This is a genomic window from Methylobacterium sp. D54C (genome assembly GCF_053345595.1).
The window spans coordinates 166880-222710 of the sequence record NZ_JBKFAK010000004.1; the positions used below are offsets into that span (position 1 = coordinate 166880).

The following is a 55831-nucleotide window of genomic DNA, read 5'->3' on the forward strand; positions in this document are numbered from 1 at the left end:
CTGTCGCGCCTGGGACCGATGCTCAGACCGGCTTCGGCCGCTCGCGCAAGATCCGGTTCACCGCCCGGTCGAGGGCGGACAGGAAGGCCGACCGGTCGGCGCGCGAGAACGGTTTCGGCCCGCCCGTGATCGTCCCGGCCTCGCGCAACGATTGCATCAAGTCGCGCGTCGCGAGGGCGAGACCGATCCCGGCCTCGCTGAACGGCTTCCCAGTGAACGCCAGGACCGTGGCGCCGGCCTTCACGCAGCGCGCGGCCAGCGGAACGTCGGCGGTGAGGACGATGCTCCCGGGTCCGGCCCGCGCGGCGATCCAGTCGTCGGCGGCGTCGAGTTCCGGGCCGACGACCACGCGCTCGATCCAGGGCTCGCGCGGCAGGTTCAGCACGCTGTTGGCGACGACGTGGACGGTCAGGCCGTAGCGCTCGGCGACCCGGTAGGTCTCGTCCTTGACCGGGCAGGCATCGGCGTCGAGGTAGATCGGCGGGCGCGCCGGCGCGTCGCTCATGGCCGGGGCACCAGCTTCGAGGTGAAACCCGCCAGGATCAGGAGCACGCCCAGGGCGAACTGGCCGTGCTCGATATCGCCGCCCACCGACCGAACGACGGCGCGGCCGAAGACCGCGAGCCCGATCAGCGGCAGCCCGAAGCGCAGCGCCATCTTCACGGCGATCAGGGTGTTCGCCCGCGCGGTGCTCGCCCCGGCCATCAGCGGGCGACCGCGGCGCGGCGCGGCGCCAGATCCGCCACGGGCGCGGTCTCGGCGGGTCCGCGCTCGAGCGTCGCCACCGACAGCGGCGCGCCGCGGCCGCGGAGCGCGTGGGCGCCGAGGGACCGTGCCCGGACGCCGGCCGGAAGGCGCGGGAGGCGGTTGAGCAGATCCTGCGAGATCAGGATGCCGACGCCCAGCGGGCGGCACAGGGCCTCGATCCGCGACGTCACGTTCACGGCGTCGCCGAAATACGCGATCTTGTGGCGGTCGACCCCGACTTCGGCCGTGACCACCGAGCCGCCGTGCAGCGCCGCCCGGAGCCGCGGGACCGTCCCGAACCGGGCGGTCCAGGCCGCGGCGTCGGCCTCGATCCGGTCGAGCACCTCGAACACGCAGGTGACGCAGCGCGCGTCCTTCAGGCCGCGGGCCATCGGCCACGTCACCATGGCGAGATCGCCGATATAGTCGTCCACCGAGCCGCCGTTGCGCCGCACCGGCTCGGCGAGCGTGGCGAACACGGCGCTGAGATATTCCTGGGCGCGCAGGTCGCCGTGGGTCTCCGCGAAGGCCGTGGAGCCGACCACGTCGAGGAACAGGAAGACCCGCTCCTCCGCCACCGGCTTGTGGTAGCGGCCGATCATGAAGTTCACGAACACCTCGCCGCCGATCAGGTCGCGCATCCGTATGACGAAGACCAGCAGGCCCGACACGGCGAGGGCGTAGGCGAGCACCCGCGCGGTCATGCGGGTCGCGGTCGTGAGGTCGTCCGGTGTCAGGGCGAACGCCCAGACGAGCAGGCCGCCCAGGGCGTTGCCCGCCATGATCATCAGGACATAGGCGAGTTCCGCGGCCAGCACGTAGAGCCAGGCCGGCAGCCGCCGGATCTTCGCCTGCAGGCCGGCCAGGATCAGCCCGCGGTCGAAGGCCAGCACCGTGGCGCCCATGCAGAGGCCGTAGGTGAACCCGGCGAGCGGCGAGGCGCCGGCCGCGAAGATGATGTTGTAGAGCAACCCCGCGCCGGCCGCCGCCAGCAGGATCAGACCCCAGAATATCCGGTGGGCCGGCAGCATCGAGGCATCTCCAGCATGGCCAGCCGACGGACCGTGCGCGGGTCCGGGCGTCGCGTGGCCCTGCGCGGCGGCACTGCGCGGGGCGGCGCAGACTCGGCGAGCCCGCGCCGCCGGACTTCGGGCATGGGCCTAAAGTTTAGCGCCGCGGGAGGCCGCATGCCATTGCTCAACGCCCCAAGATGGCGCGAGTAAGGCGTGCCGGGTTGTTGCGCGGCCGAGCCGTGATACGCCGGCGGCCCGGGACTCGACCGGACCGCCGCCAGCAACCCCCTGTGACAGCGAAGAGGGAGCGCTGCCATGTACGCCAGGAGCTTCGGCGCGACGCGCGTCTCTGTGCCGGTTATCGGCCAGGGCACGTGGCACATCGACAGTTCGGACCGGACGGACGCGGTCCGGGCGCTGCGGGCCGGGATCGACGCCGGCATGACCCATATCGACACCGCGGAGATGTACGGGGACGCCGAGGCGATCGTCGCCGCCGCCGTCGCGGATTGCCGCGAGGAGGTGTTCCTCGTCTCCAAGGTGGTGCCGGGCAACGCGACGCGCCGGGGCGTCGCGCGGGCCTGTGAGGCGTCGCTCCAGCGTCTGCGGACGGACCGGCTGGACTGCTACCTGCTGCACTGGCCGGGCCAGCACCCGCTCGAGGAGACGATCGCGGGCTTCGAGGATCTGCGCCGGGCCGGCAAGATCCTGTCCTGGGGCGTCAGCAACTTCGACGTCGAGGATCTCGATCGCGTCCGGGCCATCGCGGGGCCGGACCGGATCGCCTGCAATCAGGTCCTCTACCACCTGAACGAGCGGGCCATCGAGCACGCCGTGCTGCCCTGGTGCGAGAAGCACGGCGTCGCCATGGTGGGCTACTCGCCCTTCGGCAGCGGCGACTTCCCCGATCCGGCCAGCGCGGGCGGCCGCGTCCTGGCGGGCATCGCGCAGAACCACGGCACGACGCCCTACGCGGTGGCCCTCGCCTACCTGACCCGGCTGCCGGGCACGTTCACGATCCCCAAGACCGGTCGCCCGGACCGGGCCGTCGAGAATGCCGGCGCGGCGGACCTGCACCTGGGCGCGGCCGAGATCGCCCTGATCGACGCGCATTTCCCGCGCGGACCGCGGCCCCGGATGCTGCCGATGCTGTGAGCGGCGGGGCCGCTCAGGCCCGCAGCGCCAGGGCCACGGGATCCGCCGGCGCGGCGGCGCGGACACGGTTGCGCCCGGCCTTCTTGGCCGCGTAGAGGGCCGCGTCGGCCGCCGTGAACAGCCCTTCGGGCGGATCGCCGCCGGCCGGGTCGGCACAGGCGACGCCGATGCTCACCGTCGCGATGCCCCCGACCTCCGGGGCGTGGGGGATGCGGAGGTTCACCACGGCCCGGCGGACGCGCTCCGCCGCGACGCTGGCGGCCGTCGCGTCGACGCCCGGCAACAGGGCGACGAACTCCTCGCCGCCGATCCGGAAGCTCAGCCCGGCGGTATCGAGGGTGCGTTGCAGGCACTCCGCCACCGCCTTCAGCGCCTCGTCGCCGCGCTGGTGACCGAAGCGGTCGTTGAACTGCTTGAAGTGGTCGGCATCGACGATCAACAGCGCCAGGGGCGTCCGCAGCTGTGCGGCCCGCTTCCACTCCACGGCGAAGTGCTCGTCGTAGCTGCGCCGGTTCGGCAGGCCCGTCAGGCCGTCGGTCCGCGCGAGCACGGCGAGCGCGGCGTTGGCCTCGCGGCTGGAGGCCTCCGCGGCCACGTGGCGCCCGACCTCCCGGTGCAGCAGGATCGTCAGGCCGAAGGCGAGGAGGCAGAGGCACAGGATCAGGACGGCGACGATCGCCGCCTTGTAGATCCAGACGCTGCGGATGCTGTCGACGTCCGTCGCCACGGTCACGATCAGCGGCAGGTCGTCGAGGTCGGCGAAGCTGTAGACCCGCTCGACGCCGTCGAGGAACGAGCGTCCCTGGAACTCGCCGCGCGGCTTGGCCCGGTACATCTTGTAGCCGGGGCTCGCGCTGATGTTCTGGCCGAGCGCCTCCGGCCGTGCCGGCGCCCGGATCAGCAGCGTCCCATCCCGGTGGAAGACGTTCAGAGCGATGCCGTCGTCGAAATGCAGGCGCTCGAACAGCGCCTGAAAATGCGCGAGCCTGATCGATCCCGACACGATCCCGGCGAATGAGCCGTCGGGCGTCCGGATCCGCCGGGTCATGCGGATGATGGGCTCACCGGTCATGAGAGATACGGTCGGCCCGGACAGGATCAGGCCGCCTTCGGGATTCGACCGATGGAACTCGAATTCCGGCAGCGTGCGCATGTTGGGCCGGGTCTGCACGCCGGGATCGCTCGTCAGCCGGACGTCGCCGGCCGCGTCCGTGACGGCAATCGGACCGAGGCCGGAGCCCGCCACAGCCGTGTCGAACAGCGCCAGGCGCCGAATATCCGGGTCCAGGGCCGCGATGTCGGCGCGGCTCGCGAGCCGTGCGGAGTTCCGCAGCGAGAGGTCGTAGACCCGCAGGCTGTGGCCGACGCCCTCCTCGATCACCGCCAGGAGATTCCCGGCGTTGCGGCGGGCGTTGTGCCAAGCGACGTCCCGCAGATCCAGGCAGAGATAGACGCCGAGCAGCGCGAGGCAGAGCAGCAGGCATGTGCCGGCCGCCGCGATCAGGCGCGAGGCGCAATCGTCCAGGTGAGCTCTGATCGCTGTAGCGGTCGCGCGCAGGAGCATGGGCTCGATCGGGCTGCCACGAACCGCGCCATTGCGGTTGACGGGCTTACTGTTCACCCGATCTTACGTCCACGAAGATTGAAAAAGCGGTTATTGGCGGCACTAAGAAGCGCTGAATCACCGCTAATACAAATACAGGCCGCCGCGGCTGTCAGTCCCGCCTCGACGCGGTCGCCTTGGGCCGGAGCCCGGGCGTAGTCGCGCGGATGCGCGACGGCGCACGCCGCGGGCCGCCTCTCGCCCGCGACGCGCGCGCCGTCGCCTGGTCCCGACGAACGCGGAGACCGCGGAGTGTCAGTCACCGATGCCGAACAGCTTCTCGATGAAGTTGCGGTCGTCCTTCGGGGCGCGCCGCGACGGCGCGGCCTGGCGCGGCGCCGGGGCCTCCGGCTCGCCGAGGATCTGGCCCAGGAGCCCGCCCGGGCCCGCCGGGGCGGCACTCGCCACCGAGGCGGTCGTTTCCGGCTGGCGGCGCCAGCGGTTGAGGCCCGGGAGCGGGACCGGCGTCTGCCCCTTCAGGGCCTGGGTCATATAGGTCTTCCAGATCTCCGCCGGCAGGTTGCCGCCGGTGACCTTCTTGGTGAGCTCGCCGTCGTCGTTGCCGAGCCAGACGCCGGTCACGAGGCTGCCCGAGAAGCCCATGAACCACGCGTCGCGGTAATCCTGGGTGGTGCCGCTCTTGCCCGCGAGGTCCCAGCCGGGGATGTCGGCCTTCTTGCCGGTGCCGCTGACGAAGGTCTCGTGCATCATGGCGTTCATCATGCCGTCGGCGTTGGCGTCGATGACCCGGCCCAGACCGTTGTCGGAGCGCTTGTAGAGGACCTTCCCGTCCTGGCTCTTCACGGCGGTGACCACGTAGGGGATCACGCCGATGCCGCCGTTGGCGAAGGCCCCGTAGGCGCCGACCATCTCCAGGAGCGTGACCTCGGACGTGCCGAGGGCGATAGAGCCGTTGGCCTGGAGCGGCGAGGTGATGCCGAGCCGCTGGGCGGTCTGGACCACGGTCTTCGGCCCGACCTCCTGGCCGAGGCGCACCGCGACGGTGTTGAGCGACTGGGCGAGCGCTGTCCGCAGGGTGACGGGACCCTCGTAGCGGTGGGAGTAGTTCTCCGGCGCCCAGTTGCCGATCCGGATCGGCGCGTCCTCCCGGACCGTGTCGGGCGTGGCGCCGTGCTCCACGGCCGCGAGGTAAACGAAGGGCTTGAACGAGGAGCCGGGCTGACGCTTGGCGGTCGTGGCCCGGTTGAACTGGCTCTGCGCGTAGTCGCGGCCGCCGATCAGGGCGCGGATGGCGCCGTCCGGCCGCATCGAGACCAGCGCCCCCTGGCTGACGTTGTAGCGCGTGCCCTTGGCGTTGAGCTCGTCGGTGAGCGCCTTCTCGGCGGCCGCCTGGAGGCTCGGATCGACCGTGGTCTGGACTGTGATGTCGGTGTCGAACTTGCCGACGTAATCGTCGAGCACGTCCATCACGAGGTCGGCGACGTAGTTGGCCGACCCGCCGCCGCGGGCGTTGGCGGGCCTCGCCGGCTGGGCGAGTGCCACCTTGACGTCCTGCCCCGACGCGAAGCCCAGCTCCTGCATGGCGGCGAGCACCTGCGCGGCGCGGGCCTGGGCGGCCGGGAGGTTGCGGTTCGGGGCAAGGCGCGAGGGCGCCTGCACGAGGCCGCCGAGCATCGCGGCCTGCGCGAGGCTCACCTCCTTGGCGGGCTTGCCGAAATAGCGCTGCGCCGCCGCCTCGACACCGTAGGCGCCGGCGCCGAAATAGACGCGGTTCAGGTAGAGTTCGAGGATCTCGTCCTTCGTGTACTTGTGCTCGAGCCAGAGCGCGAGGATCGCCTCCTGGATCTTGCGCGAGGCCGAGCGCTCCGGGGTCAGGAACAGGTTCTTGGCGAGCTGCTGGGTGAGGGTCGAGCCGCCCTGCGCCACACCGCGCCGGGTCAGGTTCTGGCCGATGGCCCGCATGATGCCGACCGGGTCGACGCCGAAATGCTGGTAGAAGCGCCGATCCTCGATCGCCACGAAGGCGCGCGGCAGGTAGGGCGGCAGCTCCTTGATCGACACGACGCGGCCGCCGGTCTCGCCGCGGTTGGCGAGCAGGGAGCCGTCGCTCGCCAGGATCGCGATGTTGGGCGGACGCTTCGGCACCGCGAGCTGGTCGATCGGCGGCAGCTGCGAGGCGTGGTAAGCGATGAGCCCCGCGAGCCCGATCACCCCCCAGAGGCCGAGGACGACGCAGCCGTAGACGATGCGGCCGAGCCAGGAACGCCGGCGTCGGCCGCGACCCGAGGCCTTCGCCCGCCCCGTTGTCCGCGCCGGCGCCTTGTTCGGCTGCCGCGCTCCGCCGCCCGATCGCTTCGCCACGCCGTCTCCTGCCCCGGGGCGGTCCTCACGGGTCAGGCGCAGGTCGAGTTCGCCGCGATCCCGCGCGCGCCCTTCGGGCACGTCGAAGTTCGGCTCAATCCTGCCCCGACCCTTGGCCATGCATCCCGTTCTCGAATGTTCCGCCGCGATGCGCGACCGTCAGGCACGCCGCAGGACGGTTTCCGCACGCCAAATGCGGCGGTTTCGCGCCCCGTCCGGCAACGACACCGGGGCCGGCACCGCCGGCGATCCTTGTCGAAACCGTTTGTGACCGCTTCGCGGTACGGTGCGGAAAAAGGCTGGCCAATCCGTTAAGGACCGCGCCGGACGGTCGGGATCGAGCCCGGCCACCGCGTGCCGGGAGGACGCCGCCCTAGCGCGCGGCGCCCTGAAGCTCGCCGGTGCTCGCCAGGATCGTCTCCTGCAGCGCGGTCGCCGCCGCGTGGTGGCGACCCGGGCCGAGCACGACGAACTCGACCGCGCCGAGCGGCGGCAGGCCGGCCGCCTCGGAGATCGCGGCGAGGCCCGGCGGCAGGATCTTGGCCGAGTGCGGCGCGATGCCCAGGCCCGCCTCGACGGCGGCCCGCAGCCCCATCAGGCTTCCGCTGGTGCAGGCCACCCGCCAGGACCGGCCCACCGCCTCGAGGGCGTCGAGCGCCAAGGTGCGGGTCATCAACGGTGGCGGGTAGAGCACAAGGGGCAAGGGCTTGGCTCGATCCGGCACGAGGCCGGGCCGGCCCGTCCAGATCAGATCCTCCGCCCAGGCCAAGGTCCCGCGCGGGTCGCCGCGCCGCCGCTTGCAGAAGATCACGTCGAGCTCGCCCGCATCGTAGCCCTGGTAGAGGGCGCGGCTCAGCCCGACCGTGATCTGCAGATCGACCGCGTCGTGCCGATCGGCGAAGCGGGCCAGGACCTGTGCCAGGGTCGACAGGGTGTAGTCCTCGGAGACGCCGAGCCGGATACGGCCGCGCAGGCCTTCCGGCGAGAAGAAGGCGCGCAGCCGATCCTGCGCGTCCACCACGTCGCGGGCGAAGCCGATCATGGCCTGACCGTCCGGCGTGGGCGCGACCCGGTGGGTGTCCCGCGTCAGGAGCGCGCGACCGAGCGCCTGCTCGAGCCGGGCGATGTGCCCGCTCACCGTGGATTGCCGCAGACCGAGAGCCTGCGCCGCGGCGGTGAAGCTGCGGCTCTCGATGACGGCCAGGAACGAGCGCAGGAGCTCGATGTTCGGGTTGCCTATCATGAGTCACGATAACCGATATCGGTAACCTGCGGGCGCCGCGCAGCGTTAGGGTTCGGGACAACCCCGTCCCAGAGCCGCGCCGCGAAGCCTTGCCCGATGACCGCACCCGTTATCGTGACCACGCTGTTCGTCGGCGGCCTCATGGCGATCCCGACGCTCGGGAAATGGGCGACGCAGGTCACAGAGGTGCTCGCCTCCCTGCTGGCGATCGCCACCGTGCTGGTCGCGATCCTGTATCTCTGCGATCGCTGGCCCGACTACTTCGCCAATCCGCGGATGCCGGTCGGCCTGACGGCGACGCCCTTCGCCGACTGAGACGATGACCCGTCCCGCGCGAGCTCGGAGACCGGGGACCGGTCCCTTCGCCGGCGCCGCCCTGGCATTCGTCGCCGGCTTCGTCGACGCGGCGGCCTTCATCGCCCTGACCGGACTCTTCACCGCTCACGTCACCGGCAACTTCGTCCTGATCGGCGCCGAGTTAGTGGCGAGCTCCAGCGGCGTGGTTGCCAAGCTCCTGGCGCTGCCCGTCTTCGTCGGAGCGGTGGCGGGAGCTCGAATCCTGGCCCTGGCGCTGGAGCGGCGGGCTTTCGACCCCCTGCCCTGCCTCCTCGCCGTCGAGGTGACCCTGCTCGCGGGATTCGGGTTGTGTGGCACCGTCTGGTCGCCCCTCGGCGGAGCGGACAGTGCCGCTTCCATCGCCGTCGGCATGCTCGCGGTCGCGGCCATGGGGTTACAGAACGCCATCGGCCGCCTGTCTCTCGGCCATCTCGCCCCCACGACGGTCATGACGGTGAGCGTCAGCCAGGCCGTCATCGACGCGACCGACCTCGTCCTGGGACGCGGCCCACAGCGCGATCAGACCCGGGAGAGGTTCCTGCGCGTGCTCCTGGCGATCGCGGCCTTCGCCGCGGGCGCGCTGTTCGGCGCCTTCGGGATCGCCCATCTCGCCTTCGGCAGCATCGTCCTGCCGCTCGGCGTTCTGACGGCCCTGATCGTCCTGGCCGCGGCGCCAGGAGACGCCGGCGCCGGGCCGTGAGGAGCCGCGCCGCGCGGCGCTCGGGCGGCGCTCGGGCGGCGACCGCCATCACCGCTCGGCCGGCGGTTCGGGCGATGGCTTACCCAGCACCCGTCGCGCCTCGGCGAGCAGCACGGGATGGCGGGCCGCCTGCGGACCGGAATCCGGCGTCTCGCGGCCGAGCCGGGCGATGCGCGCCCCGAACAGGCGCCGGCGCAGACCGAACCGGCGGACGCTCATCAGCAGCGCCTGAAGCACGAGGCGGACGGCCTCGGTCCGCTCGCGCTCCTCCACGATCGCCGCCGCGAGAGCGGCCTCGCGCCGGAGCGCGGCCTCGAGCTCCTCCCGGACGGCGGCGCGGGCCGCCTCGTCCTTGCGCGCCGCGTCGAGCTGGATCCGGCATTCTTGGAGCGCGCTGAGCAGCAGAAGCTCCTGCGCGGACGCATCCCTCATCAAGGCCTCCCGGGGCGCCGTCTCCCGTCCGACGACGGGGCGTTCCGCCCGATCACCGTCGCGCCGGCCGCGGACCGGCCCGCGCGCATCCTGGTGCGACGCCATAGCGAGCGCGGCCGCTGGCCGGAAGCCGCCGACCGGATTATTCGGCACCCGCACCGCAAACCACGGGGGAATCGGGGACGTGCAGATTCGGATCGCTCTGGCCTTCGGGGCCATCACGCTGGGAGGCGGCGCGCTGGCACCCGCCCCGGCCCAGGCCTACCAGCTCGACACGGTGAACCTGGTCGGCTGCGCGCAGGAGGGCGGCGTCTGCCGGATGCCCTATCCCACCAACGTCTATTACGGCGTGCCCGGCCGGACGAACGGCCGGCCGTTCCCGCAGGGCGGCGTCGTGCCCTGCAACACCCAGACCTTCGGCGATCCGGCGCCGGGCCAGGCGAAGAGCTGCTGGTACGCCCCGCGGATCAACGCGGGCGGCGGTGGGGGCTACGGCGGCGGAGGCTACGGCGGTGGCGGCGGGGGTGCCTACGGCGGCGGGGGCGGCTACCGAAATGACGGCTACGACGACCGGCGCGACGCCTACCGCGACCGCCGCGACTACGACCGCCCGCCGCCGCGCCGCTCCTACGACGACGATTACGGGCCGGGGCCACGCCGCTACCGGGGTGATCCCGACGAGTACTGATCTCGGTCGAGCAGGGCAGGCACGGGAACGTATTTGCCCTGTTAACCGCGATCCGGCATCGTCCGGCTCCGCGGAGCCACGAGACGGGACGGAGGAGCTGATGACGGAGAATCGCCGCGGCACCTTCCGGAAGAACGCCTTCACGTTCGGCGCCGTGCTGCTCGACGGCGGCGAGGTGAGCTGCCTGGTCTGGGACGCCACCGACGTCGGCGCGCAGATCGAGGTCGAGGACGATCAGGCCGTGCCGGACCGCTTCGCGCTTCGTGTCAGCACGGGCACCGAACCGCGCCCGGCCACCGTGGCGTGGCGGCGCAGCCGGCGGATCGGTATCGCCTTCGACGGCTGAGGTCCCTCAGGTCGCCTGCAGGGCCGGGCTCGGCTTAGGCCCGGACCCGGCCAGCCGGAACAGGCGCGGCCGGACGAACAGCAGGTCGAGCGCCGTCCCGCGGACCAGCCGCTCCAGCACCAGCGGCAGGATCACCGCCGTCGCCATGACGGTCAGGCTCGCGAGGCCGATATCGGTGATCGCGCCGGTGCGCACGAGGATCTCCCGCGTCGCCGCCATCGGCAGCGAGAAGGCCAGGTAGATCACGATCGAGCGCTGGCCGCAGGTCCGGACCGCCTCGGCGGCCGGACCGCCGGCGCGGCCGATGAGAGCCGCCGCCACCACGATCGCGAGGGCTCCGGCCCCGCCGAGGGCGAGGCTCACCAGCGGCAGGCTGGCGAGGGTCGGATGATCCGGCAGGCCCGACGGGGTCAGCGCGAGCCAGCCTTCCAGGACCGCCCAGGCCGCCAAACCGCAGAGTGCGAGTGGGACGCGGCGGCGCGCCGCGTCGGCGAGCGCGAAGATCCGCCCGGCGAAGAGGTAGCCCGCGACGAAGTAGACGTAGCGGGCGCAGAACTCCTCGATCAGGGTCGACTCGCTGCGGATGTCGGCGATCTGCAGCAGGGCGGCGCCGGCGAGGAGCACGCCGCCGGGCACGCGGCGCAGGGCCTTGGTGACCACCGAGAACACCGCGAGCAGGTAAATGAACCAGAGGCTGGAATAGGGCTCGATCAGCGCGTGGGCGAGATGCGCCGCGAAGGCCGCGGGGCCGGCATCGCCGACGATCTTGCCGTACTTGGCGACCGACTGGATCACCAGCCAGAGCAGGTAGAAATAGGCGAAGTGGACCACCCGGCGGTCGGAGAACAGGCGCCAGTCGCGGTCGATCACCCGTCCCACGAACAGGCCGGAGAGCAGGAAGAAGTCCGGGATCCGGAACGGCTTCGCGAAGGCGACGACCGGGTGGAGGAAGCCCTCGCCGCCCATGGCCTCGCCGGTGCCGATGACCGAATGCATCATGACGACCAGGAGGATGCAGATCCCCTTGGCGATATCGACCCAGGCGAGCCGATCCCCCGTATCACCCACCCCGGCCATCGTCCCAACCCTCGCGATCGGGGCGATCCTGGACCGGTTCGGGTTGACGGCAAGGAACGGGGCGGCGGCCACCTGCGGATGTGACGAACGCCCGGTAAACGCCGGCCGGGCAGGTGTCAGATCTTGCGGCGCGCCGACTTCCGCTCGCGGGTCATGCGCGTGGCGGCGTGGAAATCGTCGGGCTTGCCGCGGACCCAGACGAGGAAGCGCGCGATCTCCGGATCGGCGCGCAAGGCCTCGACGTCGGCGAGGCGCTTGGCGATCTCCGCCTCGCTGTAGCGGGCGTGGATCGCCGAGTGGCAGATCTGGTGCAGCCGGACCGTGCCGCGATGGGTCCCGCCCTTCAGCTTCGGCGTGAGGTGATGGAGGCTGGAGCGGGCGTGGCGCGGGATCGGGCGCTCGCAGAGGGGGCAGACCGGGTCCGGCGGGCCCGGGACGCCCGGCGCGTCCGGATCCTCGGCGCTCCAGCGCTGCGAGCGCCGTCCGACCACGCGAGCCTCCCTCTCCTACCCCTGCTGATCCACCGGTTGCGGGCAGGCCGGACCGACGCTCTGTCCGAACAGCGCCTCGGCCTCGCGATCCCGGCTCCCCAGGATGGAGACGTGGTCCCCGGGGATCACGTCGATCCGCGCCCGCTGGCCGGCCGCCTCGGCGAGGTTCCGCGCCAGCTTGGCCGGCACCACCGTGTCGTCGCGGCCCTGCACGATCAGCACGGGCGCCGACCCGTCGCGGATGCGCAGATCCGAGCGGTACGTGTCGCGCAGGAGCCAGATCGGGGCTAGCGGGACATGCAGCCGCACGGTGTGGGTCATCGAGTCGAACGGCGCCTCCAGGTACAGGCCGATCGTCGGCACCCGTTCGGCGACGGCCACGGCCACGGCGGCCCCGAGGGAGTGTCCGTGGAGGAGGATCGGCGCGTCGGGCGCCCGCGCCCGCGCGGCCTCGACGGCCGCCAGCCCGTCGCGGATCAGCCCGTCCTCGCTGGGGCTGCCGGTGGAGCCGGGATAGCCGCGATAGGCCACAGTGAGCACGCCCCAGCCGCGCGCCCGCCAGGGCTCCGCGGCGAAGCGGGCCGCGTGCGGCTCGGGGCGGGACCCGTTGCCGTGGAAGCTCACGACGACGCCGCAGCCCGGCCGCGGAGGCCGCCACAGGCCGTGCAGGGTCTCGCCGTCGGGGGTCGCGACCGTGATCGTCGCGAGGCCCGGCGGGATCGTCCACGGGTTCTGCGGCCCGAAGGCGCCCGGATAGAGGAACCGGCGCTGCCCGAGCGCGAGCGCGGCGCAGGCCAGCCCGCAGAGGAGGAGCGCGGCGAGCAGGAGGCCGGCGATGAGGCGCATTGCGGTGCGATTGAGTACCGGAGGACGCGTGCGTTCGGACGAACGGTTTCGGGGATGTGTTTTCTAGGGCGGCCGGTCAGCATTGACAAAGCGGCCCGCGGGCCCGAGTCTGGAACCGTTCCGAGGGGGGCCCTGAAGAGGGCTGAGATTGGGCACGCTGCCCTGACCCTTGAACCTGATCCGGCTCATACCGGCGGAGGGACGGGAACCTGCGGTCGCATCTCGCGCGACCTCATCTCATCTCGGCCATCGCGTGGACCGGACCGCTCCAGCACGAGGAGAGGCCCACGATGAACGCACCCGTTCTCCCGAAGGACGTGAAAGGCAGCCCCGAGACCGTGACCACGGGTCCGGTCACTGGATCGCGCAAGGCGTACGCGAACCCGGCCGGGCGGCCGGACATCCGCGTTCCCTATCGCGAGATCGTCCTCTCCGATCCGAAGGAGGAGCCGGTGCGGGTCTACGACCCGTCGGGCCCCTACACCGAGACCGATGCCCGCATCGACCTCAACGCCGGCCTTCCCGGCGTGCGCGAGCCCTGGGTCGCGGCCCGCGGTTACGCGGCCGTCGCGCCGCGCGCGGTGAAGCCCGAGGATAACGGATTCGCGGGCGATAAGCTCGTGGCCCCCTGCCCCGCCGAGCGGACCATCCGCAAGGCGGCCCCGGGCCAGATGGTGACCCAGTACGAGTTCGCCCGCGCGGGGATCATCACCGAGGAGATGATCTACGTCGCCCATCGCGAGAACGTCTGCCGCGAGGCCATGCTCGCGGGCGCCGAGGCCGCGCTCGCGGACGGCCAGAGCTTCGGGGCCTCGGTCCCGCCCTTCATCACCCCGGAATTCGTGCGCGATGAGATCGCCCGCGGCCGGGCGATCATCCCGGCCAACATCAACCACACCGAGCTGGAGCCGATGGCGATCGGCCGGAACTTCCTGGTCAAGATCAACGCCAACATCGGCAACTCCGCCGTGACCTCCTCGGCCGCCGACGAGGTCGAGAAGCTCGTCTGGTCGATCCGCTGGGGCGCCGACACGGTCATGGACCTGTCCACCGGCCGCAACATCCACAACATCCGCTCGTGGATCATCCGCAACAGCCCGGTCCCGATCGGCACAGTGCCGATCTACCAGGCGCTGGAGAAGGTCGGCGGCGACCCGCTCAAGCTCGACTGGGAGGTCTTCAAGGACACGCTGATCGAGCAGGCCGAGCAGGGCATCGACTACTTCACGATCCATGCCGGCGTGCGGCTCGCCCACGTGCCGCTGACCGCCCGGCGCGTCACCGGCATCGTCTCCCGCGGAGGCTCGATCATGGCGCGCTGGTGCCTGGCCGGGCACCGGGAATCGTTCCTCTACGAGCGGTTCGACGAGATCTGCGACATCATGCGGGCCTACGACGTCTCGTTCTCCCTGGGCGACGGCCTGCGCCCGGGCTCAATCGCCGACGCCAACGACGCCGCGCAGTTCGGCGAGCTGGAGACGCTCGGCGAGCTGACCAAGGTCGCCTGGGACAAGGGCTGCCAGGTGATGATCGAAGGCCCCGGCCACGTGCCGATGCACAAGATCAAGGTCAACATGGAGAAGCAGCTGAAGGAGTGCGGCGAGGCGCCGTTCTACACCCTCGGCCCGCTGACCACCGACATCGCCCCGGGCTACGATCACATCACCTCGGGCATCGGCGCCGCCATGATCGGCTGGTTCGGCACCGCGATGCTCTGCTACGTCACCCCGAAGGAGCATCTCGGCCTGCCGGACCGAGACGACGTGAAGACCGGCGTCATCACCTACAAGATCGCCGCCCACGCCGCCGACCTCGCCAAGGGGCATCCCGCCGCGCAGCTCCGGGACGACGCGCTCAGCCGCGCCCGGTTCGACTTCCGCTGGGAGGATCAGTTCAACCTGGGCCTCGATCCGGATACCGCCCGGCGCTTCCACGACGAGACCCTGCCGAAGGACGCCCACAAGGTCGCGCATTTCTGCTCGATGTGCGGGCCGAAATTCTGCTCGATGAAGATCACGCAGGACCTGCGCGCCGAGGTGCTGGCGATGGAGGAGGCCGGCGAAGTCGTGGGCGCGGCGCCCGCGATGTCGAAGGCCGAGGCCGAGGCCGGCATGCGGGCGAAGTCGCAGGAGTTCCTGGCCGAGGGCGGCAAGCTCTACGTCGACGCCGCCGAGTGAGATGGCGGCGCGCCCGGTCCGCTCAGGATTCGGGCGCGCCGCAGCCCCGCCCCGGCGTTCCGCCGTGCGGGTCCTCGATATCGAGAATGTCGCCCGGGCGGGCGCCGTAGGCATCGTGCAGCGCCGCGAGCATCAGATCCGCGGCGATGCCCGTGTCGGGCGGCGATCCCAGCTCCACCAGGCGCGAGAAGTTCTCCGCCGGGTCCGCCTGGACGTATCCGAGCGCCGCCAGCGCCTGCCGTGCCGTCGCATCCAGCCGCAGGCGCCTTCGGCCGGATGGCCCGTAGGCGCCCGACGCGGCCTCGCAGAACATCCGCGTATCCCGATCCTGAAAGATGCACTGGACGTAGCGCTGCGCCTGTCCGTGCGGCGCGACGACGATGAAGCGGTCGCGCGAGACGTCGACCGGCCCGCGCCTGTGGATGGCGTCGAGACGCTCCACGACGGCGCAGCGGTGCTCGCGGATGAACGGCGCGCGCGTCCCCGGATCGCCAGCGGCGGCCGGCGCGGCGAGCGCCGGACTCGTCGCCAAGACGAGCATCGCCGAGATCCTGTACATTGCGTACTCCACGCTGCGCGGGGCGGGCCGCGGCCCGGTCGCGGGAAGACGAACCGGCTGGGCACCGAGTCGACCCAGGAGAAAATTCAGCACGGATTTGTGTCGCCCCGGTAACGCGATGTTCATCGCATCTCCGATCCCGCCGCATCATCCGGTGGACCGGCGGTCGCCATTAAGGAACGATTAGGCAGGACCGCGCCTCAATCCTTCGATCACAGGATCGCAGGAGACCGGCGATGGAGATCCGAACGCTGACATCCACGACGCCGGGGCCGCAGGGCCTCGACGCGCTCGGAGCGACGGCCGCCGCCGCCGTGACCCAGCAGGCGCCCGAGCCCGAGACCTCCGCCAAGCCGCTCGAGCCCGCGGTGAAGCTCGACATCGGCACGAACGGCGGCAAGGCGCGCTACATCCAGGATCCGGACACCAGCTCGATCGTGTTCCAGGTGGTCGATCCGTCGTCCGGCAACGTGATCGACCAGCTCCCGAGCGAGACCGCCCTGCGCAATCGCGCCTACGATTCCGCCCGCAGCACGCAGGGTTCGCAGAGCGGCAGCCTCTCCCGCGTCGCCTGAGCGGAGTCGCTCAGGCGCGCAGCCGGCGGACCGAGTCATCGACCGGCGGCGCGGTCAGGCCGAACTGCGCCAGCGACAGGATCTCCACCGGCGCGTCCCGCCGCGCGACGAGCACGCTGTTCTCGGCGACCGTCGTCCAAGTGCCGTGGTCCCGGTCGAGCGGCTCCGAGGCGACGACCACGCCGCCCTCCGAAGCGCGGTAGTAGAGCGAGTTCGCCTTGTCGTTCGCGGCGTAGCGGAACGCGTAGAGATCGCGCCCGTCGGCCAGCGCCGCGGTGAACCGGAACGGATGCGGCCCGGCGAGATCCGTGAGGCGCGCGAGCGCGCGCGCCGTCGCCTCGACAGGATCGCGGCGCGGCCCCGGTCCCATCAGGCCGCAGCCCAGCAGCCCGAGGAAGATCGCCTCGGAATCGGTGGTCCCCGCGCGCGACGGGTACAGCTCGTCCGGGATCAGCGCCTCGACCGGGCGCCGCAGGCGGCTCCAGTCGCCGATATAGCCGTTGTGCATGAACAGCCACGGACCGCAGGCGAAGGGATGGCAGTTCGGCCGGGTGATCGGCGTGCCGGTCGCGGCGCGCACGTGCGCGAAGAACAGGTGCGAGTGCAGGTGCCGGCACAGGTAGCGCAGGTTGTCGTCCGACCAGGCGGGCTGGACCTCGCGGTACCGGCCGGGCTCCGGGTGATCGCCGTACCAGCCGAGCCCGAACCCGTCGCCGTTGGTCGCCGCGGTCGATTCGAGCGCCGCGATGCTCTGCGAGACGAGGCTGTGGGACGGCTCGGTGACGTAGTGCTCCAGCGGGATGGTGCGTCCCGCATAGGCGATCCAGCGGCACATCGACGGGCTTCTCCGGGTGTCTGTCGACCGGCTGATCCGGGACGATCGTGGACAAAGCGCGGCACCTTGAGCGCGCGGTCGATCACGATCCGTCGCGAAAGGCGTGCCGCGGCCCGTCTCAGACGCCGTGCGTCTGGAGCCAGCTCTCCATGAGGGCCACCTGCCAGAGCTTCGAGTTGCCCTTGGGCGTCAGCGTGCCGTCGGGATCGGCGAGCAGATGATCGACGTAGGCGCGGTTGAAGATGCCACGCGCGCGCGCCTCGGGCCGGTCCAGCACGTCGCGGACGTAGTCGAGGAACGGGCCGCGGATGTGCTTCAGCGCCGGAACGGGGAAATACCCCTTCTCGCGGTCGATCACCTCGGCCGGGACGATCGTCCGCGCGGCCTCCTTGAGGATGTACTTGCCGCCGTCCCGGACCTTGAGCTCCGCCGGGATGCGGGCCGCCAGCTCGACGAGGTCGTGGTCGAGGAACGGCACCCGCGCCTCGAGGCCGCAGGCCATCGTCATGTTGTCGACCCGCTTGACCGGATCGTCGACCATCATGACCTCCTGGTCGAGTTGCAGAGTCTTGTCGATGGCGCTGTCGCTCCGCGAGTTCGCGAAGAAGGTCGCGATGTAGTCGGTGCTGTGATCGCCGCCGACCATGTCGGGCGTCAGGGCCTCCCGCATCTCGGCATGGTCGCGGTCGAAATACGCTTTCGCGTAGTCGGCGACCGGGTCCGTCGAGCCCATCAGCTTCGGATACCAGTGATAGCCGCCGAACACTTCGTCGGCGCCTTGCCCGCTCTGGATCACCGTCACGTGCCTGGCGACCTCCTGCGAGAGCAGGAGGAAGGCCACCGCGTCGTGGCTCATCTGCGGCTCCGACATCGCCGCGATGGCCGCGGGCAGCGCCTCCAGCGTCCGGGTGCCGTCGACCGCGAGCTTCGTGTGGTCGGTGGCGAAGGTCTCGGCGATGATGTCCGAGTACTTGAACTCGTCGCCTTCGACGCCGTTGACCGCGTCGAAGCCCACCGAGAAGGTCTTGAGGCCGCGCTGGCCACCGCGCGCCAGCAGGGCCACCAGCAGCGAGCTGTCCAGGCCGCCCGAGAGGAGAACCCCCGTCGGGACGTCGGCGACCTGCCGGCGCTCGACCGCGGTGCCGAGGGCGTCGAGGACGGCCTCGCGCCAGTCCGCCTCGGTCCGGCCACGGTCGGCCGCGCGGGGGCCGATCGCCAGGGTCCAGTAGGTCGACGCGTGCCGCGTCCCGTCCCGCTCGATCATCAGGATCGTCGCCGGTGGCAGCTTGCGCACGCCCTTGAGGATGGTGAGCGGGGCCGGGACGCCCGCGTGCCAGCTCATGTAGTGGTGGAGCGCGACCGGATCGACCGCGGTATCGACGTCTCCGGCGGCGAGCAGGGCCGGGAGCGACGAGGCGAAGCGGAAGCGGCCCTTCGTCTCGCTGTAATAGAGCGGCTTCACGCCGAGCCGGTCGCGCGCCAGCACGACTCGCCCGGAATCCCGCTCCAGGATCGCGAAGGCGAACATGCCGGCGAAGCGCTCGACGCAGGCAGGTCCCCAGGCGTGGAAGGCCTTGAGCACCACTTCGGTGTCGCTCGTCGAGAAGAACGCGTAGCCCTTCGCCTCGAGTTCGGCGCGCAGCGCGCGGAAATTGTAGATGCAGCCGTTGAACACGATCGCGAGCCCGAGGGCGGGATCGATCATGGGCTGCTGCCCGGCCTCGGACAGGTCGATGATCTTGAGCCTGCGATGGCCGAAAACGACCCGGCCGGAACCGAAGAGCCCCGCTGCGTCGGGCCCGCGCGGCCGCAGAGATCCCATCATCGCGTCGACGGCGGCGGGGTCCGCCGGCCGGTCGAAGCAGATCTCGCCGCAGATTCCGCACATGGTGTCAGCAGGGTCTCGGTCCGGCGCCACGCGCGCTCCTTCGAGCGAAACGGCTCGCGCGCCGCGGCGTTCCGCCGACCCGGCCGGGACGCCGCGCCGGGCTCACGCGGGGTCGCCCGGGGATCACGACCGGGAGATGCCGGACCCGTTTGACGCCGTCGCCGTGGAACTGCTAGATCATGGCCGTACATGAGCGCACGGCGCCGTTCGGAGTTCGCGCTCCGCGACAGACCGTATCCGTGCCGACCATGTCGGCGGGCGTAGTTCAGTGGTAGAACGTCAGCTTCCCAAGCTGAATGTCGTCGGTTCGATCCCGATCGCCCGCTCCAGCTAACCTTCCGGGCACTTCGCGCGCATTACCGCCCTGAACGGCCGCCGTGTTCCGCGCCGTGACCCGGACCTCTCGAAAACCGACCGCGCTCGCTCGATCGACCCTGCACGAACGCTGAACTCGCACCGCCTCGTGGGGGCCGATCACTGGGCAGGCGATCCGCGACGTGACCGCAGCGGCTCCATCCCGACTTGTCTCATCGCGGCTTCGGCCTTGTCGGACTGTAGGAACCCGATCAGCCGTTCCGCCAGATCCGGGGTCTTGGCCGCCGCCACCGTGGCTGCGCTGAACGTCTGGACGAGTTGGACCGCGTCGGGAAGAACACCGACCGGCTCGATGCCAGGAATGTTGACGAGTTCGCTGATGGGCCCCAACGCGAGATCGGCCTCGCCGGCCGCTAGCGCGGCGGCCGAGTCGGTTCCTCGTGGGTAGACCTTCAAGCGAACGTTGTCGGCGACGCCGAGCGCGGGAAGGATCTCCCTCTGGATGAAGAGGCCACTGGTGCTGCCCGGCATCACGACGAGGCGGGCATCCAGCAAGGTCCGGGTGAGAGCCGCGACTGAATTGACATCGAACTTCGGCGCGCCCGTCTGAACGGCAGCCGCGAGGGGCGCGGTCGCAAGCTCGGCAATCGAGCCCTCGGCGATCAGCCTCGCGTCGACGAGTTCATGCAGCCCTTCGTTGGACAGGATGACCACGTCGACCTCGGCACCGTGGTCAAGCTGGTAGCGGATCGTCTTCGGGCCACGTCCTTGCGACGCGCCCGACCGGGTCTCGATCTTGATGCCTGTTTCCTGCTCGAAGCTCGGGATCGCCATGCGATAGGCGAGCTCGAAGCCTCCGGAGATCAGAACGGTGACCGTCGGTCCGCTATCACGTGTCGATGTCATGGCCCGGGCGTCGTGAAGCACGAGGCGGTACGACCGCCATCTGCATCCTCCGTAGCGGTCAACGGATCTGCTCGCCACCCCGACCAGGACCGATGCGCAGCCGCTGCGGGGCCGATCTCGATGACGGGGACAGGTGGTCTGCGCGGCCCGGTTCGGCTCGCGAGTCGCGCGGCGCTCCGGTGGAACGGCGACCCGGACCGACGTTCGCGATGCCACAACCTCCGAAGGTCGAGGGGACCGATCACGAGACCGCTCACCGCCGCGCTTCCCGTCCAGACGCGTCACGCGCCTGTGGCGTCCGAGAAGGCGCGCGGATCGACGCCTGGAGGCCTGGGCCCCACCGGCGGCGCCCGCGGCCCATCCGAGAGAACGTCTTGACATAAAACCAATTGGTTTTTCATAATACCGTATGGTTTACTTATCCGACGCGACGCTGGACGCCCTGTTCCACGCCCTCGCCGATCCGACGCGTCGGGCGATCGTGCGGATGCTGGCCGACAAACCGCTCAAGCTCGCCGAGCTCGCGCCGGCCTTTCCGATGTCGAGCGTCGCCGTCTCGAAGCATGTGAAGACCCTGGAGGCCGCCGGGCTCGTGACGCGGCAGGTGCGCGGGCGCTCGCATCTCTGCCGCCTCGAGCCGATGGCCCTGATGGAGGCTCACCGGTGGCTCCAGGCCTACGAAGTCTTCTGGACCGCGCGTCTCGATGCCCTGGAGGACCTGCTCGTGGAGATGAAGCGGGAGGCGGGACCGCCCTGAGCCCGCATCCCGCCCGCCGACGACTCGAAGATTTGGGGAGGACCATCATGGCTCAGGACATCGCCGTCCCTCGTCCCTCCGCGCGCGCCGGACAGGCGCCCCGCGCGATCGCGCCGGGGCGCGTCCCGGAGGAGCGGACCCGCATCCGGCGGGTGATCCTGGCCTCGTCGCTCGGTGCGGTGTTCGAGGCCTACGATCTCGTCCTGTTCGGGCCGATGGCCGCCATCATCGCCCGGCAGTTCTTCTCGGGCCTCGACGAGGCCTACGCCTATATCTTCACCCTGCTCTCCGCGGCCGTGACCTTCCTCGCCCGGCCCTTCGGCGGTTTGATCTTCGGCCCCTTGGGGGACCGCGTCGGCCGAAAATACGCCTTCCTCCTGACCATCGTGATCATGGGCGGCGCGACGGTGGCCATCGGGCTGCTGCCGACCTACGCGGCCATCGGCGTCGCCTCGCCGGCGCTGCTCGTGAGCCTGCGCATCGTGCAGGGCCTCGCCTTCGGGGGCGAGTTCGGCGGTGCCGTGACCTACATCGCCGAGCACGCCTCCGCGGACCGGCGCGGCTTGGCGACGAGCGCGGTGGGCATCACCATGGCCTGCGGCCTCGTTCTGGCGATCCTCGTCGTGATCGCCTGCGAGTCCGTGCTGGGCAAGGCCGCCTTCGAGGCTTGGGGCTGGCGGATCCCCTTCCTGCTCTCGGCCGTGCTGATGCTGGTCTCGGTCTACATGCGGCTGAAGCTGCAGGAATCCCCGGTCTTCCTGCGGATGCGCCGGGGCGGGGGCGGCTCGCGCCGGCCGGTCCGCGAGGCCCTCGGGCGATGGGCGAACCTGCGGATCCTGCTCCTCGTCCTGTTCGGTCTCGTCGCCGGGCAATCGGTGGCCAGCGCGACGGGGTCCTACCCGATCTACCTGCTGATGCTGAACCTGAAGATCGATCCGTTCCTGCTGCACTACACGATCCTCGGCTCCAGCCTCGCCCTCGTCGCCTGCATGGTCGCGGCGGGCTGGCTCTCGGACCGGATCGGCCGCAAGCCGGTCATGCTCGCGGGCTTCCTCGGTGTGGCGCTGCTGGCATGGCCGGTCTACGCCGGCGTGACGCGCTTCGCCCATCCCGACCTCGCGGCGGCCGTCGCGGCCAAGCCCGTCGTGGTCGCTGCCGATCCGGCCGGGTGCAGCCGCCAGTTCGACCCGTTCGGCATCGCCCGGTTCGAGAGCCCCTGCGACCTCGCCCGGCGGGCGGTGGCCAAGCTCGGCATCCCCTATGCGACGCGCGATCTGCCGGTCGGCGGCCCGGTGCGGATCGAGATCGGCGAGGCGAGTCTCGCCTCCTTCGACGGGACCGGGCTCGACAAGGCGACGCTCGCGGCACGGACAGCCGAGTTCGGCAAGGCCCTGTCGAGCGCCGTCGCGGCCGCGGGCTACCCGGCCAGGGCCGATCCGGCCAAGACGAATCTGCCGGCGCTGATCGCCCTCCTCAGCCTCCTCAACGTGTTCGTGGCCCTGGCCTCGGCCCCGCTCGCCGCCTGGATGATCGAGCTGTTTCCGACGCGCATCCGAACCACGGCGCTGTCCGTGCCCTACGCCGTCGGCGGCTGGTTCGGCGGATTCTTGCCGGCCATCGCCTTCTCGGCCTTCACGGCGACAGGGAACATCTATGCCGGCCTCTGGTACGCGCTGACCGTCCTCGCCGTCGCCTTCCTCGTCGCGGCGCTGTGCCTGCCCGAGACGCGGGGCCGTGCCCTCGACGCCATCGCCTGACGGATCGCCCACGCCATGTCCGACACCGCGCCCGACAAAGCGCCCGACAAAGCGCCCGACGCCGCGTCCGGCCCCCCGCGGATCGCCATCGCCCTGGTCCGGCAGCTCGATGCCGCCGCGGCCCTGGTGTTCGAGGCCTGCACCGACCCGCGCCGCCTCGCCCGCTGGCTCACGCCGGGGGCCGGCGAGGTCCGCGACGCGAGCTGCGACCTGCGGGTCGGCGGCCGCTTCAGCCTCGAAGGCTGCAATCCGGACGGGCGCGCCTACGCGGTGTCCGGCGAGTACCTGGAGATCGTGCCGCCGCGGCGCCTCGCGATGACGTGGCACTACGCCGGCGACGGACCGCTCGCCGGTCCGCCCTCGCGCGTCGAGATCGACCTGCGCCCCCTCGGGGTCGACGTGACCGAGCTGACGCTCACTCATACGCAGCTCGACCGCCAGGAGACCGCCGACCGGTACAGGGCGGCCTGGGCGATCTGCCTGGAACGCCTACGCTGGAGCACCACTGCAAAACCAGACGAGGCCGTGTTCGCGCCGCCTCTGGGCGCGATCAGCAACCTCTACGGTCCCCGTCACCGGGTTTTCCAAGAGGAGTTCGAGACGGGCGACCTCGCGAACCGGCTGCGCAGCCTGTCGGTCACGAGCGAACTCACGGCGACCCAGCAGGCCTTCATCGCTCGGCAGGACCTGGTCTTCATCACGTCCGTCGACCATCGGGGATTTCCGACCTGCTCGTACAAGGGCGGTGCGCGGGCCTTCGTGCGCGTGACGGGCCCGCGCGTCATCGAGCTGCCGAGCTACGACGGCAACGGCATGTACCTCACGGCCGGGAATCTCGCGGCCAACCCGAAGCTCGGCCTGCTGTTCATCGACTTCGAGACGCCGCACCGCCTGCGCCTCCACGGCACGGCGCGGATCGCCCGCGACGCGAGGGACCTGGAACGTCATCCTGGCGCCGAGCTGGTGCTCAAGATCGATATCGCCGAGGTGTTCGTGAACTGCCCGCGCTACATCCACCGGTACCGTCGGGAGGCTACGTCAGGCTTCGTGCCGGGGCGGGCACGAGCGGGCGAGGTCCCGGCCTGGAAGAGGATCGATCTGTTCGCGGATGTCCTGCCCGACCGCGATCGGCGAGCGATCGACACGCGCGACACCGGGACTATGACCGTGGCCGATTACCGCCTGCTGTTGGAGCGTGGGGAAACCTGACCCTGCACGGCCGCGGCCCGCTGTCAGGCTGGAACTTCTCGACCGTCTGCGACGGGTCGCCAGTCCATCCTCTCGATCGGTTCCCTCCGGAGCCGGCTCGTCAGCCCTGGCCCATCGATGACCCCATCGACCCGCAGGATGCGCGATCTGCTGGATCGGCCTCCGATAAGGCGTGAAGCGCCTACGGTCTTCCCAGGTCCCCGGTTCGCGGCCTCGTCACTGGCGGCGCTCCGAGAGAGCCACCGCCCGTCACGCCACGACCCTGGTCTCAACTGCACGGCAGCGGCGACGGGCGAAAGATCCGAACCTCACCACGCCTGCTCGAGGACGAAGCGTCCGTGATCCTGCTCGCCCCGGGATGGCATCTGATCGTGCCGACGATCATCGATGCTGACGATCACGGTCCCCCGGCCATCTTTGCCAATCCAGAGCTTCCCCGAGGGGCCTCGGAAGCCCGCATAACCGTTCGCACAAGACACGGTCCCTGCGCTCTCCGTACACAGCTGGGCTACGGCGGCCGGTCCCGCCGCGAACAGCGCGGGGGCGAAGGCGACGGCGGACCCCGCAGAGAGCAACACGGAGGCGAGGCCAATGGCGGATGTGACGCGCATAGCCGCAGATTATGCAGCCTGTGGTTGAGTCTCAAGACAACTACGCAACCTGACCCCGGAGCTTCCCAGGACATCGAACGGCTTGGTAAATATCGGTCGGCTGTCGAGTCGATCGAGGGACCGGCACCCGGCGGCCGCGATCGCTGTACCACGCCGGATTTCCCGAGACAGTGTGGTTCAGCTTGCGAGCCGCGACACGGCTCGGTGCGGCCTGGACGTCGGCCCGATCGAGCCGGGCAGATGGCGACCGCGGCCATCCCCGAGATTACGGAAGATCGGGGCGCCTGCGGAATGAAGTCGTCCGCTCCGATGCCCCTGCAGCTCGCAAACGGAACGGCAGAGATTCACCCGTCGGAGACGCTCGTGCGGGCGGTCTGCGGCGGCCGATGCTGGCGGAAGCCGTGATCGGCTCGGAAGGCCGGCTGCCGGAAGAGAGGACGGACGCCTCGCGACCCAACCCGGCCATTCCGGCCTGTTCAGCGGCATCCCCGAACCGGACATTCGGATGCAAGCAGCCGTGTCACCATCTCATATGCCCAGTCCGGTGCACGACGAGAAATGCGGACCTGAGCGCGGTGGAGACGGATCGTCGCCGGGCACACTTGACCGGGCAAACAATTCGTCGCGAACGTCAAATGTTACAAACTGCAACTGATCGTTGAATGTGTACTTGTCATAGTATATCACCGCAAATGATCAGACTTTTATCACTATGCGCTAGAATTGGCGATGGCATCGATCAAGACATAACGCTGTCGATGAACCACCCGGAGAAAGACGGCATCGTCCTTTAAGGCTCGCGCCAGCACGATCGCGCCCTGTATCCCGGAAACCGCCTCCTCAGCGAGTTGCGAGGCTTGCGGTTCGTGAACGCCGCCGGCTCTCAGGCACCGGGCCAGAGCCGATATCCAGCGCGCGAAGTAGCTCCTTATCCGCTTCGCGAAAACGGCTCCGGAGGCATTCAGGCCAATGCAGCCGACGAGACAGACTCTCCTGCCGGATCGGAAGTATTCCGTCACATCCTCGATCATGGACGTGACGGCCGCTGTCGGATCGCGCGCATGCTCCAGCGTCGAGAAGATGACCTTCTCGAACCAAGCGTCTATGTCGGCGAGAACCGCCTCCATCATCTCTTCCTTCCCGCCGGGAAAGAAGTTGTAGAGGCTGCCCTTGCCGAGGCCGGTCGCCTTCGACAGCACCGACAGGCTCGCGCCCTCGAACCCGTGCTCGCGGAACGCTTCCGCGAGTGCCGGCACGGCACCGGCCCGTTCGGTGAGGACGCGCTTCGTGCTCAAAGGCCCAGGTCACTCAGCGAGGGGTGATCGTCGGGTCTGCGCCCGAGCGGCCAACGGAACTTCCGTTCCGCCTCGGTGATCGGCATCTCGTTGATGCTGGCATGACGGTGCGCCATCAATCCGTCTTCGGCGAACTCCCAGTTCTCATTGCCGTAGGCGCGGAACCAGTGCCCGCCGTCGTCGCGATACTCGTAGGCATAGCGCACCGCGATACGGTTGCCGGTGAAGGCCCACAACTGCTTGATCAGTCTGTATTCGTGCTCCTTGTTCCACTTCCGAGTGAGGAAAGCTTGCGCCTCCTCGCGGTTGGTCGCGAACTCGACGCGGTTCCGCCAGCGCGTGTCGGGCGTATAGGCCTGCGCGACCTTGGCAGCGTCGCGCGTGTTCCAGCCATCCTCGGCGAGACGCACCTTCTGGATCGCGGATTCCTCGGTGAACGGGGGAAGCGGGGGTCGGGACATCGGGATCACCTCTCAGAGCCATGTTGTACCGTTCGGTACAACATGGGCGCCGATAGATCAAGCGCCCTGAAAGCCCTCCGGCTCTCGGTCGGGAAATCTGCAAGCGGCGAAGGGCATCTTTTCCGGAGTGCCGTTCCCGAAGCGGACCCGCGGAAACCCACCCGACCCCGTCGTTCTCCTGCGGCTGCGCGGCTCGCGTCAGCGGAGGGATGTCCCGCCGCGCCCCTGGCAAGGATGAGCACCCTCAGGGCACCGGGATGCCGCGCCGGACGGGACTGGCCTCCGGCTGGCCGGCCGCCGCGGAACCGAAGACCCGCGCGATCAGGACGTAGAAGAGCGGCGTGACGAAGACGGCGAGCACCGTCGCGGTGACCATGCCGCCGAGAACGCCCGTGCCGATGGCCCGCTGGCTGTTCATGCTGGCCCCCGTCGCGACGGCGAGCGGCACGACGCCGAGGATGAAGGCGAACGAGGTCATGACGATGGGCCGGAAGCGCAGCTCGCATGCCTCCAGCGCCGCCTCCCGGACGGGCACGCCCCTGGCCACGAAGTCCTTGGCCACCTCGATGATCAGGATGGCGTTCTTCGCGGTCAGGCCGATCACCGTGATCAGGCCGACCTTAAAGTAGACGTCGTTCGGCATGTCCCGCATCAGCATCGCGAAGACCGCGCCGACCACGCCGGTCGGCACCACGAGCAGCACGGCGAGCGGGATCGACCAGCTCTCGTAGAGCGCGGCCAGGCAGAGGAAGACGCAGAACAGCGCCAGCGCCAGCAGATAGACTGCCTGGGAGCCCGACAGCTTCTCCTGCAGCGATTGCCCGGTCCAGGCGAAGTCGAAGCCCGGCGGCAACTGCCCCACCAGCCGCTCCATCTCGGCCATGGCGTCGCCGCTGGCGTAGCCGGGGGCGGCGCTGCCGGAGATCTTGATGCTCGGGTAGCCGTTGAAGCCCACGACCTGCGACGGGCCCATCGTCCATTGCACCCGGGCGAAGGACTGGAACGGCACCATCTGCCCCTTGGCGTTGCGGACGTTGAGGTCGAGCAGATCCTCCGCCTTCATGCGCCGGGCCGCCTCGGCCTGGACGATCACCCGCTGCATCCGCGCCTGGTTCGGGAAGTCGTTGACGTAGGCCGAGCCGAGGCTCGTAGAGAGGGCGTCGTTGATGTCGGCGAAGGTGACACCCAGCGCGCTGGCCTTCTGCCGGTCGAGGACGAGCTCGATCTGCGGCGCGGTCGGCAGGCCCTCGACGTAGACGCCCTGCAGGATCGGGCTCTGGGACGCCGCCTTGATGAGCTGGTCGCGCGCGGCCGCCAGCGCCGCGTGGCCCTGCTGCGCCTTGTCCTGGAGGCGGAAGGCGAAGCCGCTCGAATTGCCGAGCGAGTCGATGGCCGGCGGCGAGAGCGACATGGCGATGGCGTCGGGCAGGCCGCCGAGGGCGGCGTTGGCGCGGGCCGTGATGGCGTCGGCACTGTCCTGCGGCCCGCGCTCGCCCCAGGGCTTCAGCCCGACGAAGTTGATGGCCGCGTTCTGCCCCTGGCCCGAGAAGCCGAACCCGAGGAGCAGCGTCTGGCTGTCGATGCCGGGCTCCTTGGCGAAGTGCTCCTCGATGCGCTTGGCCACGTCGAGCGTGCGGCCGGTGGCAGATTCCGGCGGGGTCTGCGCGTCGACGATGACGTAGCCCTGGTCCTCGATGGGCAGGAAGCTCGACGGCATGCGCCAGTAGCCCCAGCCGAGCGCGGCCACGAGGAGGCCGTACACCAGGAGCGCCCGAACGGGCCGGCGCAGCAGGCCCGCCACGCCGGACCGGTAGGACCCCGTGCCGGCGTGGAAGCGGCGGTTGAACCAGCCGAAGAAGCCGACCTTTGCATGATGGTGGCCCTTCTCGACCGGCTTCAGCAGCGTGGCGCAGAGCGCGGGCGTCAGCGAGAGGGCCAGGAAGGCCGAGAAGGCGATCGAGGTCGCCATGCTGACGGCGAACTGCCGGTAGATCACCCCGACCGAGCCGGGGAAGAAGGCGAGCGGCACGAACACCGCGACCAGCACCGAGGTGATGCCGACGATGGCGCCGGTGATCTGGCCCATCGCCTTGGCGGTGGCCTCCCTCGGCGGGAGCCCCTCCTCGCCCATGATGCGCTCGACGTTCTCGACCACCACGATGGCGTCGTCGACCAGGATGCCGATGGCCAGCACCATGCCGAACATGGTCAGCACGTTGATCGAGAAGCCGGCGAGCAGCAGCGCGCCGCAGGTGCCGAGCAGCGCCACCGGCACCACGATGGTCGGGATGAGGGTGTAGCGGACGTTCTGCAGGAACAGGAACATCACCGCGAAGACGAGGGCCATCGCCTCGGCGAGCGTCATCAGCACCTTCCGGATCGACACCTCGACGAAGGGCGTGGTGTCGTAGGGCACCGTCACCCGGATGTTGGCGGGCAGCGTGCGCTGGAGCTGGGCGAGCTTCGCCTTGACGCCGCCGGCGGCCGCGAGCGCGTTCGCGCCCGGGGCGAGCTGGATGCCGATGCCGGCGGCCGGGCGCCCGTCGAGGCGGGTCTGCATCGTGTAGGACTGGCCGCCGAGCTCGACCTCGGCCACGTCGCGCAGGCGCACGAGCGACCCGTCGGGGTTGGCGCGCAGCACGATCTCCGCGAACTCGGCGGGCGTGGTCAGCTGCCCTTTCACAAGCACGTTCGCGGCGATGCGCTGGCCCTCGGCCGCGGGCTGCGCGCCGACGGTCCCTGAAGCGACCTGCGCGTTCTGCGCACCCACCGCGGCCGTGACGTCGCCCGGCGTCATCCCGAACCCGACGAGCTTGACCGGGTCGATCCAGATGCGCAGCGCCTTCTCGGACGAGAACAGGGTGGCCCGGCCGACGCCCGGCACCCGTCGCAACTCGCCGAGGAGGCGGCGGGCGGCGATGTCGCCGAGGTCGGTCTCGCTCAAGGAGCCGTCCTTCGAGGAGACGGTGACGAACTGCAGGAAGCTGGTGCTGGCCTCCTCGACGATGACGCCCTGCTGCGTGACCGCCCGGGGCAGGCGCGCCTCGATGCGCTTGATCCGGTTCTGCACCGCCACCGTCGCCTTCGACGGGTCCGAGCCCGGCGCGAAGGACGCCATGATCTGCGCCATGCCGGACGTGTCGCTGGTGCTCTCGAAGTACATCAGCCCGGGGATGCCGTTCAGCTCCTCCTCGATGATGCGCGTGACCCCGTCGTAGAGCCGCTCGGGCGGAGAACCGGGATAGGTCGCGCTCACCTGGATCGTGACGGGCGCCACGTCCGGGTATTGCGAGACCGGCAGGAACGCGAGGGAGATCGCCCCCACCAGCACGATGAAGATGGAGATCGCCCAGGCGAAGATCGGGCGCGCGATGAAGAAGCGGGTCATGGTGCGGTCCCGGCGCGGTCAGGGCTTCGCGGAGGCGGAGGACGTCCGGGGGCCCTGCCAGGGCGCCGGGTTCACCGCCATGCCGGGCTGTATCCGCTGGAAACCCTCGACCACGACGGTCTCGCCGGCCTTGAGCCCGTCCTCGACGATCCAGCCCGCATCCGTGAGCGCCCCCGCCCGCACGGGGCGCAGCGCGACAATCCTGTCCTCCCCGACCACGAAGACCTGCGCGACGCCGGCGCTCGACCGCTGGATGGCCTGGGCCGGGACGACGACCGCGCCCGGCACCGTCCCCTGCGCGAGGCGGATACGGACATAGGTGCCCGGCAGCAGGACGACCTTCGGGTTCGGGAACGTGGCCCTGAGCGACACCTGCCCGGTGCCGGGGTCGACGCTCACATCCGTGAACAGCAGACGCCCGGCATCGGCGTGGAGCGCGCCGTCGGGCGAGACGAGGCGGACCGCCGTCTCCTCCTTGCCCGTGGCCCACTCCGCCAGCCGGCCCGGATCGGCCGCGGGGGCGTTGAAATCGGCGAAGATCGGATCGACCTGCTGGATCAGCGCGAGCTTGGTCGCCTCGCCCTGGCCCACGAGGGCGCCCTCCGTGACGAGGGCCCGGCCGATGCGGCCGGCGATGGGCGCCCGCACGGTCGCGTAGTCGAGGTCGATCCGGGCGCGGGCGAGCTGCGCCTTCGCGCTCGCGACGTCGGCCTCGGCTTGGCGCAGGGCGGCGATCGTGAGGTCGTGCTGGGCGGTGCTGGCTGCCTGACGCTCCAGAAGGGTCTCGGTGCGCTCGGATTGCTTCAGCGCCTGCACCCGCGTGGCCTCGGCCCGGTCGAGGGCCGCGGACTTGGCATCGACCTCGGCCCGGTAGACGGCGGGGTCGATGCGGAAGAGGACATCGCCCTTCCGGACGAGGCTGCCTTCCTCGAAAGCGCGCTCCTGGATGATGCCGGCGACCTGGGCCCTGACCTCGGCGACCCGCGTGGAGGTGAGGCGACCCGGCAGGTCGAGGGTGCGGGGCACCGTCCCGGGCTCGGCCCGAGCGGTCGAGACGTCGGGCGGCGAACCCGCCGATCCGGGACCGCCCGGTGCCTGACCGTCCGCCCCGGGCTTGCAGCCCTGCAGGGCGAGCGCCGCGACGAGGCCGAGGGCGGCGAGGGTCGGCGACCGCCGAGCCGGTGCGTGTGAAGGCATGGAGATCCGTCCTGGAATCGTAACCGTCAGGCCGCCTTGCGCACGAGGCGCGCGTAGGCGCCTCCGCAGGCGAGCAGGGCTTCGTGCGTGCCGCATTCGACCACGCGCCCCCGATCGAGCACGACGATCTGGTCGGCCCGGCGGACGGTCGAGAGGCGGTGGGCGACGGTGATGGTCGTGCGGGGCTTGCCCGGACGGGCAAGGGCCTCGACCATCGCCCGCTCCGTCGCCGTGTCGAGGGCGCTCGTCGCCTCGTCGAGCAGCAGCACGCGCGGGTCGCGCAGGATGGTCCGGGCCAGCGAGAGGCGCTGCCGCTCGCCGCCCGAGAAGCGGTGCCCGCGCTCACCCACCAGCGTGTCGTACCCGTCCGGCAGGGCGGCGACCATGTCGTGCAACTGGGCCGTCCGGGCCGCAGCGACCATCTCCGCGACCGTCGCATCCGGACGGGCGAAGAGCAGGTTCTCGGCCACGCTGGCATGGAGGAGGAACGGGTCCTGCGTCACGACCCCGAGCACCTCCGAGAGGGAGGCGAGACTCAGGTCGCGCACGTCGACGCCGTCGTAGAGCACGGCGCCGCCATCGACGTCGTAGAGCCGGGCCAGGAGATGGCCGAGGGTGGACTTGCCCGAGCCGGTCGCGCCGACGATGGCGGTGTGCGACCCGGCGGGGATATCGAGCGTGACGCCGGCGATCGTGGCGGGGCCGGCTCGGTCGTAGGAGAACGTCACGCCGTCGAGGCGCACGTGGCCGGCGACCTCGGCGGGGTCGAGGGTGACGGGGTCGGGCCGCTCGGTGATGCCGACCGGCTTGTCGAGGTACTCGAAGATGCGCGCGAACAGGGCCCGCGTCTTCCGGGCCTCGACGCCCGTGCGCAGGACCTCTTCCAGCGGGAACAGCATCTGCTCCTGCAGCGCGATCATCGCGACGAGGGTGCCGATGGTCATGGTCGTCCCGGCGCCCGCCATCCAGCCGCCGAGGAACAGGGTCAGAGCCGGCAGGGCTTGCAGCACGAGGTCGATGACCGACCACTGCCACTGGCCGGCCGTGTGGGACCGGACCTCCAGGTTCGCCACCGCGCGCGAGGCCCGCGCGAAGCGCTCCGCGAGATGCGGGACGCGGCCCATCGTGCGGGCGAGGACGATGCCGGAGACCGAGAGGGACTCCTGCACCGCGGACGTCATCTCGGCGATGCGTTCCTGCTGCGCGTAGGTTGTCTCCTCGCGCAGCCGGCCGACGCGGACACTGATCCAGGTCGCCGGCGGGAGGACCAGGAACGAGAACAGGGCGAGCCGCCATTCCAGCAGCAGCATGGCCGCGGCGGTCATCACCACCGCGCTGGCGTTGCGCGTGGCCTCACCCGCCGTGTGGGTGACCAGCGCCTGGAGGGCGCCGATGTCGCTCGCGATGCGGGACTGGATGTCGCCGGAGCGGGTCGCCGTGAAGAACCCGAGCGGAAGCGACTGCAGGTGCGCGTACACGCGGACCCGGAGGTCGTGCATGAGGGCCTGCCCGACCTTCGCGGTGACGAGGGCCTGCAGCACGCCGATGCCCGCCCCGAGCGCGGCGAGGCCGACCATGCCGGCGGCGAGCCGGCCGAGCAGTCCGAGGTCGGCGCGCGGCAGCGCGACGTCGACGATCTCGCGAAGCAGGAACGGGGCGGCGAGCCCCGCGGCGGAAGCGAGCGCGATCAGCCCGATGACGAGCGCGATCCGGCTCGCGTAGGGGCGGAACAGGGTGAGGATCCGGGCGACGGAGACGTGCCGCGCGGCCAGGTCGCCGTATTCCGCGGCATCGCCCGGCCCGTCCGCGCCGCGGGCGGGGGCGAACCCATCCATCGAGGTCGATCCCATGGCTCAGTCCCGGTCGCCGCCCGGGTGCGCGGACGGTTCAGCCAATGTCATCGCGACGAGGCGGTCGCGGAGCGCGTCGAGGGCGGGGACCGGGTCGCTCGGCTTCTCGCGCACGAGGTAGGCGAGCCACGCGCCGTCGGCGGCGAGCCGGACGAACTCGAGGTCGGCACTCCCGTCGGTGTCGCGGTGGCGGTGCAGGCGCTCCGCGAACCAGGCCGACACCATGCGGCGCAGGGGCGGCTCGGCGAGGATCGAGATGTGGAGAGCGGCCCACTGGCTGCCCTCGGTCATCATCGGGTCGTGCAGCGTGATGTCGACGTAGGCGCGGGTGTACCGGCCGTACGGCCGGGGATCCTTCGCCATCGCCGCGTCGATCTCCGCGTCGAGCTGCGCGATCAGGTCGGCGACGACGCCCTCGACCAGGGCCTGCTTGCTCGGGAAGTGGTGGAACAGGGCCCCTTTGGTCACCCCGGCGGCGTGGCAGACCGCCTGCACGGTGACGGCGGACAGGCCCTGTTCCAGGGCGAGCTTGGCTGCGCAATCGAGCAGCGCGCGCCGGACGAGCTCGGGCCGCTTCTTGCGATGATAGGCGGTCGCCATGGCCCCTTCCCAGGAGTGACGGGAATCGTCCCCGCCCCGAAGATACCTACCGTGCGGTATCTTTCAAGTGCCGCGATCGGATGACGTGTTCGAGACGCCGGAAAGCCGGTGCGCAGCTCCCCGCCGGCCACATCCGACCGGAGGGCGTCCGCCTGTTCCGGCCGGGCACGAGAGCAGGCCGGCGCAGATCCGAGCCGGCAACCACGGCGAAGGCGACCCGGGTCGGACGGCCGGACAAGGCCGAACGCACCGGACCGTCGTCCCGTGCAGCGACTACGGCGCGCGGAAGCTCGCCCGCGCGACCAGTCCCGATCCGCCTGCGCGGGAACCGAGCGTGACCGCCCCGCCGATCCGGTCCGCGAGGGCTCGGACGATCGCGAGCCCGAGGCCGCTGCCGTCAGGACCGTCTCGCGTCGCGACACGGTAGAATCGCTCGAAGACCTTCTCGCGCACCTCCGGCGGTATGCCCGGGCCCTCGTCCTCGACGTCCACGCAGGCGCCGATCTCCGTGCGCCGGACACGGACGACGGTGGCGCCTCCGGGACGGTTGTAGCGGATCGCGTTGTCCACGAGATTGGTGAGGATCTCGCCGACGATGAACGGATCGCCCACGACCGGTACCGCGCCGTCGGGGCGATCGAGCACGATCTCGCCCCCGCGCGCGAGGGCGTGGGGCACCTGCTCCGTGACCACGCGGGCCGCGATGTCGTTCAGGTCGGCGATCGCCGCGGCGGCGTCCGTGGCGGCCGCGCCCGCATCGGCGCGGGCGAGCGCGATCAGTTGCGCGAGGAGGCGTTCCAGGCGCCGCGCGGCTCCGTCGATATCGTCGATCGCCGCGGCGTGGGCCGGTTCCCCGGGCGTGATCCTGCGGAGCAGTTCCACGTGCATCCTGAGCACGGCGAGCGGCGTCCGCAGCTGGTGCGAGGCATCCGACGTGAAGGTGCGCTCCCCCGCGATCGCCTGCTCCAGGCGCTCGAGCAGCGTGTTGAGGGCGAGCACCGGGGCCAGCGCCTCGCGGGGCACCCCGGCCACGTCGAGCGGCTGCAGGTTGATCGCCCCCGGGACCGCCCGCCGGTCGATCGCGTCGCTCAGCCGGGTCAGCGGCCTCAGGCTGCTGTCGATGCTGTACCACGACAGGGCCCCGATCAGACCCATCAGCCCCAGCTCGGCCAGCGCGAGCCCGGCGAGCAGGCGTCGCTCCAGGCCCTGGCGGGCCTCGCGCGTCTCGGCGACCTGGACGAGGACCGGGTCCGGCTTCCCGTAGACCCGCCGGGCCTGGGCGGCGATCCGCACGGCCGCCCCGCGGACGATGCCGTCGCGATGGGTCGTCACCCCGAGCGGGAGCGTGTCGACGTCCAGGCCCGGGAGGTCGCGATAGCCGGTCACCAGCGCCCCGCCGTAAGTGACGCTGTAGTAGATCCGGTCCTGCGCCTGGCTCTCCAGCATCCCGAGGGCGACGCGGGGCAGGTCGACCGACACCTCGCCGTCCTCCACGGTCAGCCGCTCGGCGATCGCCAGGACGGACCCGTCGAGCAGGCGGTCGTGCGTCGTCTCCACGACGTTCCGGATCACGAGCGCGCCGGCGAAGCCGAGCAGCAGCGCGAGCGCCAGGGCCGGGAGCAGCATGCGGACGAGCAGGCGCCGCCGGATCGAGGGCGCGCGCGGCGGGGTCACACCGGCATCAGCAGGTAGCCGAGGCCGCGGATCGTGCGGATCTCGGGCCCGTCCGGCTGCAACTTCTTCCGCAGGCGGGCGACGTAGAGTTCGAGGGCGTTCGGGGCGACCGCCTCGTCGAAGCCGAAGATCTCGGCGCTGAGCCGTTCCTTCGGGACGGGTTTCCCGGCGCGCGTCATCAGGATGGTCAGGACGGCGAGTTCCCGGCGGCGCAGCGCGACGGGCGCCCCGCCGAGGGTCACGGTGCCCGCGGCCCGGTCGAGCTCCAGCGCGCCGCAGCGCAGGACCGGGTTCGGCACGGCCTGCCCGCGGCGGACGAGCGCCCGCACCCGCGCCTCGAACTCGGCGAGGTCGAACGGCTTGAGCAGGTAATCGTCCGCCCCGAGATCGAGCCCGCGGACGCGGTCGCTGATGGCGTCGCGCGCGGTCAGGATCATGACCGGAACGGCCGAGCCGGCCGCCCGGACGGCCTTGAGGACCTCGAAGCCCGGCAGGCCCGGCAGGCCGAGGTCCAGGACGATGAGGCTGTAGGGTTCGCTCAGCGCGAGCTGCACCGCGTCCGCTCCGTCCGCCTCGTGGTCGACGGCGTATCCGCCGTGCCGGAGGGCGGCGACGAGGCCGCGCGCCAGGGCGGCATCGTCCTCGACGACCAGAACGCGCATGCTCCTCCCGTCATCGATCGTGTTGGCCGAAGCGGTCCTCCGAGTCTAGCATTCCCGCCCGGTCTCTGCACGGCGAAGCTGCGGGGACTCCCGCGGCTCTCGAAGGGCAGACCCTGGTGCGCGCTCCCGCTGTCGTCGGCCTCGTCCTGCTGCTGATGGCCGGTCCGGGCCCGGCCTCGGCACAGGTCGAACCGTCTCCGGCGGCCGAGGGGACCGGGTCCGCCGCGGCCCGCGGCGAGACCGTCGTGGTCGTGCGGGCGACGACCGACGAGGCCGAGGTCGCCGACCTCCTCGCGGGCTTCCGCGAGGCCCATCCCGGCGTGGCGGTCTCCTACACCAAGATGAACTCCGCGACCCTGTCCGACGGCTTCGTGGAGGAGGCCGCGGCCGGCGCGGTCGAGGCGGACATCGTGTGGAGTTCCGCCATGGATCGCCAGATCAAGCTGGTGAACGACGGATACGCCGCCCATTACGCGTCCCCCGAGGCGGCCTCCCTGCCGGCCTGGGCGGTGTGGCGCAACGAGGCGTTCGGCGTCACGGCCGAGCCGATCGCCATCGCCTACAACAGGTCGGTCCTCCCGCCGGAGCAGGTTCCCCAAACCCGCGCCGACCTGATCCGAGCCCTGACGGACCACCCCGAGACGTGGCAGGGGAAGGTCGCCGCCTACGATCCGGAGCGGAGCGGCGTCGGCTCGCTGATCCTCGCGCAGGACGCGGACGTGACGCCCCGGACATGGGACCTCGTCTCCGCCCTCGGGCAGGCCGGCGTGAAGCTCTACACCCGGACGGAGACCATGCTCGACCGCATCGCCGCGGGCGAGGCCGTCCTCGCCTACGGCGTGTTCGGCGCCTACGCCCTCGAGCGGGCCCGGCACGATCCGGCAATCGGCCTCGTGCTGCCCACGGACTACACGCTCCTCGTCTCGCGGATCGCCTTCATCGCGAAGGACGCGCCGCATCCCGCCGCAGCCCGCATGTTCCTCGACTACATGCTCTCCCGCGAGGGGCAGGCGCGGCTCGCCGCCCGGTCGCTCACGCCGGCCCGGACGGATGCCCGCCGGGCCGACGACCCTGTCGCGTCCGCCCCGGCCCTGCGGCCGGTCCCGGTCGGGCCGGAGCTGCTGGCCAATCTCGACCAAATCCGGCACGCCCGCATGCTGCGGCGCTGGCGGCGCGCCGTGGAAGGCCGCTGAGACCGGGTCCCGCGACAGCTTCGTGACAGGTTGACCGGCGTATAGCGGCGTCAAGCGCTGCGAAGTCGGCGCGAATACATGGGAGGATTGGTTTGCGGCTGCAGCCCGATCGCGAGGAGCGATCGTCAGCCGTTCAGAACCGACGCTTCCCTCGTGCGGTTGCGACCGCTCCGGCGCCTGAGGGAGACAGCAATGATACAGGCCCATCCGTCGAGTTCCAAAGTCGCCACGGTCCTGCGCGTGACCAGCGGCAACTTCCTGGAAATGTTCGACTTCTTCCTGTTCGGCTTCTACGCCACCTACATCTCCAAGACCTTCTTCCCGGTCGGCAACGAGTTCGCCTCGCTGATGCTGACCTTCGTGACGTTCGGCGCCGGCTTCCTGATGCGGCCCCTCGGCGCCATCTTCCTCGGCGCCTACGTGGACAGTATCGGCCGCCGGAAGGGGCTGATCGTCACGCTCGGCATCATGGCGGCCGGCACGATCCTGATCGCCTTCGTCCCCGGCTACGGCACGATCGGCCTGTTCGCGCCCTTCCTGGTCCTCGTCGGGCGCCTGCTGCAGGGCTTCTCGGCCGGCGTCGAGCTCGGCGGCGTCTCCGTCTACCTTTCGGAGATGGCCACCCCCGGCAACAAGGGCTTCTACGTGTCCTGGCAGTCCGGCAGCCAGCAGGTCGCGGTCATGTTCGCCGCCGTGATCGGCTACATCCTCAACCACGCCCTCTCGCTCGCCGACATGAACGACTGGGGCTGGCGGATCCCGTTCTTCATCGGCTGCGCGATCGTGCCGTTCCTGTTCTATATCCGGCGGTCGCTGGAGGAGACGGAGGAGTTCCTGAAGCGCAAGCACCGCCCCTCCATGAAGGAGGTGTTCGGCTCGCTCGCCAGCAACTGGCAGATCGTGCTGCTCGGCATGCTGCTCGTCGGCATGACCACGATCTCGTTCTACACGATCACCGTCTACACCCCGACCTTCGGCAAGGCCGTGCTCAAGCTGTCCGACACCGACAGCCTTCTCGTGACCTTCTGCACCGCCCTGTCGAACCTGTTCTGGCTGCCGGTCATGGGAGCCCTGTCCGACCGGATCGGGCGCAAGCCGCTCCTGCTGGTGTTCTCGGCGCTGACCCTGCTCACCGCCTACCCGGTGCTGGGCTGGCTCGTGGCCAACCCGAGCTTCGGGAACATGCTGATCGCCCTCCTGTGGCTGTCCTTCCTGTACGGCAGCTACAACGGCGCGATGGTGGTCGCGCTGACCGAGGTGATCCCGGCGAGCGTGCGCACGGCCGGCTTCTCCCTCGCCTACTCGCTGGCGACGGCGCTCCTCGGCGGCTTCACGCCCCTCGTCTCCACGTGGCTCATCGAGGCCACGGGCAACCGCGCGGCCCCCGGGCTGTGGATGGCCTTCGGCGGGGCGTGCGGCCTCGTCGCCACGCTCCTGATCTACCGCCGCGCGACCCAGCCGGTCGCTCTGGGAGCCCCCGCGTGACCGGCTCGCCGGGAGCACCCCGCCTCGGAGGCTCCGCGCGCGTCGCGTCGTAGGGGTCACGACAGAGGGGCGGCCGGGACCGGATCGCCGGCCGCCGCCCGCCCCTCCCCTGACTGACCGCCGCGCCGACCGCCCGACACGGGTCCCGTCGCGCGACCTCAGAGATCCAACGTCTTGCGGGCGAAGCTCTCGATGTAGTCGACGAGCCTGTCCGACGCGGCGCCGGCAGCCTCGACGTCGCGACGCGCGACCGCCTCGCAGACGTCCGCGTGGAGGTTGGCGGTCAGCGGCAGATCGGCCGCCTGCTTGTAGTGCTGGTACCAGAACCGCCGCGACAGGCCCGCCATGCTCTCCAGCGAGCGCACGGCGAACTCGTTGCGCGAGGACGTCGCGATCAGCTCGTTGAACTGCCGGTCGAGGCGCATGAACGCCAGATCGTCCGACGCCGCGGCCGCGTCGCGCATGTCCTGCGCGAGCCCGGCGAAGACCTCGCGCTCCTCCAGGGTGGATCGCTCCGCGGCGAGGCGGGCGATCAGGCGCTCCAGGACGCGCCGCGTCTCCAGGAGCCGCAGCTGCGAGCGCACGTTGATGTCCGACACCAGGATACCGCGCCGCGGCATGACCACGACGAGCCCGTCGCGCGCGAGGCGCTGAAGGGCTTCCCGGATCGGGGTCCGCCCGATCCCGAGCCGTTGGACTAGGTTCTGCTCGCCGAGCACGAGGCCGGGCGGGAGCACCAGGGTCGTGATCATCTCTTCCAGCTGCTGGTAGGCCCGGTCGGTCAGCGTCAGGTCGGGCAGATCGTCGTTGCCGCCCGCGGCATGGGGTGCCTCCTGGGCGGCCTCCGGGGACACCTCCTGGGACGCCCCTTTCACGGCCTTTCGCGCCCGCTTGCGGCCCGGCTCGGCGGCGCGGACGGACGTCGTCTTCCCGGTCACGAAGTTCATGGACGACACCCCCGCCACGGCCGGGCCCGCACACCACGCCGCCATCAGCGTGCATGGGGCGGGCCCACGCACCGCGCAAGGGCATACGTCTGATATATCTTGCGCATCTTAGTAATATCCTGCATGACGACTCGCCGCATATAACTGCGAGGGAGGTTGAGCCATGGCAGGGCCTGTAGCGATTTCCGCCGGCGACGTGCTGCCGGACCGGGTGACCGCGGACGCCACCGCCCGCGCCGCGGTCGGGTCGGGCGCGCTGATCGCGGCGCGCCTCGAGCGGCTGCCGATGACCGCCTTCCAGCGCAACATCTTCCTCATCATCGCCACGGCGTGGTTCTTCGATTCGATCGATCTCGGCTCGCTCACCTTCCTCCTCGGATCGATCAAGACCGAGTTTGGCCTGACGACCGCCCAGGCGGGACTGCTCTCGAGCATGAGCTTCATCGGCATGTTCGCGGGCGCGGCCCTGTCGGGCATGCTCGCCGACCGGTTCGGGCGGAAGGTGGTCTTCCAGATCAGCATGGTGTTCTGGGGGCTCGGCAGCCTCTGGTGCGCCTACGCCCCGGACGCGACGATGCTGGGCTATGCCCGCCTGCTGCTCGGCTTCGGCATGGGCATGGAGTTCCCGGTGGCGCTCGCCATCGTCTCGGAGTTCCTGCCGACCGCCAAGCGCGGCCGCTACCTCGCCATCATGGAAGGGTTCTGGCCGCTCGGCTTCATCGCGGCCGGCTGCCTCAGCTACGTGCTGCTCAGCTATTTCGACTGGCGCGCCGTCTTCCTCGCGCAGGCCGTGCCGGCGCTGTTCCTGTTCGTGATCCGCTTCCTCGTGCCGGAATCGCCCCGCTGGCTCGCCGACCGCGGCCGGCACGCGGAGGCGGACCGGGTGATGGCGCAGATCGAGCGGCAGGTCGCGCTGCGCCTCGACGGGCGTCCGCTTCCGGAGCCGACCGTCCTGCCCGAGCCGGCGCGGGGCGAGCGGCGCTTCTCGTTCCTCGAACTCTGGAGCCCCGGCTACGCCAGTCGGACGGTGATGATCTGGCTGACGTGGTTCTTCGCCCTCTTGGGCTTCTACGGCCTCACCACCTGGCTCGGCGCGCTCCTGCAGGAGGCCGGCTACAGCGTCGCCAAGTCGGTCACCTACACGATCCTGATCTCGCTCGCGGGCGTGCCGGGCTTCATCGCCTCGGCGATCCTCGTCGAGCGCTGGGGCCGCAAGCCCACCGCGGTCCTGATGCTCCTGGGCAGCGCCGTCGCCGCCTACCTGTACGGTCACTCGCCGTCTTTCGGATGGCTCATCGCCTACGGGCTGATGATGCAGTTCTTCCTGTTCGGCATGTGGTCGGTGCTCTACGCCTACACGCCCGAACTCTACCCGACGCGGGCGCGCGCCACCGGGGCCGGCTGCGCCTCGGCCATCGGCCGCGTCGGCTCGCTCATCGGGCCCTTCGCGATCGGCCTGATCCTGCCGGTGCTCGGCCACGGCGGCGTCTTCGCCCTGGGCGCCGGCTCGTTCGTCATCGCCGCCGCGAGCGTCGGGTTCCTCGGCATCGAGACCAAGGGCAAGTCCCTGGAAGCCATCTCGCACTGACCGGACCGGCCCCGACCGGGCGGTGGCGACGTCGCCGCCGCCCGGTCAGGTTGACAACTGATATATCAACGGTATCTCTAATATAGCAGATCTCGGTGGGGGCGCGGCGTTACCCCCATCCCAGCGAGGAGGCGCACCATGGAACTCGCCAACACCCGCATGAGCGAGCGGCAGCGGAACTACCGCGCCAATTACCGCCAGCGCGTGGCCGGCTGGTACAACGGCGTCCTGCACATCGCGATCATCTACACGATCGGCCTGACGGCCCTGTACATCTACGTCTCGAACATCCACGCGCCGAGCTGGATCGAGCTCGCGACGGTCCCGGTCGTGTTCCTGTTCTGCAATTTCTTCGAGTGGTGGCTCCACCGCTACGTGATGCACCGGCCGCAGAGCAATCCGATCGGGCGGGCCGTCTACAATCGGCACACGCTGCAGCATCACCAGTTCTTCACCGACCACGAGATGCGCTTCGCCGACCACCGGGACTACCGGGTGACGTTCTTCCCGCCCTACGCGCTGGCGACGTTCACGCTGATGTCGATCCCCGGCGCCGTCGTGCTCGGCAACATCTTCACGCCCAATGTCGGGTGGCTGTTCATCACCACGACGACCAGCATCTACATGATCTACGAGTTCATGCACTTCTGCTGCCACGTCGAGGAGAACTGGTTCGTCCGCAACATGCCGTTCATCAACACGAACCGGCGGCACCACACGGCCCATCACGACCAATCGATCATGATGGAGCGGAATATGAACCTGACCTTCCCGATCATGGACTGGCTGTTCGGCACCTCGGACCTGAACCGCGGTCTCATCGGGACGCTCTTCAACGGCTACGACACGCGCCACGTGAAGACCGACATGCGCAAGACCGCGCGCACGCCCGGTGCCCCCGAGCCCCGGGCCATGCAGGCCGCCGAGTGACCCGCCGCGCAACCCGCCGCCTAGACTGACGAGCAGCCCGGAACGCCGCCATGGACATGATCGAACCGAACGTCGCCGCGCTCGCGTGGTTCGCCCTCTTCGCCGGGGTCGCCTGCACCGGCTTCTACGTGCTGGCCGGGATGTTCCCGCTGGAGACCCGCCCCGACCTGAGGGCGCGCCCCCTCGGCCTCGCGCTGATCGCGGCCAACGTCCTCCTGCTCGCGGCGCTGACCGGCGGGATGCTCGCCTACGGAGCCGCCGAACTCCGCTGGTCGAGCCTCGTGATCGTGGGCGGCTTCGCCATCCTGTTCGCGCCCGGCCTGTTCAACGTCTGGCCCCAGCGCTGGCGCGACGGCGTCGCGGGCCTGGCGATCGTGCTCGCCGCCCTCTGCGGCGCCCTCGGCCTGCTGCAGCAGGTCGGCACCGTCTTCGTCCTCTGACCCGCACGCGCGATCCGGGAGGGATCCGATGCCGTTTCCGATCAAGTTCGGCCTGTCGGTCGCCGTCGCGCTCGCGGCGCTCGCCGGCTGGTTCTACATGGGCCATCTCGGCCAGACCGGGCCGCGCTGGGCCGTGGCCTTCCTCGGCCCGTTCATGGTGGTCAGCCTCTGGATCTTCCCCGAGGTGATGCGCAACCGCTCCGACGGCCGCACCCCGCGCCACCGGATCCGGGAGGCGCGGTGATGGACAAGGTCTATGCCGGGGACCGGACGATCGACGGGATCGTCGTCACGGTGAACGGGGCGCCGCTGCCGGATCGGGCGGAGGCCAAGTGCTACTCCCGGAACGGCTTCGAGTGGAGCTACGAGGGTCCCGAGCCCTCGCAGCTCGCCTACGCGATCCTGGTGGATCATCTCGGCGACGCGGCGGAGGCGGAGCGCCTGCAATCGCGCTTCATGCGCGGCGTCGTGGCCAACTTCCAGAACGAGTGGGAGATGACGACGGCCGACGTCGCCCGCGTCCTGGAGCGCCTGGATTCGGGCGGCGCGGCGCGGTCCGGCTGAGACCCGAGGCCGCCCTCCGCCGCGGCGCGTCGGGACCGCGGCGGCGTTCCGTAGCGGCCCTGCCTGTGCCATGCTCCCGCGTCCGGAATCCCGGAGTCAGAGCGCAACCGGGCTGCCCAGCCCCGGGCTGGGGCCTGTCGGAGCGAGGCCAGCATGTCCGACGACCGCTACCACCGGAGGGCGCTCGGCAACCGCCCGCTCCGTCCCGAGACGCTGATGCTCGGTTACGGCTACGACCCGGCCCTGTCCGAGGGCGCGGTGAAGCCGCCGGTCTTCCTGACATCGACCTTCGTCTTCACCTCGGCCGAGCACGGCAAAGCCTTCTTCGACTACGTCTCGGGACGGCGCGAACCGCCGGTCGGCGAGGCGGCGGGGCTGGTCTACTCGCGCTTCAATCACCCGAACAGCGAGATCGTCGAGGACCGGCTGGCCGTCTTCGAGGAGGCCGAGGCCGCGCTGGTCTTCTCCTCCGGCATGTCGGCGATCGCCACCACGATCCTGGCCTTCGCGCGGCCCGGCGACGCGATCCTGCACTCGCAACCCCTGTACGGCGGCACCGAGACCCTGATCGCCAAGACCCTGGCCGGGTTCGGCATCGCGCCGTTCGGATTCTCCGACGGCACCGATCCGGCGAGCGTGCGCGCCGCGGCCGACCGCGCGGCGGGCGCGGGACGCGTCAGCGTCGTCATGGTCGAGACCCCCTCGAACCCGCTCAACACCCTCGTCGACCTCGGCCTCGTCCGGGCGGTCGCCGAGGAGATCGGCGCCCGGCAGGGCGGCGAGGCGCCGGTCGTCGTCTGTGACAACACCCTGCTCGGGCCCCTCTTCCAGCACCCGCTGCGCGAGGGCGCCGACATCTCGGTCTACTCCCTGACGAAGTATGTCGGCGGCCACTCGGACCTGATCGCCGGCGCCGCCCTCGGCACGGCGGCGCGGATGAAGCCGGTGCGGCTTCTGCGCTCGGCGATCGGCACCGGGCTCGACCCGCATTCCTGCTGGATGCTCGGGCGCTCGCTCGAGACCCTGTCGCTGCGGATGAGCGCGGCCAACCGCAACGGCGAGATCGTCGGCCGGATGCTGGCGGCGCACCCGAAGGTGGCGCGGCTCCACCACCTCGCGCATCTCGAGCCGGGATCGCGGCAGGCGCAGATCTACGCCAAGCAGTGCGCGGCCCCGGGCTCGACGTTCTCGTTCGACATCGTCGGAGGCGAGGCCGAGGCGTTCCGGGTTCTCAACGGCCTCCAGCTGTTCAAGCTCGCCGTCAGCCTGGGCGGAACCGAGTCCCTCGCCAGCCACCCGGCCTCCACGACCCATTCCGGCGTGCCGAAGGCGGTGCGCGACAGGCTCGGGATCACGGACGCGACCATCCGGGTGTCGATCGGGATCGAGCACCCGGACGATCTGGTCGCCGACCTCGCGGCCGCTCTGTCGGTCCTGGGCTAGGGACGCGCCGAACGGCGGCCGGGCGCGGTGCGCACCCCGTCGAGGCGGCTCGGTCGCATCGCCCGGCAACGCGTGTCCGGCAACCGGAGACCGCGCGTTAACGACGCCCCGCATTTCGAACAGTCGCTGCACGACATTGCGGGGACGGGTCAGAATTGCGGCCGCACGGAACTGGTCAGCGCAGGCCTTCCTTCCTAGTGTCTGGCCGCGAAACGCGGCGGGACGATCGACGGACCCATGAATTTGGCACCCGGCACCCAGTTCGACACGCGGAGCGGCGCTCCGGGCACGCGCGTGGCCGCCGTAACCTTCGACCCGCGGGTGAAAGGTCTCACCTGGCTGGCGCTGAAGGGCTTTCTGCTCTCGATCGTGACCTTCGGCATCTACAGATTCTGGTACGTCACCAATCTGCGCCGCTTCTTCTGGGAGCGCACCGCGCTCGACGGCTCGCCCGCCGAGTATACCGGCACGGGCAAGGAACTGTTCCTCGGCTTCCTCGTCGCGCTCGCGATCCTCGTGCCGATCTACGTCGCGCTGTTCGCGCTCTCGCTCGTCGCGCCCGCGCTCGCCCCGTTCTCGGTGGTGATCTCCTTCGTGTTCCTGTTCCTGCTGGGACAATTCGCGATCTACCGCGGGCGCCGCTACCGCGCGATGCGGACGCTCTGGCGCGGCATCCGCCTCGGGCAGGACGGCTCGGGCCTCGCCTACGCGGCCCGCGCGGGCGGCTGGTGGCTGCTCACGCTCGTCACCTTCGGCCTTGCCTTCCCGTTCATGCGGGCGAGCCTGGAACGCTACCGCATCGACCACACCCTGGTCGGGATCAGCCGGATGCACTCGACGGCGCGGGGACGCAGCGTGCTCGGCCCCTGGCTGTTGCTGTACGTAATCGGGCTGGGGCCGCTGATCGGGCTCGGCATCGCCCTCCTGGTCGCGACGGATTTCTCGCTGCCCACGGACCTCCTGGTACCGAAGCCCGGCGGCAAGGCCGGCCAGACGATCCTCAACCCCGCCTACGCGGCCTCGAAGATCGGCATTCTCCTCCAGGCGATGGGCTTCGTGGCCGCCATCTGCGTGCCCGCGGCACTGCTCCTGCTCCCGTACTACCGCGCCCGCGAGACGCGGGCGTTCATGGGGGCCGCCAGCCTCGGTCATGCCCGCCTCATCTCGAGCCTGAAGGCGCGGCAGTTCTACTGGCCGTACATCGTCTACATGCTGTCGCTCCTGGGCTTCCTCGTCGTGCTGGGCCTCGTCGCGGCTCTGCTGATCTTCGCCGCACGGGCGGCGGGCGATCTCAGCATGCTCCACTGGCTCGTCGTCCTCATCTACCTGGTCGGCGCGCCGCTGTTCGCGGTGCTCTACGTGCGCGTGGTGCAGGCCCGCCTGTGGGCGGCGGTCGCGACGAGCACGAGCGTGACGGATCCCGAAGCCCTGGATGCCGTCCTCGCCTCGTCCCGCGGTGCCGGCAGCGGGCTGCAGGAGGGCCTCGCCGACGCGCTCGACGTCGGAGGCGCGCTCCAGATCGGCTTCTGACGCTTGACCTGCGCTTCCGAGGCGATCGACGCGACGCCGATCGAGGTCGAGGGCCGCTACTTCGACGGCGTCAGCGCGCGGGCACATCCCGTCGCGCTGCGCCTCGACGACCGCTTCCGCGTCTCCGGGCCCGGAATCGCCCAGGACTGGAACCTGCTCGACCTGCGCGCCGCCGTGTCCGTGCCGCCGCTGATGCGGATCGGTCCGGCCGGCGAGCCGGTCCGCGTGGAGTTCTCGGACGCGACGCTCGCCGCCGCGCTCGCGGCGCGCTGCCCGGACCTCCATCGCCGGGAGCGCTCGGGCGGCACGGTGCGGCTCGTGCTCTGGTCTCTCGCGACCGGTCTCTCGGTCCTGCTCGTGGCGGTCTTCGGCGTCCCGCAGATCGCCGGGCTGCTGGCCCCGCTGGTGCCGGACGCGGCCGAGTCGCGGCTCGGGGCGGTGGCGGAACCGCAGGTCCTGCGCTTCCTCGGCGACCCGCCGGCCTGCGCGGAACCGGCCGGCCGCGCGGCGCTCGACACGCTCGTGGCCCGCCTCGTCGCGGCCGGTCGGGCGGAGGGCTCGCTGCCTCCCGAGGTGGCCGTGAGCGTGCGCCGGCACGGCACGGCCAACGCCTTCGCCCTGCCGGGCGCCCGCGTGATCGTGCTCTCGAGCCTCATCGCGCGGGCGCGCTCGGCCGACGAGGCTGCGGCGGTCCTGGCGCACGAGCTCGGCCACGTCCGCCGACGCGATCCGACCCGCTCCCTCATCCGGGCGTCGGGCACCTCGTTCCTGTTGAGTCTCGTCCTGGGGGACCTGACCGGCTCGACCATCATCATCGCGCTGGGCGACGCGGTGCTCTCGGCCGGCTACAGCCGCGACACCGAGCGGGCGGCGGACGCCTACGCGGTCGACCTCATGACCCGCGCGGGCGGCAACGGCGCGGCGCTCGCCGACATCCTCGAGCGCATCGCCAAGGACAAGCACGACGGGAAGAGCGACGTGCTGGACCTGCTGCGCAGCCATCCCTTCACGCGCGAGCGCGCCGCCGCGATCCGCGCCCAGGCGGGCTCTGGGGCGGCCGAACGCCAGATCCTGTCCGGCGCCGCCTGGACGGCACTCAGGGGCATCTGCGGGCCCGAGACGAAGACGACCGAGCCGTAGGTCCGGATCACCGGGCGGTCGCTGTCCGCGGGCAGCCGCGGCGGACGGCCCGGCTCCGGTCTCCGAGCCGGTCGGTGTCGCCGCGGCCGGCGGCCTGACTGAGATTCTGAGCAACTAATTGCTGTCGGATCGCCCGCCCCTCGGCTTCTGTGACGCCGGCACAGAGGAGGAGCGGATGGCACACCACGCGACCGGGGTTCCGAACCCGCCCCCGTTCGATCCCGAGGCCATCCCGGAGGCCGCCACCCTCGCGCGCGGCGGGACCGGCCTCCGGTTGCAATGGCGCGACGGGCTGACCGCGACGCTGTCGGCGGAGCGGCTGCGGCTGCGCTGCCGCTGCGCGTGGTGCACCCGTGACCGGGTCGAGCGACGCTTTCCTCAGGCCGCCGCCGACATCGCGGTCGCGCGGGTCGAACCGATGGGCGGCTACGCCGTCCACATCGCGTTCTCCGACGGCCACGCCCGCGGGATCTTCCCCTGGTCCTACCTGCGCGCCCTCGTGGCCGAGGCCGTCGACGGCCCGCCCGACGCCGCGCAGGCCGCCTGACCGCGCGATCCGATCCTCCGGCGATCCCACACGCCCCGCCCCTGACCTGACGCGAGATCTTGCCATGAACGCGTTCGAATCCGCGACGAAGACCGAGATTATCGAGACCGACATCCTGGTGATCGGCGGCGGCACCGGCGGTCCGATGGCCGCGATCAAGGCCAAGGAGGCCGATCCGAAGCTCCGGGTCGTCCTGATGGAGAAGGCCAACGTCAAGCGCTCGGGCGCGATCAGCATGGGCATGGACGGGCTGAACAACGCCGTCGTCCCGGGCTACGCCACCCCCGAGCAGTACGTGAAGGAGATCACCGTCGCCAACGACGGCATCGTCAATCAGAAGGCGGTGATGGCCTACGCGCAGGGGTCGTTCCCGATGATCCAGTACCTCGACAAGCTCGGGGTCAAATTCGAGAAGGACGGCTCCGGCGAGTACAACATGCGCAAGGTCCACCACATGGGGACCTACGTGCTGCCGATGCCGGAAGGGCACAACGTCAAGAAGGTCCTCTACCGGCAACTCCGCCGCCTCCAGGTCGGCGTGACCAACCGGTACATGGCGACGCGCCTGCTCAAGGGCGCGGACGGGCGCATCGCCGGAGCGATCGGCGTCAACACCCGCACCTCCGAGTTCCTGGTGGTGAAGGCCAAGGCGGTGATCCTCGCCTGCGGGGCCGCCGGCCGCCTCGGCCTGCCGGCCTCCGGGTACCTGTTCGGGACCTACGAGAACGCGGCGAATTGCGGCGACGGCTACGCGATGGCCTACCACGCGGGCGCGCAGCTCGCGAACCTCGAGTGCTACCAGATCAACCCGCTGATCAAGGACTATAACGGCCCGTCCTGCGCCTACGTCACCGGCCCGTTCGGCGGATACACGGCCAACAATCGCGGCGAGCGCTTCATCGAGTGCGATTACTGGTCCGGTCAGATGATGCTCGAGTTCTGGCGCGAGCTGCAGGGCGGCAACGGCCCGGTCTTCCTCAAGATGGACCATCTGCGCGAGGAGACGATCTCCGAGATCGAGACGATCCTGCACTCGAACGAGCGCCCCTCCCGCGGACGCTTCCACGAGCGGCGCGGCACCAATTACCGCCAGCGTCCCGTGGAGATGCACATCTCCGAGATCGGCTTCTGCTCGGGCCACTCGGCCTCGGGCGTCTTCGTCGACGAGTTCGCGCGCACGACGGTCCCCGGCCTCTACGCGGTCGGCGACATGGCGAGCGTGCCGCACAATTACATGCTGGGCGCCTTCGTGAACGGCGGCATCGCCGGGGCCGACGCCGCCGCCTACTGCACGGCCAACGCCGTCGCCGACCATGACCCGGCGGACATCGCGGTCGAGCGCGAACGGGTCCTGGCGCCGACCCGGCGCGTCGACGGGCTCACCCCGCACGAGATGGAGTTCAAGACCCGCCGCTTGGTGAACGACTATCTCGAGCCGCCGAAGGTGACGGCGAAGATGGAGCTCGGCCAGCGCCGCTTCGCCGAGATCCGCGAGGACCTCGACCTGCTCTGCGCCCGCGACCCGCACGAGCTGCACCGGGCGCTCGAGATGCAGACGATCCTCGACTGCGCCGACATGGCGGCGGCGGCCTCGCTCTACCGCACCGAGAGCCGTTGGGGCTTCTACCACCTGCGCGTCGACTATCCCGAGACGAACGACGCCGAGTGGGCCTGCCACACGGTCCTGTTCAAGGACGGCCAGGGCCGGATGGCCCACGCGAAGCGCGCCGTCGACCCGTTCATCGTGCCGGTCGCCGCCGAGGAGATGGGCGCCTACCACCAGCTCCGCATCAAGACGCCGGCCGCCGCCGAGTAATCCCGCCCCGTACCGGAGATCGATCCATGCCGATCATCAATCAGGCCAGCAGCGCCGCGGTCGTCATCGACGACGCCAAGTGCATCGCCGAGAAGGGCTGCCGCGTCTGCGTCGACGTCTGCCCGCTCGACATCCTCGCGATCGATGAGACCCGGCAGAAGGCCTACATGAAGTACGACGAGTGCTGGTACTGCATGCCCTGCGAGGTCGACTGCCCGACGAACGCGGTCAAGGTCAACATTCCCTACCTGCTGCGCTGAGGCCGACCATGAGCCCCGTGTTCGATTCCTTCGACGACGATCTCGACGATGTGGCCGAGCGCTGCGCGAGTGCCGACGCCGGCGTCCGGCGCGTCGCGATGATGGAGCTCGCCGAGGCCGTCGGCCCCGCGGCGAAGGTCCTGCTCCTCAAGGGCCTCGGCGATCCGGACGCGGCCGTCCGCGCCGCGGCGGCCAAGGCGCTGGACGAGCACGACGGCGCGGACGTCGTCGAGGGCCTCGTGCGGTCCCTGGAGGACGACGACGAGGCCGTGCGCCGCACCGCCGCCGATACCCTGGCCGAGAAGAAGGAGCCGGCCTGCGGGCCGCTCCTGATCGAGCGCGCCGCGCACACCGACCCGTTCGTGCAGGCCTCTGCCCTGCGGGCCCTGCGCGAGCTCGTCCTGCCGGACGCCCTGTCGGCCGCGCTGAAGGCGCTCCAGAGCCCGTCCCCGGAGGTGCGCCGCGAAGGTCTCGGCGTCATCGGCTACCTCAAGGCCGAGGAGGCGCTGCCGGCGCTGATCGCCACCGCGGGCGATCCCGCCCCGACGGTCCGGCGCGCCACGATGGCGGCGCTGGTCTTCCTGCGCCCCGGCGGTCCGGGTATCGGCACGCTGATCGCCGGCCTGTCCGACGAGCACTGGCAGGTTCGCGAGGAGGCGGCCGTCTCCTGCGCCAAGATCCGGCTGCCCGAGGCGACGGCGCCCCTGATCGCCGTGATGGACGATCCCGTCTGGCAGGTCCGCACCAAGGCGGCCAATGCCCTGGGCCGGATCCGGGCGCCGGCGGCCGTCGAGATCCTGGGCCGGGCGCTGACCTCGGAGGTCAGCAACCTGCGCAAGGAGGCGGCCGCAGCCCTCGGCGAGATCGCCGACCCGCGGGGCCTCTCGGCCCTTGAGGCGGCCGCCAACGATCCCGATCCCGACGTGCGCAAGCTCATCCAGTGGGCGATCGGACGCTGTCAGGGACGCCCCTGATCGATCCGGCCGTCTCGGCTCGTCGCGGCGCCGCATCCTCCGGATGCGGCGCCGCTTCACGTTCGCTCGGCTCCGCGATATCCAGACGCTGCCGGTGCCGGCGGCCAGTTTAGAGCTGGTACAGGGTTTGCTGCGCCGCGGCAGGTAGGATGCTGGAGGCGGCAATGCAGACCACGGCGCCGATACGCCCGTCTCAGGCCCCGGCGGGGCTCCAGACCCAGGCGAGCGCCCTCCTGCTGTCCGAGGCCGCGCCCAAGGCCGGAACCGGGCAGCGCCCTCTCCTCGACGGGCTGACCGAGCGCGAGGTCGCCCTCGTGCTGGAGAAGGGCCGGCGCCGCGTGCTCTACCGCGGCGCGACCCTGTTCACGCAGGAGACGCCCAACGACGGGATCTGGATCGTCGAGAGCGGCCGCATCCGGGTCTTCTACGCCGCGCCGTCCGGTCGCGAGATCACGCTGGCCTACTGGTACCCCGGCAACTTCGTCGGCGGTCCCGACGTGTTCGGCGCCGGCCTCCACAAATGGTCGGGCATGGCGGCGAGCAATTCCAGCGTGCTGCACCTACCGGCCAAGGCGCTCCGGCAGCTCGTGACGCAGATCCCGACCCTCGCGATCGGGGTGATCGACGGCCTGACCTTCAAGGGCCGCTGCTACTCGACCCTGGCCCAGATGCTCGGGACCCGCTCGATCACCGAGCGCCTCGCCCACCTGCTCCTGCACCTATGCGACCTCTACGGCGTCGCGGAGGAGGACGGGACGGTGATCGCGGCGACCTTCACGCACGCCGACCTCGCCCACATGGTCGGCGCCACACGGCAATGGGTGACGATCAGCCTGAAGCGGCTCTCGGAGCAGGGCGTCCTCGTCGCGCGGCGCACGCAGATCGTCGTCCTGCGTCCCGACATCCTGGCGGCGATGCGCGGCGGCGAGGAATGCGCCTAAAACGCGAGCGTCCCGCACAAAACCGCAGCACATCCGGAACCGCTCGACTTTTTTGCGCAACTAATCGACCCGCAGGCGTCCTCGGCATTTGATCGGACGCGCCGCAGCGCCCGATCATGCCGTCGATGTCTTCGCGACATCGGGCCGGAATGTTGGAGCGGGCGATGACTGGACGATTCCCCGGGCTCAGATCGGTCTCCGCTCTCGCGCTCCTCGCGCTGGCGGGCGCCGGGATCGGGGCACCAGCCCGCGCCGAGACCCTCACCGTCGGCATCGGCACGCAGGACACGACGACCAACACCGCGACGGTCGGCGTGGTGATCCGCCAGCTTAAGCTGCTGGAGAAGTACCTGCCCAAGACCGGCAAGTACGCCGGCACGACCATCCAGCTCGACTGGCAGAACTTCACGTCCGGGCCGCCGGTCACGAACGGCATGATGGCCGGGAAGCTGCAGTTCGGCGCGATGGGCGATTACCCGCTCGTCGTCAACGGTGCGACGTTCCAGAACAATCCCGAGAGCCAATCGCGGCTGATCGCGGTCGCCGCCTACAATCTCCACGGATCCGGCAACGGGATCGTGGTCAACAAGGCTTCCGAATACTTCTCGTTCGAGGATCTGAAAGACAAGGTCGTCAGCGTGCCCTTCGGGTCGGCGGCCCACGGGATGGTCCTGAAGGCGTTGCAGGACAAGGGCTATCCGGCCACCTATTTCCGCCTGGTCAGCCAGAGCCCGGAGGTCGGCTCGACCAATCTCCAGGAGCGGAAGATCGACGCGCACGCGGATTTCGTCCCCTTCGCCGAGCTTCTGCCGTTCCGCGGCTTCGCGCGCAAAGTGTTCGATGGCGTCGAGACCAACCTCCCGACTTGGCACGGCGTGGTCGTGCGCTCCGACTTCGCCGACCGCTACCCCGAGATCGTCGAGGCCTACCTGAAGGCCGTCCTCGACGCCGACGCCTGGGTCAAGGCCGATCCGAAGCGCGCCGCCGAGCAGATCGCGGCCTGGACCGGCACCGACAAGGAGGTGGTCTACATCTTCCTCGGGCCCGGCGGGATCATGACCGTCGATCCCACGATCAAGCCGCAGCTGGTCGAGGCCGCCCGCGAGGACGTCAAGGTCCTGCAGCGGCTCGACCGGATCAAGACGTTCGACGTCGGTCCGTGGGTCGACGACGGGCCGCTGCGCAAGGTCTTCGCCGAGCGCGGCCTGGACTACGCGCAGCAGCGCGCGAGCACCGCCAATTACGAGGTGCGCGGCGAGGACACGTACTGCAAGAGGCCCGTCACCGAGCCGCGCAAGGCCGGCGAGATCTGGGTGAAGGGCGGGGCGATCCAGCCCTACGCGAGCGCGGCCTGCACGCTCGGCGCGCTGAACGAGATGAAGTCCAAGGGGCAGGCCGTCGACGTCGCCTACGTCTTCGACACGGCCCGCGGCATCAAGCTGTTCGCCCGGGAGGCCTTCTACGTCGTCGACGGCAAGGGCGGCATCGCGCCGTTCCTGCTGAAGCAGGACGCCGAGGCCGCGGCGCGGGGCGGCGGCACGGTGATGCCCTACGACGAGGCCCTGAAGGCCGCTGTGACGGGAGGCTAGAACCGCATGGAAGCTGTCGCTCTCCGGCCCGCCGCCGAGTCGCGCCCGCCGCGGGCGGCGCCCCTCCCGCCGCCGGCCGCGTCCACCCGCCCCGCGACCGGCCGCGTCCGCCGCTGGCTGCGGCTGCATCACGGCGCGTTCCGAGCCGCGCTGATCGGGCTCACCTCCCTGATCCTGTTCGTCGCGCTCTGGCAGTATCTGACCGCGAACCGCGTGACCCTCTACGTGCGGTTCCTGAACATCCCGACGCCGATGGACGTCGTGGACCGCGCGGCGATCGCCCTGCGCAGCCCGAACTTCGGCGACCACGTGCTCATCTCCTGCCGCCGGATCCTCTTCGGATTTCTCCTGGCCGGCGGCGTCGCCGTGCCGCTCGGGCTCCTCATGGGGCGCTACCGCCTCCTGCGCGAGATCGCCTTCCCGATCTGCGAGGTGCTGCGGCCGATCCCGGCGATCGCCTGGGTGCCGATGGCGATCATGCTGTGGCCGACCAACGAGGGCTCGATCGTCTTCATCACCTTCCTGGGCTCGTTCTTCCCGATCCTGATCAACACCCTCCAGGGCATGGTCCAGGTCGACCCGGTCCTGGTGCGGGCCGCACGCTGCCTCGGCGCCCGCGAGGCGGCGGTGTTCCGCGAAGTCTACCTGCCGGCCTCGCTGCCGCAGATCTTCACCGGGCTGACGGTCGGAATGGGCGTGGCCTGGGTCTCGCTGATCGCCGCCGAGATGATCTCCGGCCAGTTCGGCATCGGCTACTTCACCTGGGAAGCCTACTCGCTGGTCCAGTACCCGGACATCGCCCTCGGCATGATCACGATCGGGCTGCTCGGCCTCGGCTCCAGCTTCGCGATCCGTCTCGTGGGCCGCCTCGTCATGCCCTGGTCCGCGGCCCGCTAGGCCTCCGCCCGCCGCCCGGCGCGGTCCTCGCCGGACCGGTCCTCCACGCGCGTCACCAATCGGGAGCTTGCCATGGCCGAATCGAGCCGGGGCCTGATCGAGGTCAGCGACTTCTGCCTGCGCTACGAGACGATGGAGGGGTCCGTCGAGGCCGTCTCGAACGCCTCGCTCACCGTCCATCCCGGCGAGTTCGTGTCGATCATCGGGCCCTCGGGCTGCGGGAAGTCGACGCTGCTCAACGCGCTGGCCGGCTTCCTCAAGCCGTCGTCCGGGCGGGTCACCGTCGACGGCGAGGCGATCGCGGGACCGAGCGCGGATCGCGGCATGATCTTCCAGCAATACTCACTGTTTCCCTGGAAGACGGTGCGCGAGAACGTCGAGTTCGGCCTGAAGATGAAGGGCGTCCGGCGCAGCGAGCGCGAGCGTCAGGCGCGGACGCTGCTCGGCCTCGCCGGCCTCACGGCGTTCGAGAACCACTATCCGGACCGATTGTCCGGCGGGATGAAGCAGCGTGTCGGCATCGTGCGCGCGCTCGCCACCGGCCCGCGCATCCTGCTGCTCGACGAGCCGTTCGGCGCCCTCGACGCGCAGACGCGGCTGATCATGCAGCAGATCCTCACCAACATGTGGCAGCGCCTGAAGATCTCGGTGCTGTTCGTGACCCATGACATCGACGAGGCGATCTTCCTCTCCGACCGCGTCTACGTGATGACCGCGCGTCCCGGGAGCATCAAGGCCGAGGTCGTGGTGCCCCTCCCCCGCCCGCGCCAGCCGGCCCTGACCCTGTCGTCCGAGTTCCTGGGCCTGCGCCGGGGGCTGATGTCGCTGATCCGCGAGGAGAGCCTCCGCGCGATGGGCGGCGAGGTCAGCGCCGAGGCGATGAAGGGACTGGCGATCGATCTCGAGGGCCAGGATCTCCCCGCGCTGCTCTGACCCCTGCGCCGAGGTGCGAAGTCATGACCTATGTCGTCACCGAGAACTGCATCCGCTGCAAGTACACCGACTGCGTCGAGGTCTGCCCGGTCGACTGCTTCTACGTCGGCGAGACCATGCTGGTGATCAAACCGGACGAGTGCATCGATTGCGGCGTCTGCGAGCCCGAATGCCCGGCCGATGCCATCAGGGCCGACACCGAACCGGAGATGGCGGGCTGGAAGACCTTCAACGCCAAGTACGCCGATCTCTGGCCCAACATCACCGAGAGGACCGAGCCGGCCGACGACGCCGCGGCGTGGGACGGCCGCAGCGGCAAGCTGCTCGACCTGTTCGGGACTGCCGACCCGGCGTCCGCCTGAGCGAGGACTGATCCGTCGATGAGCAAGTTCTACGAGGAGCGCGTTCTGTCGGTCCACCACTGGACCGACAACCTGTTCTCGTTCCGCACGACGCGGGATCCGGCGTTCCGGTTCCGCAACGGCGAGTTCACCATGATCGGCCTGGAGGTCGAGGGCCGGCCGCTGCTGCGCGCCTACTCGGTGGTCTCGGCCAACTACGAAGAGGAGCTGGAGTTCTTCTCGATCAAGGTCCAGGACGGCCCGCTGACCTCGAAGCTGCAGCACCTGAAGGTCGGCGATCCGATCATCGTCGGCAAGAAGCCCACCGGCACGCTGGTGCTCGACAACCTGCTGCCGGGCCGCAACCTGTACCTGCTGGGCACCGGCACCGGGCTGGCGCCGTTCCTGTCGATCATCAAGGATCCCGAGGCCTACGACCGGTTCGAGAAGGTCGTGCTGGTCCACGGCTGCCGGCAGGTGCAGGAACTCGCCTACGGCGAGACCATCACCGAGACGCTGCCGCGCCACGAGTTCCTGGGCGAGATGATCTCGAGCCAG

The 55831-nt window shown here is 70.5% G+C and carries 53 protein-coding genes, 1 tRNA gene and 1 riboswitch (1 of these 55 only partly in view); of the genes, 31 read left to right on the plus strand and 23 right to left on the minus strand.

Annotated features, from left to right (window positions below; all coding sequences use genetic code 11):
- Positions 1-22: 22 nt before the first annotated feature.
- The 3 genes from ACLBYB_RS12090 to ACLBYB_RS12100 are packed head-to-tail and all read right to left on the minus strand — an operon-like array spanning position 23 to position 1778.
- Positions 23-505, minus strand: a complete 483-nt coding sequence (locus ACLBYB_RS12090) for a YaiI/YqxD family protein (protein ID WP_091978859.1) — start codon at positions 503-505, stop codon at positions 23-25.
- Entirely contained in the window at positions 502-705 is a 204-nt protein-coding gene (locus ACLBYB_RS12095; protein WP_447698907.1) for a hypothetical protein, read from the minus strand. Before ACLBYB_RS12095 ends, ACLBYB_RS12090 begins: the two co-directional genes overlap by 4 nt.
- The gene (locus tag ACLBYB_RS12100; RefSeq protein WP_056527981.1) at positions 705-1778 is read right to left on the minus strand and encodes an adenylate/guanylate cyclase domain-containing protein; all 1074 of its coding nucleotides are present in this window, start codon (positions 1776-1778) and stop codon (positions 705-707) included. Before ACLBYB_RS12100 ends, ACLBYB_RS12095 begins: the two co-directional genes overlap by 1 nt.
- Before the next feature lie 297 nt (positions 1779-2075).
- Between ACLBYB_RS12100 and ACLBYB_RS12105 the strand changes: the two genes are divergently transcribed.
- A complete protein-coding gene (locus tag ACLBYB_RS12105; RefSeq protein WP_056527978.1) occupies positions 2076-2915 on the plus strand; it encodes an aldo/keto reductase in 840 nt (279 codons plus the stop codon).
- A gap of 13 nt (positions 2916-2928) precedes the next feature.
- Here ACLBYB_RS12105 and ACLBYB_RS12110 read toward each other — a convergent pair whose 3' ends face one another.
- The 3 genes from ACLBYB_RS12110 to ACLBYB_RS12120 all read right to left on the minus strand — a co-directional run bounded on the left by ACLBYB_RS12110 (position 2929) and on the right by ACLBYB_RS12120 (position 8083).
- Positions 2929-4479, minus strand: coding sequence for a diguanylate cyclase (locus tag ACLBYB_RS12110; RefSeq protein WP_447698908.1), 1551 nt, complete (start codon positions 4477-4479; stop codon positions 2929-2931).
- Between the two features lie 294 nt (positions 4480-4773).
- On the minus strand, positions 4774-6960 hold the full coding sequence (locus tag ACLBYB_RS12115; protein WP_447698909.1) for a transglycosylase domain-containing protein: 2187 nt from the start codon (positions 6958-6960) through the stop codon (positions 4774-4776).
- A gap of 253 nt (positions 6961-7213) precedes the next feature.
- Positions 7214-8083 (minus strand): LysR family transcriptional regulator, encoded by an 870-nt coding sequence (locus ACLBYB_RS12120; RefSeq protein WP_447698910.1) that lies wholly within the window; start codon positions 8081-8083, stop codon positions 7214-7216.
- Positions 8084-8179: 96 nt separating this feature from the next.
- Between ACLBYB_RS12120 and ACLBYB_RS12125 the strand changes: the two genes are divergently transcribed.
- Positions 8180-8398 carry a hypothetical protein gene (locus ACLBYB_RS12125; protein ID WP_447698911.1) on the plus strand — a complete coding sequence of 73 codons (219 nt, stop codon included), beginning with the start codon at positions 8180-8182 and terminating at the stop codon, positions 8396-8398.
- Between the two features lie 4 nt (positions 8399-8402).
- Complete coding sequence (locus ACLBYB_RS12130; RefSeq protein WP_447698912.1) at positions 8403-9119, plus strand: YoaK family protein; 717 nt, start codon at positions 8403-8405, stop codon at positions 9117-9119.
- Positions 9120-9167: 48 nt separating this feature from the next.
- On the opposite strand, the gene ACLBYB_RS12135 is transcribed toward ACLBYB_RS12130, so the two are convergent.
- A complete protein-coding gene (locus tag ACLBYB_RS12135; RefSeq protein WP_026604872.1) occupies positions 9168-9551 on the minus strand; it encodes a hypothetical protein in 384 nt (127 codons plus the stop codon).
- A gap of 184 nt (positions 9552-9735) precedes the next feature.
- On the opposite strand from ACLBYB_RS12135, the gene ACLBYB_RS12140 reads away from it, so the two are divergent.
- Both ACLBYB_RS12140 and ACLBYB_RS12145 read left to right on the plus strand, forming a co-directional pair.
- Positions 9736-10239: a hypothetical protein gene (locus ACLBYB_RS12140; RefSeq protein WP_091680853.1), complete on the plus strand. Its 504-nt coding sequence runs from the start codon at positions 9736-9738 to the stop codon at positions 10237-10239.
- Between the two features lie 100 nt (positions 10240-10339).
- A complete protein-coding gene (locus tag ACLBYB_RS12145) occupies positions 10340-10585 on the plus strand; it encodes a hypothetical protein (RefSeq protein WP_020092823.1) in 246 nt (81 codons plus the stop codon).
- Between the two features lie 6 nt (positions 10586-10591).
- Here ACLBYB_RS12145 and ACLBYB_RS12150 read toward each other — a convergent pair whose 3' ends face one another.
- The 3 genes from ACLBYB_RS12150 to ACLBYB_RS12160 all read right to left on the minus strand — a co-directional run bounded on the left by ACLBYB_RS12150 (position 10592) and on the right by ACLBYB_RS12160 (position 12999).
- Positions 10592-11662: an acyltransferase family protein gene (locus tag ACLBYB_RS12150; protein WP_447698913.1), complete on the minus strand. Its 1071-nt coding sequence runs from the start codon at positions 11660-11662 to the stop codon at positions 10592-10594.
- Positions 11663-11778: 116 nt separating this feature from the next.
- Positions 11779-12153 (minus strand): restriction endonuclease, encoded by a 375-nt coding sequence (locus tag ACLBYB_RS12155; protein ID WP_447698914.1) that lies wholly within the window; start codon positions 12151-12153, stop codon positions 11779-11781.
- A 15-nt stretch (positions 12154-12168) separates the two neighbouring features.
- Positions 12169-12999: an alpha/beta hydrolase gene (locus ACLBYB_RS12160; protein ID WP_447698915.1), complete on the minus strand. Its 831-nt coding sequence runs from the start codon at positions 12997-12999 to the stop codon at positions 12169-12171.
- Between the two features lie 113 nt (positions 13000-13112).
- Positions 13113-13218, plus strand: a riboswitch (TPP riboswitch).
- A 71-nt stretch (positions 13219-13289) separates the two neighbouring features.
- Here ACLBYB_RS12160 and thiC point away from each other — a divergent pair.
- Complete coding sequence (gene thiC / locus ACLBYB_RS12165) at positions 13290-15176, plus strand: phosphomethylpyrimidine synthase ThiC (protein WP_091680898.1); 1887 nt, start codon at positions 13290-13292, stop codon at positions 15174-15176.
- 22 nt (positions 15177-15198) lie between these two features.
- On the opposite strand, the gene ACLBYB_RS12170 is transcribed toward thiC, so the two are convergent.
- A complete protein-coding gene (locus ACLBYB_RS12170; RefSeq protein WP_447698916.1) occupies positions 15199-15717 on the minus strand; it encodes a TY-Chap domain-containing protein in 519 nt (172 codons plus the stop codon).
- A gap of 254 nt (positions 15718-15971) precedes the next feature.
- Here ACLBYB_RS12170 and ACLBYB_RS12175 point away from each other — a divergent pair, with 254 nt between their 5' ends.
- Positions 15972-16310: a flagellar protein FlaG gene (locus ACLBYB_RS12175; RefSeq protein ID WP_020092829.1), complete on the plus strand. Its 339-nt coding sequence runs from the start codon at positions 15972-15974 to the stop codon at positions 16308-16310.
- Positions 16311-16320: 10 nt separating this feature from the next.
- On the opposite strand, the gene ACLBYB_RS12180 is transcribed toward ACLBYB_RS12175, so the two are convergent.
- Both ACLBYB_RS12180 and ACLBYB_RS12185 read right to left on the minus strand, forming a co-directional pair.
- Positions 16321-17145, minus strand: a complete 825-nt coding sequence (locus ACLBYB_RS12180) for a class II glutamine amidotransferase (RefSeq protein ID WP_447698917.1) — start codon at positions 17143-17145, stop codon at positions 16321-16323.
- A gap of 118 nt (positions 17146-17263) precedes the next feature.
- Entirely contained in the window at positions 17264-19033 is a 1770-nt protein-coding gene (locus tag ACLBYB_RS12185; protein WP_447698918.1) for an N-acetylglutaminylglutamine amidotransferase, read from the minus strand.
- Between the two features lie 254 nt (positions 19034-19287).
- On the opposite strand from ACLBYB_RS12185, the gene ACLBYB_RS12190 reads away from it, so the two are divergent.
- Positions 19288-19362 (plus strand) — tRNA-Gly (locus ACLBYB_RS12190).
- A 145-nt stretch (positions 19363-19507) separates the two neighbouring features.
- Here the strand turns inward: ACLBYB_RS12190 and ACLBYB_RS12195 are convergent.
- Entirely contained in the window at positions 19508-20254 is a 747-nt protein-coding gene (locus ACLBYB_RS12195) for a substrate-binding domain-containing protein (RefSeq protein ID WP_447698919.1), read from the minus strand.
- A 409-nt stretch (positions 20255-20663) separates the two neighbouring features.
- Between ACLBYB_RS12195 and ACLBYB_RS12200 the strand changes: the two genes are divergently transcribed.
- From ACLBYB_RS12200 to ACLBYB_RS12210, 3 genes are read left to right on the plus strand one after another with little or no spacing between them, the layout of a single operon-like run.
- Complete coding sequence (locus ACLBYB_RS12200) at positions 20664-21011, plus strand: ArsR/SmtB family transcription factor (protein ID WP_447698920.1); 348 nt, start codon at positions 20664-20666, stop codon at positions 21009-21011.
- A 47-nt stretch (positions 21012-21058) separates the two neighbouring features.
- Positions 21059-22768, plus strand: a complete 1710-nt coding sequence (locus ACLBYB_RS12205; protein WP_447698921.1) for an MFS transporter — start codon at positions 21059-21061, stop codon at positions 22766-22768.
- Between the two features lie 15 nt (positions 22769-22783).
- Positions 22784-23977, plus strand: coding sequence for an SRPBCC domain-containing protein (locus tag ACLBYB_RS12210; protein WP_447698922.1), 1194 nt, complete (start codon positions 22784-22786; stop codon positions 23975-23977).
- Positions 23978-25298: 1321 nt separating this feature from the next.
- Here the strand turns inward: ACLBYB_RS12210 and ACLBYB_RS12215 are convergent.
- The 8 genes from ACLBYB_RS12215 to ACLBYB_RS12250 form a co-directional block, all read right to left on the minus strand.
- Positions 25299-25883 carry a TetR/AcrR family transcriptional regulator gene (locus ACLBYB_RS12215; RefSeq protein WP_447698923.1) on the minus strand — a complete coding sequence of 195 codons (585 nt, stop codon included), beginning with the start codon at positions 25881-25883 and terminating at the stop codon, positions 25299-25301.
- Positions 25880-26344 carry a nuclear transport factor 2 family protein gene (locus ACLBYB_RS12220; RefSeq protein ID WP_020095776.1) on the minus strand — a complete coding sequence of 155 codons (465 nt, stop codon included), beginning with the start codon at positions 26342-26344 and terminating at the stop codon, positions 25880-25882. Before ACLBYB_RS12220 ends, ACLBYB_RS12215 begins: the two co-directional genes overlap by 4 nt.
- 244 nt (positions 26345-26588) lie before the next feature.
- Positions 26589-29732, minus strand: coding sequence for a multidrug efflux RND transporter permease subunit (locus ACLBYB_RS12225; RefSeq protein WP_447698924.1), 3144 nt, complete (start codon positions 29730-29732; stop codon positions 26589-26591).
- Positions 29733-29750: 18 nt separating this feature from the next.
- A complete protein-coding gene (locus ACLBYB_RS12230; RefSeq protein ID WP_447698925.1) occupies positions 29751-30929 on the minus strand; it encodes an efflux RND transporter periplasmic adaptor subunit in 1179 nt (392 codons plus the stop codon).
- 26 nt (positions 30930-30955) lie between these two features.
- On the minus strand, positions 30956-32764 hold the full coding sequence (locus ACLBYB_RS12235; protein ID WP_447698926.1) for an ABC transporter ATP-binding protein: 1809 nt from the start codon (positions 32762-32764) through the stop codon (positions 30956-30958).
- Between the two features lie 18 nt (positions 32765-32782).
- Positions 32783-33379 carry a TetR/AcrR family transcriptional regulator gene (locus ACLBYB_RS12240; protein ID WP_020095780.1) on the minus strand — a complete coding sequence of 199 codons (597 nt, stop codon included), beginning with the start codon at positions 33377-33379 and terminating at the stop codon, positions 32783-32785.
- Between the two features lie 273 nt (positions 33380-33652).
- Positions 33653-35053 carry a sensor histidine kinase N-terminal domain-containing protein gene (locus tag ACLBYB_RS12245; protein ID WP_447698927.1) on the minus strand — a complete coding sequence of 467 codons (1401 nt, stop codon included), beginning with the start codon at positions 35051-35053 and terminating at the stop codon, positions 33653-33655.
- Positions 35050-35715 (minus strand): response regulator, encoded by a 666-nt coding sequence (locus ACLBYB_RS12250; protein ID WP_447698928.1) that lies wholly within the window; start codon positions 35713-35715, stop codon positions 35050-35052. The genes ACLBYB_RS12245 and ACLBYB_RS12250 overlap by 4 nt, the downstream gene beginning before the upstream one ends.
- 116 nt (positions 35716-35831) lie before the next feature.
- Between ACLBYB_RS12250 and ACLBYB_RS12255 the strand changes: the two genes are divergently transcribed.
- Both ACLBYB_RS12255 and tcuC read left to right on the plus strand, forming a co-directional pair.
- Entirely contained in the window at positions 35832-36908 is a 1077-nt protein-coding gene (locus ACLBYB_RS12255; RefSeq protein WP_447698929.1) for an ABC transporter substrate-binding protein, read from the plus strand.
- 192 nt (positions 36909-37100) lie between these two features.
- The gene (tcuC, locus tag ACLBYB_RS12260; RefSeq protein ID WP_020095784.1) at positions 37101-38393 is read left to right on the plus strand and encodes an MFS transporter; all 1293 of its coding nucleotides are present in this window, start codon (positions 37101-37103) and stop codon (positions 38391-38393) included.
- Between the two features lie 158 nt (positions 38394-38551).
- On the opposite strand, the gene ACLBYB_RS12265 is transcribed toward tcuC, so the two are convergent.
- Positions 38552-39340, minus strand: coding sequence for a GntR family transcriptional regulator (locus ACLBYB_RS12265; RefSeq protein ID WP_447698930.1), 789 nt, complete (start codon positions 39338-39340; stop codon positions 38552-38554).
- 163 nt (positions 39341-39503) lie between these two features.
- On the opposite strand from ACLBYB_RS12265, the gene ACLBYB_RS12270 reads away from it, so the two are divergent.
- The 18 genes from ACLBYB_RS12270 to ACLBYB_RS12355 form a co-directional block, all read left to right on the plus strand.
- Positions 39504-40928 carry an MFS transporter gene (locus ACLBYB_RS12270; RefSeq protein ID WP_026605338.1) on the plus strand — a complete coding sequence of 475 codons (1425 nt, stop codon included), beginning with the start codon at positions 39504-39506 and terminating at the stop codon, positions 40926-40928.
- Between the two features lie 138 nt (positions 40929-41066).
- Positions 41067-41858, plus strand: coding sequence for a sterol desaturase family protein (locus ACLBYB_RS12275; RefSeq protein ID WP_091682874.1), 792 nt, complete (start codon positions 41067-41069; stop codon positions 41856-41858).
- Positions 41859-41908: 50 nt separating this feature from the next.
- Positions 41909-42298 (plus strand): hypothetical protein, encoded by a 390-nt coding sequence (locus ACLBYB_RS12280; RefSeq protein ID WP_020095788.1) that lies wholly within the window; start codon positions 41909-41911, stop codon positions 42296-42298.
- A gap of 28 nt (positions 42299-42326) precedes the next feature.
- Positions 42327-42542 carry a hypothetical protein gene (locus tag ACLBYB_RS12285; protein ID WP_020095789.1) on the plus strand — a complete coding sequence of 72 codons (216 nt, stop codon included), beginning with the start codon at positions 42327-42329 and terminating at the stop codon, positions 42540-42542.
- A complete protein-coding gene (locus tag ACLBYB_RS12290) occupies positions 42542-42862 on the plus strand; it encodes a DUF6166 domain-containing protein (RefSeq protein WP_447698931.1) in 321 nt (106 codons plus the stop codon). The genes ACLBYB_RS12285 and ACLBYB_RS12290 overlap by 1 nt, the downstream gene beginning before the upstream one ends.
- Positions 42863-43015: 153 nt before the next feature.
- A complete protein-coding gene (locus tag ACLBYB_RS12295) occupies positions 43016-44305 on the plus strand; it encodes a cystathionine gamma-synthase family protein (protein ID WP_447698932.1) in 1290 nt (429 codons plus the stop codon).
- 237 nt (positions 44306-44542) lie between these two features.
- The gene (locus tag ACLBYB_RS12300; protein ID WP_447698933.1) at positions 44543-45835 is read left to right on the plus strand and encodes a YjgN family protein; all 1293 of its coding nucleotides are present in this window, start codon (positions 44543-44545) and stop codon (positions 45833-45835) included.
- 3 nt (positions 45836-45838) lie between these two features.
- Positions 45839-46975, plus strand: coding sequence for a M48 family metallopeptidase (locus tag ACLBYB_RS12305; RefSeq protein WP_447698934.1), 1137 nt, complete (start codon positions 45839-45841; stop codon positions 46973-46975).
- 175 nt (positions 46976-47150) lie between these two features.
- The gene (locus tag ACLBYB_RS12310) at positions 47151-47522 is read left to right on the plus strand and encodes a DUF971 domain-containing protein (protein WP_447683857.1); all 372 of its coding nucleotides are present in this window, start codon (positions 47151-47153) and stop codon (positions 47520-47522) included.
- Between the two features lie 64 nt (positions 47523-47586).
- A complete protein-coding gene (locus ACLBYB_RS12315; RefSeq protein WP_447698935.1) occupies positions 47587-49338 on the plus strand; it encodes a fumarate reductase/succinate dehydrogenase flavoprotein subunit in 1752 nt (583 codons plus the stop codon).
- Between the two features lie 26 nt (positions 49339-49364).
- Positions 49365-49598: a 4Fe-4S dicluster domain-containing protein gene (locus tag ACLBYB_RS12320; protein ID WP_020095796.1), complete on the plus strand. Its 234-nt coding sequence runs from the start codon at positions 49365-49367 to the stop codon at positions 49596-49598.
- A gap of 8 nt (positions 49599-49606) precedes the next feature.
- Positions 49607-50572 (plus strand): HEAT repeat domain-containing protein, encoded by a 966-nt coding sequence (locus tag ACLBYB_RS12325; RefSeq protein ID WP_447698936.1) that lies wholly within the window; start codon positions 49607-49609, stop codon positions 50570-50572.
- A gap of 164 nt (positions 50573-50736) precedes the next feature.
- Positions 50737-51513 carry a Crp/Fnr family transcriptional regulator gene (locus tag ACLBYB_RS12330; protein WP_447698937.1) on the plus strand — a complete coding sequence of 259 codons (777 nt, stop codon included), beginning with the start codon at positions 50737-50739 and terminating at the stop codon, positions 51511-51513.
- 164 nt (positions 51514-51677) lie between these two features.
- Positions 51678-53102, plus strand: a complete 1425-nt coding sequence (locus ACLBYB_RS12335) for an ABC transporter substrate-binding protein (RefSeq protein WP_244540034.1) — start codon at positions 51678-51680, stop codon at positions 53100-53102.
- A gap of 6 nt (positions 53103-53108) precedes the next feature.
- Positions 53109-53999, plus strand: a complete 891-nt coding sequence (locus tag ACLBYB_RS12340; protein WP_056530137.1) for an ABC transporter permease — start codon at positions 53109-53111, stop codon at positions 53997-53999.
- Positions 54000-54071: 72 nt separating this feature from the next.
- A complete protein-coding gene (locus ACLBYB_RS12345; protein ID WP_091927943.1) occupies positions 54072-54932 on the plus strand; it encodes an ABC transporter ATP-binding protein in 861 nt (286 codons plus the stop codon).
- A gap of 23 nt (positions 54933-54955) precedes the next feature.
- The gene (gene fdxA / locus ACLBYB_RS12350) at positions 54956-55294 is read left to right on the plus strand and encodes a ferredoxin FdxA (RefSeq protein WP_447698938.1); all 339 of its coding nucleotides are present in this window, start codon (positions 54956-54958) and stop codon (positions 55292-55294) included.
- A gap of 18 nt (positions 55295-55312) precedes the next feature.
- Positions 55313-55831, plus strand: the 5' portion of a protein-coding gene (locus ACLBYB_RS12355) for a ferredoxin--NADP reductase (RefSeq protein ID WP_447692606.1). It continues 255 nt past the right edge of the window; the window shows 519 of its 774 coding nt (coding positions 1-519); its start codon is at positions 55313-55315; its stop codon lies off the right edge, out of view.

Bases quoted from the DNA above. Each gene is read 5' to 3' on its own strand.
- ACLBYB_RS12090 (WP_091978859.1), bottom strand. From the start codon at position 505: ATGAGCGACGCGCCGGCGCGCCCGCCGATCTACCTCGACGCCGATGCC.
- ACLBYB_RS12095 (WP_447698907.1), bottom strand. From the start codon at position 705: ATGGCCGGGGCGAGCACCGCGCGGGCGAACACCCTGATCGCCGTGAAG.
- ACLBYB_RS12100 (WP_056527981.1), bottom strand. From the start codon at position 1,778: ATGCTGCCGGCCCACCGGATATTCTGGGGTCTGATCCTGCTGGCGGCG.
- ACLBYB_RS12105 (WP_056527978.1), top strand. From the start codon at position 2,076: ATGTACGCCAGGAGCTTCGGCGCGACGCGCGTCTCTGTGCCGGTTATC.
- ACLBYB_RS12110 (WP_447698908.1), bottom strand. From the start codon at position 4,479: ATGCTCCTGCGCGCGACCGCTACAGCGATCAGAGCTCACCTGGACGAT.
- ACLBYB_RS12115 (WP_447698909.1), bottom strand. From the start codon at position 6,960: ATGGCCAAGGGTCGGGGCAGGATTGAGCCGAACTTCGACGTGCCCGAA.
- ACLBYB_RS12120 (WP_447698910.1), bottom strand. From the start codon at position 8,083: ATGATAGGCAACCCGAACATCGAGCTCCTGCGCTCGTTCCTGGCCGTC.
- ACLBYB_RS12125 (WP_447698911.1), top strand. From the start codon at position 8,180: ATGACCGCACCCGTTATCGTGACCACGCTGTTCGTCGGCGGCCTCATG.
- ACLBYB_RS12130 (WP_447698912.1), top strand. From the start codon at position 8,403: ATGACCCGTCCCGCGCGAGCTCGGAGACCGGGGACCGGTCCCTTCGCC.
- ACLBYB_RS12135 (WP_026604872.1), bottom strand. From the start codon at position 9,551: ATGAGGGATGCGTCCGCGCAGGAGCTTCTGCTGCTCAGCGCGCTCCAA.
- ACLBYB_RS12145 (WP_020092823.1), top strand. From the start codon at position 10,340: ATGACGGAGAATCGCCGCGGCACCTTCCGGAAGAACGCCTTCACGTTC.
- ACLBYB_RS12150 (WP_447698913.1), bottom strand. From the start codon at position 11,662: ATGGCCGGGGTGGGTGATACGGGGGATCGGCTCGCCTGGGTCGATATC.
- ACLBYB_RS12160 (WP_447698915.1), bottom strand. From the start codon at position 12,999: ATGCGCCTCATCGCCGGCCTCCTGCTCGCCGCGCTCCTCCTCTGCGGG.
- thiC (WP_091680898.1), top strand. From the start codon at position 13,290: ATGAACGCACCCGTTCTCCCGAAGGACGTGAAAGGCAGCCCCGAGACC.
- ACLBYB_RS12170 (WP_447698916.1), bottom strand. From the start codon at position 15,717: ATGCTCGTCTTGGCGACGAGTCCGGCGCTCGCCGCGCCGGCCGCCGCT.
- ACLBYB_RS12175 (WP_020092829.1), top strand. From the start codon at position 15,972: ATGGAGATCCGAACGCTGACATCCACGACGCCGGGGCCGCAGGGCCTC.
- ACLBYB_RS12180 (WP_447698917.1), bottom strand. From the start codon at position 17,145: ATGTGCCGCTGGATCGCCTATGCGGGACGCACCATCCCGCTGGAGCAC.
- ACLBYB_RS12185 (WP_447698918.1), bottom strand. From the start codon at position 19,033: ATGTGCGGAATCTGCGGCGAGATCTGCTTCGACCGGCCGGCGGACCCC.
- ACLBYB_RS12195 (WP_447698919.1), bottom strand. From the start codon at position 20,254: ATGACATCGACACGTGATAGCGGACCGACGGTCACCGTTCTGATCTCC.
- ACLBYB_RS12200 (WP_447698920.1), top strand. From the start codon at position 20,664: ATGGTTTACTTATCCGACGCGACGCTGGACGCCCTGTTCCACGCCCTC.
- ACLBYB_RS12205 (WP_447698921.1), top strand. From the start codon at position 21,059: ATGGCTCAGGACATCGCCGTCCCTCGTCCCTCCGCGCGCGCCGGACAG.
- ACLBYB_RS12210 (WP_447698922.1), top strand. From the start codon at position 22,784: ATGTCCGACACCGCGCCCGACAAAGCGCCCGACAAAGCGCCCGACGCC.
- ACLBYB_RS12220 (WP_020095776.1), bottom strand. From the start codon at position 26,344: ATGTCCCGACCCCCGCTTCCCCCGTTCACCGAGGAATCCGCGATCCAG.
- ACLBYB_RS12225 (WP_447698924.1), bottom strand. From the start codon at position 29,732: ATGACCCGCTTCTTCATCGCGCGCCCGATCTTCGCCTGGGCGATCTCC.
- ACLBYB_RS12230 (WP_447698925.1), bottom strand. From the start codon at position 30,929: ATGCCTTCACACGCACCGGCTCGGCGGTCGCCGACCCTCGCCGCCCTC.
- ACLBYB_RS12235 (WP_447698926.1), bottom strand. From the start codon at position 32,764: ATGGATGGGTTCGCCCCCGCCCGCGGCGCGGACGGGCCGGGCGATGCC.
- ACLBYB_RS12240 (WP_020095780.1), bottom strand. From the start codon at position 33,379: ATGGCGACCGCCTATCATCGCAAGAAGCGGCCCGAGCTCGTCCGGCGC.
- ACLBYB_RS12250 (WP_447698928.1), bottom strand. From the start codon at position 35,715: ATGCGCGTTCTGGTCGTCGAGGACGATGCCGCCCTGGCGCGCGGCCTC.
- tcuC (WP_020095784.1), top strand. From the start codon at position 37,101: ATGATACAGGCCCATCCGTCGAGTTCCAAAGTCGCCACGGTCCTGCGC.
- ACLBYB_RS12265 (WP_447698930.1), bottom strand. From the start codon at position 39,340: ATGAACTTCGTGACCGGGAAGACGACGTCCGTCCGCGCCGCCGAGCCG.
- ACLBYB_RS12270 (WP_026605338.1), top strand. From the start codon at position 39,504: ATGGCAGGGCCTGTAGCGATTTCCGCCGGCGACGTGCTGCCGGACCGG.
- ACLBYB_RS12275 (WP_091682874.1), top strand. From the start codon at position 41,067: ATGGAACTCGCCAACACCCGCATGAGCGAGCGGCAGCGGAACTACCGC.
- ACLBYB_RS12280 (WP_020095788.1), top strand. From the start codon at position 41,909: ATGGACATGATCGAACCGAACGTCGCCGCGCTCGCGTGGTTCGCCCTC.
- ACLBYB_RS12285 (WP_020095789.1), top strand. From the start codon at position 42,327: ATGCCGTTTCCGATCAAGTTCGGCCTGTCGGTCGCCGTCGCGCTCGCG.
- ACLBYB_RS12290 (WP_447698931.1), top strand. From the start codon at position 42,542: ATGGACAAGGTCTATGCCGGGGACCGGACGATCGACGGGATCGTCGTC.
- ACLBYB_RS12295 (WP_447698932.1), top strand. From the start codon at position 43,016: ATGTCCGACGACCGCTACCACCGGAGGGCGCTCGGCAACCGCCCGCTC.
- ACLBYB_RS12300 (WP_447698933.1), top strand. From the start codon at position 44,543: ATGAATTTGGCACCCGGCACCCAGTTCGACACGCGGAGCGGCGCTCCG.
- ACLBYB_RS12310 (WP_447683857.1), top strand. From the start codon at position 47,151: ATGGCACACCACGCGACCGGGGTTCCGAACCCGCCCCCGTTCGATCCC.
- ACLBYB_RS12315 (WP_447698935.1), top strand. From the start codon at position 47,587: ATGAACGCGTTCGAATCCGCGACGAAGACCGAGATTATCGAGACCGAC.
- ACLBYB_RS12320 (WP_020095796.1), top strand. From the start codon at position 49,365: ATGCCGATCATCAATCAGGCCAGCAGCGCCGCGGTCGTCATCGACGAC.
- ACLBYB_RS12325 (WP_447698936.1), top strand. From the start codon at position 49,607: ATGAGCCCCGTGTTCGATTCCTTCGACGACGATCTCGACGATGTGGCC.
- ACLBYB_RS12330 (WP_447698937.1), top strand. From the start codon at position 50,737: ATGCAGACCACGGCGCCGATACGCCCGTCTCAGGCCCCGGCGGGGCTC.
- ACLBYB_RS12335 (WP_244540034.1), top strand. From the start codon at position 51,678: ATGACTGGACGATTCCCCGGGCTCAGATCGGTCTCCGCTCTCGCGCTC.
- ACLBYB_RS12340 (WP_056530137.1), top strand. From the start codon at position 53,109: ATGGAAGCTGTCGCTCTCCGGCCCGCCGCCGAGTCGCGCCCGCCGCGG.
- ACLBYB_RS12345 (WP_091927943.1), top strand. From the start codon at position 54,072: ATGGCCGAATCGAGCCGGGGCCTGATCGAGGTCAGCGACTTCTGCCTG.
- fdxA (WP_447698938.1), top strand. From the start codon at position 54,956: ATGACCTATGTCGTCACCGAGAACTGCATCCGCTGCAAGTACACCGAC.